The following is a 54879-nucleotide window of genomic DNA, read 5'->3' on the forward strand; positions in this document are numbered from 1 at the left end:
ACCGGCAGTACCGCCACGATGATCTTTACCGTGCGCCAGATCGTTTCGCATCTGAGCCAGCTTTTCACCCTGCATCCGGGTGATGTGATTTCGACCGGGACACCGCCGGGCGTGGGCGGTGGCATGAAGCCGCCGACATTCCTGAAAGCGGGCGACGTGATGGAGTTGCGGATCGACGGGTTGGGTATCCAGCGGCAGGAGGTACGGGCCGATGACTAAGCCGCAGCTCTTGCAGATCGGCAATGTAACCGAGCGGATGCGCGCCCGGTTCGAGGCCGAGTTCGAGATCACCCGACTGTTCGACACCCCCGAGGCGGAGCGCGCGGCGATGCTGACAGCGCGCGGCGCCGAGTTTGTGGCCGTCGCGACGGACGGGCACTGGGGTGTTCCGCCCTATGTCATGCAGGCGTTGCCGAACCTCAAGGTGGTCTCCTCCTATGGCGTCGGCTATGACGCCATCGACGCAACCGGGGCGGCGGCGCGGGGTATTCTCGTTTCGCACACGCCCGATGTGCTGAACGACGAGGTCGCAGATACCGCCATCCTGCTGTGGTTGGCGGTCTATCGGCGGCTGGTGCCGGCCGACCGCTGGGTGCGCAAGGGCGCGTGGGAGGAAAAGGGCGCCTTTCCGTTGACTCGCTCGGTCAAGGGAACGACCGTGGGCATCGTTGGCCTTGGCCGGATTGGTCAGACCATCGCCGACCGGGTACAGGCCTTCGGTGCGAAGGTGGCTTATCACAGCCGTACCCCGAAACCGGTGGACTATCCATATTTCGACAATCTCGAAGCAATGGCGGCAGAATGCGATGCGCTGGTCTGCATCACTCCGGGCGGACCCGGGACGCGCCATATCGTCAATGCGACAGTCCTTTCCGCGTTGGGTCCCGAGGGCGTGCTGATCAATGTCTCGCGCGGCTCGGTCGTGGACGAACCTGCGCTGGTTGCTGCATTGGAAAGCGGTGCGCTGGGCGGGGCGGGGTTGGATGTGTTCGAAGCTGAACCCAAGGTACCCGATGCGCTGAAACGGATGGAGAACGTGGTGCTGACGCCGCATGTCGGCTCGGCCACGGTGGAAACGCGGCAGGCGATGGGCGACCTGACCTGTGACAACCTCTCGCAATTCCTTAAGGATGGCACCGTCTTGACCCCGGTGCCGGAGTGTCGTGGGCTATGAGCCGCATCGTCTCGGTCGAGCCGCGCCTGTTTCATGTACCTTTGGACGAGGTGCTGGTGGACGCCAAGCATGGCGACCACACGCATTTCGAACTGGTGACAGCGACGGTGACGCTTGACGATGGCGCGACCGGCACCGGATATACCTATACTGGCGGCAAGGGCGGTCACGCGATCCATGCGATGATCACCCATGACCTTGCGCCGTTCCTGCGCGGGCAGGCCGCGGAGCCGGTCGAGGCGCTTTATGAGGCGATGCAATGGCATGTGCATTATGTCGCGCGGGGCGGCATCGCCAGCTTCGCGATCTCGGTGGTCGACATCGCCTTTTGGGACCTGCGCGGGAAAACCCTTGGCAAATCACTTGTGAGGATGGCGGGCGGCGCATCGGACCGTTGCCGCGCCTATTGCGGCGGGATCGACCTGGGCTTCGACCAGCCTAAACTGTTGGACAGCATTCGCGGTTACCTTGAAGCCGGGTTCAACGGGGTCAAGATCAAGATCGGGCAACCGACGCTGGACGAGGACCTGAAGCGGATTGCCGCCGTGCGCGCGCTGATTGGACCGGATATCGCGTTCGCCGTTGATGCCAATTACTCGATGTCCGAGGCGCAGGCGACCGAGGCGGCGCAGGCTTTTGCGCCATTCGACCTTCTGTGGTTCGAGGAACCGATGATCCCTGACAACTACGACGCCTATGGGCGCCTGTCCAAGGTCAGCCCGGTTCCGCTGGCGATGGGCGAGAACCTGCACACGATTCACGAGTTCGAATATGCCGTGGATCGGGCCGGGTTGTCGTTCCTGCAACCCGATGCGTCGAATTGCGGCGGTATCACCGGCTGGTTGCAAGTTGCCGCGCTAGCACGCAAGGCGGGCTTGCCGATCTGTTCGCACGGGATGCAGGAACTGCATGTCAGCCTTGTTTCGGCGCAACCACATGCCGGTCTGATCGAGGTGCATTCCTTTCCGATTGATCGCTACACCAAACGCCCGCTTCGGGTGGAAAACCATATGGCGCTGGCCCCGGACGAACCGGGCACCGGTGTCATCTTCGATTGGGACCGGCTGGCCCCGTACCGCGTCGCATGACGTTTTGCAGAGAGGAAAGGTAGCATCCATGATCCCCAACGCAGTCAAACAGGCCTGGTCCGAGGGCCGCCCCACGCTCAACGGCTGGCTTGGCATCGGCAATCCGTTCACCGCCGAGATCATGGCCGCGGCTGGGTTCGACAGCCTGACCATCGACCTGCAACACGGTTTCCTCGACTATTCCGACGCCAAGGCGATGTTGCAGGCGATGCGCGCCAGCGGGGTGACGCCGATTGCGCGCGCGCCATGGCGCGAGCCGGGGATCATCATGAAACTGCTCGATGCCGGGGCCTATGGCATCATCTGCCCGATGGTCAACACCGCCGAAGAGGCGGCCGACCTGGTGGCGATGGTGCGCTACCCGCCGCGCGGCAACCGCAGCTTTGGCCCGACGCGGGTCAGCTTCTCGGCCGGGGCGAACTACCCCGCCGAAGCGAATGACCAGGTGATGGTGTTGGCGATGATCGAAACTGGCGAGGCCTTTGCCAATGTGGATGCGATCTGTGCCACGCCGGGGCTGGACGGTATCTATATCGGTCCATCCGACCTGACGTTGGGTGTAACGAATGGCCGGTTGCCTGCGGGCGTGGACCGGACCGAGCCCGAGATGATCGACACGATCAAGGCCATCCAAGCGGCGGCCAAGCGCGCGGGCATCGCGGCGGGGCTGCATTGCGGGACCCCGGCCTATGCGGCGCAGGCGGTTGGCTGGGGATTTGACATGGTAACGATTGCTGCCGACTCGGCGCTGCTGGCGTCGGGCTCGCGCGGAGCCGTTACCGAGGCGCGCGCGTTGTTGGGCAGCGGTGCCGGTGCGGGTTCCGGCGACAAGCCCAGCGGCTACTGACGGAGGCGAATATGGCCAAGCTGAAACGCTTGTTGATCACCGGCGCCGCGGGGGCGTTGGGAACTCAGGCCCGCAGCCATCTGGCGGACCTGGCTGAGGAGATCCGGCTGAGCGACATGGTGCCGGTAGCGGGAGTGAACGGGAACGAGGAGTTCATTCAGTCCGACCTGGGCGATGCCGCCGCCGTGCGGGACTTGGTCGATGGTTGCGACGCGGTAGCCCATTTCGGCGGTGTGAGCACCGAGAAGACGTTCGAACTGATCGAGCGCGGCAATATTCGGGGGGTCTACAACCTCTACGAGGCGGCACGGGTCACGGGAAAACCGCGGATCTTCTTCGCCTCGTCCAACCACACGATCGGATTCTACCGCATCGACGAACGGCTTGATGCCTTTACCCCGCCGATGGCGGACGGGCTCTATGGGGCCTCAAAGGTGTATGGCGAGCAACTGGCGCTGGTCTATTGGAAGAAATTCGGCATCGAAACAGCGCGAGTTCGGATCGGATCTTGCTTCCCCAAACCACGCAATCGGCGGATGCTGTCCACCTGGCTCAGCTATCGCGATCTGTTCTCGCTGGTCGAGCGGTGTTTCATCGTACCGCGGCTTGGCTGTCCGGTGATTTATGGTGTGTCGCAAACACGCTCTGGCTGGTGGGATAACTCCCACGTCGGGTATCTGGGATGGGAGCCGCTGGATACATCCGAGCCTTGGCGGGAAGAGCTGGAAATGTCCGAACCGCAGGGGCCGGTCGATGCGCCTGACGCGCTGTATCAGGGTGGTGGGTTCACCGCCGAGCCAATTCACCAGGAATGACGGGTCAGGCCTTGCGCGAAAACGGGTCAGGCGGAGTGTTCAGCCGCAAATGCCGCATGAAGGCGCGGGCAGGGCGGGTCATTGGCCGGGTTTCAGACACCAGGAAATAGCTGCGGTATTCCAGATCCGAGGCAAAGGGCACGAAGGCCAGATCCCCGGCGCGATAATGGTAGATCGGGAAAGGGTTGATCACTGTCAGTCCCACGCCTTCTCTGGCCAAATCGGCTGCGGCGAAAGAGGTCGAGACCTCGGCCACGATGCGTGGAGTGGCGCGGGCCTGGTGCAGCAGACGCTCCATCTGGCCACGTCGCACATGGCGCCGGGTCAGGGCGATCATGTTCTGGCCATGCAGGTCAATGGGCTTGATCCTGTCGCGCCCGGCCAGCGGATGATCGGGCGGCATGGCGCAGACCGCGCCAGACACGCGATAGGGCATGGTCTTGACGCCCGCACGGCTCTGCTCGACGCCACTGATCCCCAGGTCAAATCGGTCGTCCAGGATGCCGCGTGTCACTTCGTCGGAGGTGTTCACCTCGAAACTGACGAAGAAGGCTGGGTTCATCGCCATGAAGCTGCTGATCTGAGCCACAAGGAAACGATGCGCGTAAGAAGGCGGCGCGATCAGGCGCAAGGTTTCCCGCACCGGTTCGGTTTGCCCGTCGATCCGGTCGAGCGCCTCGAACAGCGGATCAAGCCGCAGGTTCAGCCGCACTGCCTCTTGCGTCGGGCGCAGCCGGCCCGCCTCGCGCTCGAACAGCGCCGTGCCCAACCGGTGCTCCAGACTGGCGACCGAACGGCTGACCGCCGATTGTGACAGGCCCAGCTGATGCGCAGCACCGGTGGTGGTACCGGTCTGCATCAGCGCGCGCAGGGCGAAATACTCGGGCAGCGAGTGCCAGGTCTTGGGCTTTGCCATGGGGGTCCCGGATTCAGACTAGCTCTATGAGTTCAACTCATGCACTTTTCCCTCTGCCATGCAAATTTCTTCTCTATCATCCGGGCAACCGCCATCGGGGAGGGTTCTCATGCCGGCAACGCATCCGGCGATCATCGACGGGCATAACGATGTCCTGCTCAAGCTTTATCGCGCGGGCGGGCTGGCGCAGGCGGGAAGCTTTCTGACCGGGCGCGATGGCGCGCTCGACCTGCCCAAGGCGCAGGCGGGCGGTTTTGGCGGTGGTTTCTTTGCCGTCTACGTGCCCTCGCCGATGGATCGCGAAGCGCGCGATGCCGAGATGACCCATTCCAGCTATGACCTGCCGCTGCCTGAACCGATCGACTGGGAGGATGCGCTGCCGGTAGTGCTGAGCCAGGCCGCGATCCTGTTCGAGTTGGAGCGCCAAGGCGCGCTGAGTGTCTGTCGCAGCGTGGGTGAGATGCGCGCGGCGCTGGCGGCGGGGCGGATTGCCGCCATTTTCCATATCGAAGGGGCTGAAGGGATCGATCCCGATCTGCACATGCTGGACGTGTTGCATGCCGCCGGGTTGCGTTCGCTGGGCCCGGTCTGGAGCCGCAACACGATCTTTGGTCACGGCGTGCCGTTCCGCTTCCCCTCGGGGCCGGATATCGGGCCGGGGTTGACCGATCACGGCATCCGGCTGGTGCGGCGCTGTAATCAGCTGGGCATCCTTATCGACCTGTCGCACATGAATGAAGCAGGGTTCTGGGATGTTGCCCGCCATTCCGACAAACCGCTAGTGGCGACCCATTCCAATGCCTATGCGCTCTGTCCCATCTCGCGCAACCTGACCGATGATCAGCTGCGTGCGATTGCCGAGAGCGACGGGATGGTGGGGTTGAATTTCGCGGTGGCCTTTCTGCGGGAAGACGGGCGCAAGCTGAGCGATGTGCCGGTCGAGACAATGCTGCGCCATCTCGACCATATGATAGCCATTCTGGGCGAGGACCGTGTGGGCCTCGGCTCGGATTACGACGGCGCCATCGTGCCCGAGGCGCTGACCACGGTCGCCGACCTGCCGGTCCTGCGTCAGGCCATGGCCGACCATGGCTATGGCGCGGCGCTGATCGACAAGCTGTGCCGCGATAACTGGCTCAGGGTTCTGGAGCGGACCTGGGGCGCGTGAGCACAGCAAGAATTGACCAAGACCAAGAAAACAGGAGAGGAAAAGAAAAGATGAACGCTTTGAACCGACTTCTATCAAGCGCCGTGCTGGGTGCTGCGGTCCTGATGACCGCGCCCGCGCCGATGGCGAAGGCCGAAACCCCGCCCAACATGCTGGTGATTGCACACCGGATCGATGACATCACCACGCTGGACCCGGCCGAAAGCTTTGAATTTGCGGGCTCTGACCTCAGCCGCAACGTCTATATGCGGTTGGTGAATTTTGACCCGATGGACTTGAAGGCGGGCTATCAGCCCGAGATTGCCGAAAGCTGGACGGTGAGCGAGGACAAGCGCTCGATCACCTTCACCATCCGCGAGGGGCTGAAATTCCATTCCGGCAACCCTGTCCGGGCCGAGGATGTGGAGTTTTCGCTGCAACGGGCGGTGATCCTGAACAAGACCCCGGCTTTTATCCTGACCCAGTTCGGCTTTACCGCTGAAAACGCGGCAGAAACCATCAAGGCGGATGGCAACACGGTGACCATAACCACCGACAAGCCTTATGCGACTTCGTTTGTGCTGAACTGTCTGACTGCGGTCATTGGTGGCATCGTCGACAAGGAAGTCGTCATGGCCAACGAGCAGGACGGCGATATGGGCAATACCTGGCTCAAGACCAATACCGCCGGGTCGGGCGCCTATTCGCTGGTCAGCTGGAAGCCGAATGAAAGCATCACAATCCAGTCGAACCCCGACTACTATCGCGGCGCCCCGGCGATGGAGCGCGTGATCGTGCGCCACGTACAGGAAAGTGCCAGCCAGCGCCTGCTGCTGGAGCGCGGCGATATCGACATCGCCCGCAACCTGAACCCCGAGGATATCGCAGGCGCCCGCAATGCTGAGGGCGTCAAGGTCGAGGAAGAGCTGAAGGGGCGGCTGATGTATGTGTCGCTCAGCCAGAAACACCCCGAACTGTCGAAGCCGCAGGTGCGCCAGGCCTTCAAGTATCTGGTTGATTACGAAGGGATGAAGAACAGTTTCCTCAGTGGTCAGTACACCATTCACCAGAATTTCCTGCCGCAGACCTATCTGGGTGCATCGGACGCCGCGCCGTTCACCTATGATGTGGAAAAGGCGAAGGCGCTGCTGGCCGAGGCGGGCATCCCCGAAGGCATGGAGATCGAGGTCGGCGTGCGCGAGGCGCAGGAGCGGATCGAGATCGCCCAGTCGCTGCAAAACTCGCTGGGACAGGTGGGGATCAAGATGAACATCACCATCGGCACCGCCAAGCAGATCCTCAGCCGTTACCGGGCACGGGAACTGGATGTCTATCTGGGCGCCTGGGGGCCGGATTATCCCGATCCGCATACCAATGCGGGCACCTTCGCCTATAACCCGGACAACTCCGATGAGGCGCAGGCCACCGGTCTGCTGGCCTGGCGCAACAGCTGGGACACCGGCGGGCTGACCGCAAAGACGGACGCCGCCGTGGTGGAAAATGACCGCGACACGCGCGCCAAGATGTACGAGGAGATCCAGGCCGAGTTCCGCGAAACCTCGCCCTTTGTCATCATGTTCCAGCAGATCGAGCAATCGGCGCAGCGCGACAACGTGATGAACTTCTCGACCGGGCAGGCCATCACCTCGGCGTCCTACTGGCAAGTCACCAAGTAAATGGCACTGAGCGAAAACACTCGTGAGAGGCGCGTTCGCGCGTCTCTCGCCCCTTGGCTGAAGGGGGTCCTCGTGGCCCTCGGTTCGGTCTCGATCACCATGCTGGGGCTGCTCCTCATCACCTTCATCATAGGTCGGGTGATGCCGATCGACCCGGTGTTGGCGATCGTGGGCGAGCGTGCCAGCCAAACCACCTATGATGCGGTCTACGAGCAGTTGGGCCTCGATAAACCGCTGTTGGTGCAGTTTCTCTACTACCTCTGGGATGTTCTGCATGGCGATTTCGGCATGTCTCTGTTGAATGCCCGTCCTGTCTCAGAGGATATCAAGCGCGTTTTTCCCGCCACGCTGGAACTGGCCACGCTGGGCACGCTGATCGGCGTGTTGCTGGGCGTGCCGTTGGGCGTCATCGCCGCCGTGCGCCGGGGCAGCTGGATCGACCAGATCGCCCGCGTCGTGGCGTTGGTGGGCTATTCGATGCCTATCTTCTGGCTGGGCCTGATGGGCCTTTTGATCTTTTACGGCGTTCTGGGCTGGGTCGGAGGGCCGGGGCGGCTCGATATCTTCTACCAGGACATCGTGCCCACGCGCACGGGCATGATCCTGATCGACAGTGCCATCGCCGGCGAATGGGGCGTGTTCCGCAATGCGTTTTCCCATATCATCCTGCCCGCGACGCTTCTGGGCTATTACTCGCTGGCCTATATCAGCCGCATGACGCGATCCTTCATGCTGGAGCAGATGTCGGCCGAATATATCACCACCGCCCGCGTCAAGGGCATGTCCGAACGCCAGGTGATCTGGGGCCACGCGTTCCGCAACATCCGGGTACAGCTGATCACCGTGATCGCGCTGAGCTATGCCAACCTGCTCGAAGGCTCGGTGCTGACCGAGATCATCTTCAGCTGGCCTGGGATTGGCAGCTATATCACTACCGCGCTCCTCAGCGCCGACATGAACGCCGTGCTGGGCGGAACCGTTGTGGTGGGGCTGATCTTCATCTGTCTCAATCTGTTTTCCGACCTGCTCTACCGGGTCTTCGATCCGAGGTCGAAATGAGCGAAACACTTACTTTACGGCAATGGCTCTTGACCGACGAGCCGACCTCGCGCCGCCATGCCCGGCTGGCCAGCCTTTACAAGGGCTGGCTGACCCTGCGCGGCAATACCATGGCGATGTTCGGGCTGGGCATTCTGGTGGCGCTGGTGCTGATGGCATTGTTCGCGCCGTTCCTGGCACCACATGATCCCTATGTGCAGAATCTGGGCAACCGGTTGCAACCGCTGGGTAGCCCCGGTCACCCGTTTGGCACCGATAGTCTGGGCCGCGATATCCTGAGCCGGCTGATCTATGGCAGCCGCATCACCCTTTATATCGTGACGCTGGTCGCGCTGATTGCCCCGCTTGCGGGGCTATTGGTGGGTACCGTCGCTGGCTATGTTGGCGGCTGGGTCGACGTGGTGCTGATGCGGATCACCGATATCTTTCTGGCCTTTCCCCGGCTGGTTTTGGCGCTGGCCTTTGTGGCGGCGCTGGGCGCGGGGATCGAGAATGCGGTGCTGGCGATCTCGCTGACCGCATGGCCGCCCTATGCGCGCATGGCCCGGGCCGAGACGCTGACCATCCGCGCGTCGGACTATATCAGCGCGGTGCGCCTGCAGGGTGCGAGCCCCGTGCGCATCATCACCCGGCATATCTGGCCGCTTTGCATCTCGTCGCTGATCGTGCGGGTGACGCTGGACATGGCGGGCATCATCCTGGCCGCCGCGGGTCTGGGCTTTCTCGGGCTTGGCGCCCAACCGCCCAGCCCGGAATGGGGGGCAATGATCTCCGAAGGGCGCCGTTTCATCCTGGACTACTGGTGGGTTGCCACCATGCCGGGGCTGGCGATCTTTACCGTCAGCCTTGCCTTTAACCTGCTGGGCGACGGCTTGCGCGATGTGCTCGACCCCAAGGAGGGCAGCCAATGAGCCTCTTGGACGTAGAAAACCTGTGGGTCAAGTTCCCCACCCGTCAGGGCGTGGTCGAGGCTGTGCGCGGCATCTCCTTCTCTCTGGGGCGCGAGCGGCTGGGCATCGTGGGCGAAAGCGGTTCGGGCAAGTCGATGACCGGCCGGGCCATCCTGCGCCTTATCCGCCCGCCGGGGATCGTCGAGGCCGACCAGATCGCGCTGGAGGGGCAGAACCTGCTCGACCTGACAGAAAAGGACATGCGCGCGGTGCGGGGCGAACGCATCTCGATGGTGATGCAGGACCCCAAGTTCTCGCTGAACCCGGTGATGCGCGTCGGCGACCAGATCATGGAGGCCTATCTGCTGCACAACAAGGTGGGCAAGGTCGAAGCGCGCAAACGCTCGCTGGAAATGCTCCAGGCGGTATCGATCCGCGACCCCGAACGGGTGATGCGCGCCTATCCGCACGAGATGTCTGGCGGCATGGGTCAGCGCATCATGATCGCGATGATGCTGATCCCCAACCCGCAGATCCTGATCGCGGACGAGCCGACTTCGGCGCTCGATGTGTCGGTGCAGCGGCAGGTGCTGAACATCATGGACGATCTGGTGAAACAGCGCGGAATGGGCCTGATCTTCATCAGTCACGACCTGAACCTGGTGTCCGAGTTCTGCGACCGGGTGCTGATCATGTATGCCGGGCGCATCGTCGAGGTTTGCGACGCCGACAAGCTGCATCAGGCGACGCACCCCTATACGCGCGGCCTGTTGAACTCGCTGCCGCGACTGGACCAGCCGCGCGCCAAGCTGGAGGTGCTGAGCCGCGATCCCACCTGGTCCGAGGCGCCGAGTGTCGGAGGCCGGGCATGAGCATGATCGAGATCGAGGGACTGAACGTCTGGTTCGGCCATGGTCACGACCGGGTCGACGCGGTGCGCGGCGCCAGTTTCTCGGTGGCGCGTGGCGAAAGCTTTGGTCTGGTGGGGGAAAGCGGCTCGGGTAAGTCCACCATCCTGCGGGCGATCACCGGGCTGGCGCCAGACTGGTCGGGGCGTGTCACCATCGACGGTCAGGCGCTGTCGGGCGGCAAGCGTGACCGTGCCTTTTTCCGCAAGGTGCAGATGGTGTTTCAGGATCCTTACGCCTCGCTGCATCCGCGCCATTCGGTGGATCAGGTCCTGTCGGAAACGCTGCATCTGCACGGCATCCCCGATATTGACGCCCGGGTCCGACGCCTGTTGGACGATGTGGGGCTGGGTGGGCGGTTCCGCTTTCGCTATCCGCATCAGCTTTCGGGCGGTCAGCGGCAACGGGTGGCGATTGCCCGCGCGCTGGCGGGCGAGCCCGAGATCCTGCTCTTGGACGAGCCGACCTCGGCACTGGACGTGTCGGTTCAGGCTGAAATCCTGAACCTGCTGACCGATCTTCGTGCGGAACACGGTCTGACTTACCTTATGGTCAGCCACGATCTGCCGGTCATCGGCCATATGTGCGACCGGCTTGCGGTGATGAAGAACGGCGAAATCGTCGAGGTGATGGATGTCGATGCGCTGCGTGCCATGCGTGCGGAACATGAATACACCCGCGACTTGTTGTCAGCTTCAGTCGCCCCGGGGGCACATCCGGTCTGAACGGGCCCGTTAACCCGGCCTTCGAACAGAGCCTCGCTTTCTGAATCTGGCCAACGTGTTCTGGCCAGAACTGGATGGCATTTGCCAGATTTCTCGTTTTGTCCTGCAAGGGACTCACCGCTGGGTACGCTCATGCGGGGCGGGCGGATATCAACGTCAGGTCGAAAATTGAGCCGAAAGTGCGCGCCGATGGTGCACACCCTTCCTGTCTGGAAAAGAAATATTACCAATTTCGGCAAAAAACACTGAAAAGAATTTGAATGTTTGCGCTCTGTGACTATCGTTGACGGGTCTGCTTTTGGCGGACAGGGCTTGGTTAGAACAAACCGATTGGCCCGGAAATGGGAGGAGAAATGACTGAAAAGATGAATCGCAGAAACTTTCTGCGGGGAACGGCTGTTGCCGGCGCGGGTGTTCTGGCAGCTCCGGCTGTCCATGCACAGGAAGGCGTTACGCTGAAGATGCAGGCCGCATGGGGCGGCGGTATCTTTCTTGAGAACGCGCAATCCTACGTGAACCGCGTGAACGAAATGTCGGGAGGCCGCCTGACCATAGACCTGCTGCCGGTGGACTCGGTCGTCAAGACCAGCCAGATGCAGGATGCCGTGCACCGCGGCGTGCTGGATGCTGCCCATTACGTTCCTGCCTATTGGTACTCCAAGTCCAAGGCAGCCTCGCTGTTTGGAACCGGCCCGTGCTTTGGCTGGTCGAGCCAGGAAGTCCTGGGCTGGGTCCACTACGGCGGCGGCATGGAGCTCTTTAACGAGCTGATGGAAAGCCTTGGCCTGAACGTGGTGTCCTTCTTCAACTCGCCGATGCCCGCGCAGCCGCTGGGCTGGTTCAAGCAAGAGATCACGGATGCCAGCCAGATGAAGGGGCTGAAGTATCGCACCGTGGGCCTTGCGGCAGATGTTCTGCTGGAGATGGGTATGTCGGTGGTGCAGCTGCCGGGCGGCGAAATCCAGCCTGCAATGAAGTCGGGCCTGATCGACGCGGCCGAGTTCAACAACCCGACCTCGGACCGCGACTTCGGCATGCAGGACGTATCCAAGCACTATCACCTGGCCTCGTTCCACCAGAGCCAGGAATTCTTCGAGGTCACGTTCAACAAGAAGAAGTACGAGGCCCTGGCGCCCGAGCTTCAGGCGATCCTCAAATACGCCTCCGAGGCCGAGAACTCGAACTTCTACTGGCACAACACCAAGCGCTATTCGGAAGATCTGGTGAAACTCCAGACCGAGCAGGGCGTGAACGTCTATCGCACCCCCGACAGCGTCATGGCAGAGCAGTTGAAGGCGTGGGATGTGGTGGTCGACCGCATCTCGGGCGAGGACGCGTTCTTTGCCAAGGTGGTGGAGAGCCAAAAGGCCTATGCCAAGACGGTGATGAACTACCTCAACCTGAACCAGCCCGACTACAAACTGGCCTACGGCCATTATTTCGGCTGAACCAAAGGTTCGAACTGACAAGAGCGGCGGCCGCGACAGTGGCCCCGCCCCTTGTGGCGCGATGATGGGGGACAGACCTTGATCAAAACCATCCATGCCATCGAAGGGCTGAGCCAATGGGTTGGCAAGGCCTTCGGGTGGTGCATTCTCATTCTGACGCTTTCGGTGTCTTATGAAGTTTTCGTGCGTTACGTGCTGAATTCGCCGACGGTCTGGGCCTTTGACATGATGGTGCAGATGTACGGGGCGCTGTTCCTGATGTCGGGCGCCTATGCGCTGGCACAGGATACGCATGTGCGTGGCGATGTTCTGTATCGTCTGTTTCCGGTGCGCTGGCAGGCGCGCGTGGATTTCGTGCTGTATATCCTCTTCTTCTTTCCCGGCATGTTCGCGCTGTTCTGGTACGGCTGGGAGATCGCCTCGGATAGCTGGCGGTACAAGGAAGTGAGCTGGAACAGCCCGGCCCGTATCCAGATCTACTTCTTCAAGACCCTGATCCCGGTCGCCGGCGCGCTGCTGATGTTGCAGGGGCTGGCCGAAATGGCCCGGTGCTGGCTGGCTATGCGCAGCGGCGAGTGGCTGCCGCGTATCGACGACGTGAAAGAGACTGAAGACATGCTGATGCACATGCAGGAAGACCACCCCGAGATGTACGGGACGCAGGCAGGAGGCCGCGGCAATGAGTGATCCTCAGATCGCAATCGTCATGCTCTGCATGTTTATCGTACTGGTTCTACTGGGCTTTCCGATCGCCTTTACGCTGCTCGCGATGGGTGTCGGTTTTGGCTACTACGCCTATTATCACAGCCCCCAGTCGATTTCCGAGATCTTCGACAACAACATCTTTTATCTCCTGAACCAGAACACCTATTCCGTGATGGAGAACGACACGCTGGTCGCCATCCCGCTGTTCCTGTTCATGGGATACGTGGTGGAACGCGCCAATATTGTCGACCGGCTGTTCTTTTCCCTCTATATGGCTGCACGAAACCTGCCGGGCTCGCTGGCAATTGCGGCGCTCTTGACCTGTGCTGTGTTCTCGACGGCTTCGGGCATCGTTGGCGCGGTGGTCACGCTGATGGGTCTGCTGGCCTATCCGGCGATGAACAAGGCCGGTTACAACCAAAGTTTTGCCGCCGGGGTGATTTGCGCGGGCGGGACGCTGGGCATCCTCATACCGCCGTCGATCATGCTGATCGTCTATGCAGCGATTGCCGAACTGTCGCCCTTGCGGCTCTATGCTGCGGCGGTGTTTCCAGGGCTGATGCTGGCCGGTCTCTACATCGTCTACGTGATCATCCGGGTCAGCATCAATCCGGCGCTTGCGCCCAAGCCACAGCTGGAAGATGTGCCGCCAAAGCGGGAAATCTACATGAACCTGCTGGTGTCCTTCGTTCCGCTGACCGTTCTGATCTTTCTCGTGCTGGGCTCGATTCTGGGTGGGTTGGCGACACCGGCCGAAGCAGCCGCGATGGGCGCCCTGGGTGGCCTGGTCCTGGCGATGCTCTACCGGTCTCTGACCTGGGGTAAGGTCAAGGAAAGCGTGTTCCTTACGGCCAAGGCAACGGCGATGGTGTGCTGGCTGTTCGTGGGCTCATGGACTTTCGCGTCGGTCTTTTCCTATCTCGGTGGGCATGACGTGATCGAGCACTGGGTGGTGGGCATGAACCTACAACCCTGGCAGTTCCTGGTATTGGCGCAGCTGATCATCTTCCTATTGGGCTGGCCGCTGGAATGGTCGGAGATCCTGATCATTTTCGTGCCGATCTTCCTCCCGATGCTGGATACGTTCGGGGTGAACCCGTATTTCTTCGCCATGCTGGTGGCGTTGAACCTTCAGACTTCGTTCCTGACACCACCCATGGCGATGTCGGCCTATTACCTCAAGGGCGTTCTGAAGTCGCAGATCGAACTGATCCAGATCTTCAAGGGTTTGATGCCGTATCTGGCCATCGTGATCTTGTGCATGGTGCTGATGTACCAGTTCCCGGGCATTGCGCTGTGGTTCCCGGATTACCTGTTCGGCGTGTGGGTCCCCTGATATGCGGATGGATCCGACTTTGATGTCAGCAACGCAGGCGGCAGAGGCTATCAGGGCCGGCCGCCTGAGTTCGGAGAACCTCGTGCAAGCTTGTCTGGCGCGGGTAGCCGAGACTGAACCTGTGGTGCAGGCATGGGCGCATCTGGATGGGGACCATGCGCTGGCCCAGGCGCGGGAACTTGACCGGATCAGGCGGGCAGGGCGGGCGACAGGTGCCTTGCACGGGGTGCCAGTGGCGCTCAAGGATATCGTGGATACCGCCGACATGCCCACCCAGCGGGGCAGCGTGATCTTCTCTGGGCGCCAGTCCGGACGCGACGCGCGTCTGGTCGAGCGTCTGCGCGAGGCTGGCGCGGTGATCATGGGCAAGACACGGACCACCGAACTGGCCTATTTGCACCCGACTGTGACGACCAATCCGCATGATCCGTCACGGACACCGGGCGGGTCCTCAAGCGGATCCGCCGCGGCGGTGGCAGCGCGTCACGTGCCGCTTGCGATTGGCACACAGACAGGCGGATCGGTCGTCCGTCCGGCCTCGTTCTGCGGTGCATTCGGCTTCAAGCCGAGCCGCGGGATCATTCCGCGCACGGGCGTCTTCCGCACCTCGATCACACTGGATCAGATCGGCGGCTTTGCCAACACGCTCGAAGACATGGCGCTGCTGGTCGACGCGATTGGGTGCTATGATCAGGACGATCCCGCCAGTTTTGCGCGGCCGCGTCCCAGACATCTGGCAGGTGCCAGGGCCGAGGTCCCGGTGGAGCCTGATTTCGCCTGGTTCGACATGCCCTATCACGACCGGTTGGATGCGGATGCCCGCGCGGGTCTGGAGTCGGTACTGGACGCTTTGGGCGACCGGGTCGAGCGGTTTCCGGCCGCGCCGCAGCTTGTCGGACTGACCGATGTTCACAAGGTGATATACGATTACGAGATCGCCGAGAACATGCAGGACATCGCGCGCGATCACGGGGGTACGCTGAGCCAAGAAATGCGCGCAGCCCTGGAACGAGGTACCGCGATCAGCCGGGCACAATACTGCGAAGCAATAGAGATCAAGGCGTCCGCAGAAGCGTTTTTTGTGGATCACTTCAACGATTTCGATGCCATCCTGGCGCCGTCGGCATCGGGTCAGGCCCTGCCGCTGTCAGCGGGAAACACTGGCGACGCGGTCTATTGCACCATCTGGACACTGGCCGGTCTGCCATGCCTCACCCTGCCGGTGTTGGTTGGTGCGGACGAATTGCCGATTGGGGTGCAACTGATCGGGGCACGGGAACAGGACGACCGCCTGATGAGAACGGCGGCATGGATGCAAGCTGCGCTGACGGGTTCAGCCGCGCGAGAGGAGGTTTGAAATGTCGAAACTGGTCAATTTCATCACGGCCACCATCGGGCTGGGCCTGATGATCACCTTCGTGGTCGGGCTGTCGTACAGCATCTCGACCGGGTTTGCCGGGTTCTGGGGCGGTTTGCCCTTCGCCTTCATCGCAGGATTCGTGATCCTGTTGGCGCTTTACAACTACTGGGAAGAAGTGTTCGGCAAGAAATAGGTCGTTACCTGAGCCAGAGCCCCTTGGATTTTATCCGGTTGCGAATGGCCTGTTCCTTGTGAGGCAGATCCGCGCGGTCGAACATCGCGCGGATTTTCTCGCCTTTGCCCTGATAGACAATCTTTTTCAGCGGTTCGTAATTCTTCAGCACCTTCTTGATCCGGTTTGGCGCACAGACCTCTTCCAGCACGTTTACCACGTGATCGGCCTCGCGCGCATAAAGCAGGGGGAAAAGGCGGTAATGGCAGGTGACCGAACCGTCGAGCAGGCCGTCAGGCAGGGTGTTGCGGCCGCCGCCGAAGGAATGGATCACCAGAGGCAGCGCCACCTGATCGAGCCACGGATCCAGGCTTTGACACGCCAGTTCCCGCAAAGGCGTATCGCGGATCGAGCGGGCATAGGTCAGGAACCGGTGCCCGAATTTGTGCGGGCATTCGTAAAAGAAGAAGCCCGCGTTGAAGTAGAGATAGCGTTTCCAATACTCATCGGGCTGATCGAAATCCAGCGAGCTTTCGAAATCCAGCCCGAACCGGGCATAGAGCGCCCGCCAGATATCGCTGTAGCCCGGACCATAGAGCGTGGGCTGCGGCCAGGTGCCTTCGCGCTTGAGCGAGGCGGTGGGGCGGCTGAAATCGAAGGGCACCGACATCAGGTCGCCGGTGACCAGCGTGTCCGTGTCGAAAAAGACAAAAGGTTCGCCCTCGGGCAGGGCCAGCAGCGCCTCGATCTTGTTGCCATGCGGATAGGTCTGGCCGAACACCTTGTTCTCAAAAGGCAAAAGCTCGGCCCCCAGCATGTCGAACGTGGCGCGCACCTCGTCGCTCTGGATACTCGGGTCATCGTACCATTTCGGGCCGGGCTGCGGGTGGGCGATGAACAGGCGGCCATCGAAATCGGGGGTCGAATGGCGCAGCGAGGCGGCGAAGAGTACCGCCTCGTATTGCAGGCGGTTGTTCTGGCCCACCACCACGATGTTAAAGGGCCTGCGCCCCGTCGTTTTCGCGACCTGTCGTTTTGCCATCTCTGCCCGCCGCCGGATTTGCTGATGCGGCGCCCCTGTTTTGACGTAGTATAGGGGCAGGGGCCGGGCGCCAAAAGCCCGGATTTCCCGCCAACTGATTTTGAAAGGCCCGTTCCAGATGCTCGATATTCTGTTGTTCCTCATCGCCGGCGCGGCGCAGTCGTCCCAGGGCGAGAACAAGACGCCCGCGCCAACCGAAAGCGCCGCGGCCGAGGCGCCTGCCGCGCCCGCGTTCCTGACTCAGGCGCCCTCGGCCGAGGCGCCCGCCGCGCCAGTCTTTCTATCGCCCGCGCCGCAACTCGTGGCCGAACCGCAGGTGCCCAGCGGCAAGTTCACCACTGCGACCGAGGTGAAGCCGATCCTGAATGCTACGCGTGGCAACTGGGTGGCGCTGCGCGATTATGACGGTCAGGACCTGCTCTATGTCACGCATCTGTGGTCCTGGCGCTGTGGGCTGGCCCAGATGACTGTCGCGATCAACGGGGCCGCGCCAGAGGTCTGGCCCTTGCCACCTTGCCATGCCGAGACCGCCGCGCCAAATGCGATCATCGAAAGCGACGGGTTGCCTTTCCGCAGCTTCCCTTCGGGCTCTGTCGCGCAGATCGAGGTCGAGCTGATCTATGACGATCTGAGCGCCGACATTGCCAGTTTCGCGCGTGCGCAGGTGCTGATGCCCTGACGCGTCTGGCGCCTTCTCGAGGCGGTCAGATCAATGCGATGCTGAGGATCGGGAAGTAACTCAGCAAGATCAGCACCGCCGTGACCGCCAGCAGAAAGGGCCAGAGTGCGGCGAAGATGGTGAAAGGCCGCACGCCCGACATGGCGGATGCGATATAGAGACCGACGCCCACCGGCGGCGTCAGCAGCCCGAGAACAAGGTTCAGGCTGATCACCACGCCGAACTGATAGGGGCTGATGCCATAGCTGTTCATCGCGATGGGCAGCAGGATCGGTGTGATCAGGATCAGCGCCGCGATCCCGTCTATCAGCATGCCGACGAACAGCAGGCACAGGTTGACGATCAGCAGGAAGGTGAACGGGTCCGAAGTCACGGTGGTCAGGAACGCCGCCAGCTTCTGCGGCAGCTCTTCGTAGATCACCACCCAGCCAAACACATTCGCTGCCGCGATCATGAAGATCACCAGCGAGGAATTGGTGGCGGTGCGGACGAACATGGCGCCCAGATCGCGGATATGGATCTCGCGATAGATCAGCCAGCCGACGGCAAAGGCGATGAGCGAGGCCACCGCAGCGCTTTCTGTGGGCGTGGCGATGCCAAAGAGGATACCGCCGACGATGGCCAGCGGGATCAGAAAGGCGGGCAGGGCATCGCGCAGGGCGCGCAGCGCCTGCGGCATGGTCATCCAGTCGCCCTTGGGAAACTCCTGCCACAATCCGATCAGGGCCACGACGACAAAGAACGATCCAGCCATGATCAGGCCGGGGATGATCCCGGCGATGAACAGATCACCAATCGGCAATTGCGCCAGAACGCCATAGATCACAAACAGCATCGACGGCGGAATGACCGGAGCCAGCAACCCGCCAGCAGCGGTGGTGGCGGCGGCGAAACCGGGGTCATAGCCCTCTTCCTTCATTGCGGGCACCATGGCCCGGCTCATCACCGCGATCTGGCTGGCCGCCGATCCGATGATCGCGGCCATGAACATATTGGCCAGCAGGTTGATATAGGCCATCCCGCCCCGAAACCCGCCGACAAAAACGCGTGCGGCACGCACCAGCCGCTGGGTCATGCCGCCTTCGTTCATCAGTTCTCCGGTCAGGATGAACAGCGGAATGGCAAGCAGCCCGTAATTTTCGACGCCTGCGAACATCTGCTGGGCGAAACTGTCATAAAGCACCAGATTGCCGCTGTCATAGATGTACCACAGTGCAGTCAGCGCCAGTACCAGTGCGATGGGGACCGAACCGAACAGGAGCAGGGCGAAAAGAACGGGGGTCATCTCTGGTTCTCCGGCTGGGTGTCCGGGTCGGGGTGGAACAGGTTCGCAAAGGAATGCAGCAGCAATCCAAAGGTGAAGAGCGGGATCACCAGCCAGACCCAGACCTTCTTCAGGCCGATTGTATTGGTGGGTTCGGCATAGATGAAGTTGAAGGTCTGCCCCTGGAACAGTTTTGCATCCCATCCTGCCCGCATGAGTTCGAGCGGCATGAACCATCGCAGGCAGATCCAGACCATCAGGCAGGCAAAGAGGAACAACACCATGTCGACGGCACGCCCAAGCAGCCGTCGTAGCGGGGCTGTCAGAACCTCGTTCACAATCGTGACGGAAATGGCACTGCGAAAATGCACGGCGGCAGAGGCTGCCAGAAAGGTCATCCAGACCATGGCATAGATCGCCGCCTCGTCGACCCAATAGATCGCGTTACCGGCGGCCCGGGTCGTTACGTTCAGCAGGATCAGCCCGGTCACGGACGCGGCCAGCATCGCGGCGCAAAAGATCTCGACCCTGGCCCAGAAACGGGATGCTCGATACAGCATGTGCCTGCCTGTTTGTTTGCGCGAAACGGGCCAGTCAGGGACCGGCCCGTTTGCTGTGTCGCTTGGGTTATTGGGTGTCCGCAGCGGTCTTGCGCAGATCAGTCAGGGACGGGGCCTTGGCGGTCCAGGTTGCCTCCCATTGCGCGATTGCCTCGCCAAAGAATTCGGAATCCACGGTCTTGAACGTCTTACCGACCTTGGTCAGGGCGTCGGTCCATTCCGGTTCCTTGGCGATATAGACGTCCAGCGTGCTGTCCACATGCTTGGCCATCAGTTCCGAGATCATCGCCTTGTCGTCATCGCTGAGACCGGCATAGACCCGGGCCGAAATCAGCCCAACCATCGGGAACATCATGTGGTTCGAGATCAGGATTGTGTCGGCATGTTCGTGGTACTTCAGAACGTTGATCAGCTCGACATCCATGTCGATGGCATCGACCTGGCCATTGGCCAGCGCATCATAGACCGCCGGCAGCGGCATCGGCGTGGGCGCCGCACCCAGCGCATTGTAGAAATCGAGGATCGGGTCAAAGGGGGTGATGCGCAGCTTCAGCCCCTTGAGGTCAGCGGCCGAGTTGACTGGGCCACGGCTCAGAATCTGGCGCATGCCCGCGCTGCCATAGCCTACGCCAACGACGCCGGCCTCTTGCGGCAGGACGTCCAGCATCCCCTTGGCGGTGTCCGACCGCAAGATGGCGGCGGCATGACCGATGTCATTTGCAAGGTAGGGTGCATAGAACGCGCCCATGTTCGGAACCCGGTTCGAGACCTCGGCAATCGTCATGAACGCCATGTCCAGCGCGCCGGTCTGCAACTGTTGCAGCATCTGCGCTTCGTTGCCCAGCTGCTGCGCCGGGAACACCGAAACGCTGTGGGCGCCGCCGGATTTCTCGGCCAGTTCGGCGCCGAACGCCTCGGCCGCCTTGGTCCAGGTATGGGGCGGCGGGGTGATCAGGCCAAGGCGAAACTCCTTGGCGGCGGCGGGTAATGCGCCCAGAACCAGCGCAGCACATGCGATACCCTGGGCCAGACCCTTGAAGCTGATTGTCATTGTTGTCTCCCTGTTAGAATCGTTGTTTTTGGGCAGTTTAATCCGGGTTTATAGTTTCACCCAACCCTCGGGTGGCTCTTTGCCCGGATGGAGTTCTCCGCAATTGGGGCAGGTGCGCGCGGCCGTGTCGGCGTAGAATGTCTGGTAGACCGGCGGCAGGTCTCGCACGATGCTTTCCAGCACAAGCTCAGCCCGGTGGACCAGGCTGCCGCAACCGAAACAATACCACTCAATGGCGTCATGGGCGCCTTCGGGGCGCTTGGGTTCGATCACCAGCCCGATAGAGCCTTCTTGCGGGCGCTGCGGCGAGTGGCGCACATGCGGCGGCAACAGGAAAATGTCGCCCTCGCGGATCGGCACGTCATAGAACTCGCCGCCTTCGTAGAGTTTCAGCACCATGTCGCCCTTGAGCTGGTAGAAGAATTCCTCGACCGGGTCGTCATGATAATCGGTGCGCTTGTTGGGGCCGCCGACCACGGTCACCATCAGATCCGCGTCTTCCCAGACCTGCTGATTGCCAACGGGCGGTTTCAGCAGATGTTTGTGTTCGTCGATCCATTTCTGGAAATTGAAGGCGCTCAGCCGTGCCATCGGGTGTTCCTCCTCACCGATACTGCCCTTTGCGGGCCTGTTTCAGCGTCGGGTCGGGCAGGGCCACAAGACAAGGAATTTGTCCGAATGCCGCTATCGAAAATCGCGATAGCAGCCTTGTCTGGGGTAAGGTAGGTGATGGTGCGGCAAATTTGCTTCATGTATGAAATTTTAAGCTTAAAGAAAGGCTCTGTGTCAAGAGCCTTGCCCGCAGGCAGGCATTGGGCGCTTGATCACCTCTGTGTGAACATGCTTTTTTCGACCGAGCAGCGCGCCAGATCGAGCAGCAAGAGAGCAAGCAGGAGACACCCCATGCGGATCAACGCGGATTTCAGTCAGCGCTCGGCGGTACATTTCGATCTGACGGAATGGGTGCCATCACCCGCGCCGGGGGTCGAGCGCAAGATGCTGGACCGGATCGGGGCCGAGGTGGCGCGGGCCACCACCATTGTGCGTTTTGCGCCGGGCAGCGCCTTTGCCGCCCATACCCATGACGGGGGAGAGGAGTATCTAGTGCTGGACGGTGTGTTCCAGGACGAATTGGGCGATTTTCCGGTTGGCTCTTATGTGCGTAACCCGCCGACCTCGTCCCATACACCTGCAACCGAGCCGGGGGCGACCATTCTGGTCAAGCTGCATCAGTTCGATCCTGCGGACCGGACCGAGGTCCGGCGTTCTATCATCGGCAAAAGCGACGAGACGCTTTTTGCCGATGCGCATGAAGAGGTGCGGTTGGAAAGCTGGGTGGCAGGCGCGCGGGTGATGCGCGATCTTCCCGGTGGCATCGAGGTCTTCGTGCTGGAGGGCGGGTTTCAGGAAGGTGGCGAGACGTTCTCCCGCTGGGACTGGCTGCGCCTGCCGCCCGGCGCGCGGCTTGATCTGACCGTGGGCGAGGAGGGAGCGCGTGTCTGGGTGAAATCCGGCCACCTCGCCGGAATGGTCTGACATCCTTGCGGCAGGCGGCAACAATTTTCGCTGAAAATTCTTGCACTCAGCCTTGCGGACCCGGGCGATTTCGCCCGGGTTTTTCATTTTTGACCGAAAGATAAATTTTACCAGTTGATAAAATTTATGGATGTGGCAAGCTCATCCCAATAACAAACATATCTTCAGGGAGAAGAGCGATGGCACAGGGCCAGATGGCTCCCGGCATTGTCGCCGGGCGGCTTTCCAGCGACGAACTTGCCGCGAATTTCGACGATCTGCATCCGGCCTATGCGCCGCATGAGGCGGCGGTGGCAGCGGATCGCTGCTATTTCTGTTATGATGCGCCGTGCCAGACGGCCTGTCCGACCGAGATCGACATTCCACTGTTCATCCGTCAGATCCAGACCGGCCATCCCGAGGCCGCGGCGCGCACCATTCTGGAGCAGAACATCCTGGGCGGCATGTGCGCCCGCGTTTGTCCCACTGAAACGCTCTGCGAAGAGGCCTGCGTGCGAGAGGCGGCCGAGGGCAAGCCGGTCGAGATCGGGCGGCTGCAACGCTATGCCACTGACACGCTGATGGCGCGCGGCGTGCATCCCTTTACCCGTGCGGCGCCCAGTGGCAAGCGCGTGGCGGTTGTTGGCGCGGGGCCTGCAGGTCTTGCCTGCGCGCATCGTCTGGCGATGCTGGGTCATGACGTGGTCATCCACGAGGCGCGGCCCAAGGCTGGCGGGCTGAACGAATTTGGCATTGCCGCCTACAAGGCGACCGGCGGATTTGCCGGGGCCGAGGTGGACTGGCTGCTCAAGATTGGCGGCATCACTGTAGAGCAGGGCTCGGCGCTGGGGCAGGGTCTTACGCTCGATGCGCTGCGCGCTGACTATGATGCGGTGTTCCTGTCCATCGGTTTAGCCGGAGTGAACGCCCTGCGTGCGGCGGGCGAGGATAAGGAAGGCGTGCGCGACGCGGTTGATTTCATCGCCGAACTGCGCCAGGCGGGCGATCTGTCGGCACTGCCGGTGGGACGCAACGTGGTGGTGATCGGCGGCGGCATGACCGCGATCGACGCCGCTGTGCAATCAAAACTGCTGGGCGCCGAGAACGTGACCGTTGCCTATCGCCGCTCGCGTGCCGAAATGGGGGCGAGCCGCTTCGAACAGGACCTGGCCGCCTCCAAGGGCGTCAGGCTGATGTTCAACGTGATGCCGGTGGCGGTGCATGGTAACAGGTCTGCGGTCGAGATCGAGCTGGAATACACCACCAGCGCGGGCGGCTCGGTGACCGGCACCGGAGAGACCGTGCGCCTGGCCGCCGATCAGGTGTTCAAGGCCATCGGCCAGACGCTGAAAGGCGCACCCGAGGGGCTGGAACTGGACGGGCGCAAGATCAGGGTCGACGGATCGGGTCGCACCTCGGTTCCCGGGGTCTGGGCCGGGGGCGACTGTGCCAGCGGCGGCGAGGACTTGACCGTGACCGCCGTGGCCGAAGGCCGAGACGCGGCCATGGACATCCACACCCAGCTGAGCGCGTGACACCGAACAACGATGCGAAAGCACATCAGGGAGGCCGTATAAATGGCTGATTTGAAGACTAACTTTCTGGGTATCGAAAGCCCGAACCCGTTCTGGCTGGCCTCGGCGCCACCGACCGACAAGGAATACAACGTCCGCCGCGCCTTTGAGGCCGGATGGGGCGGCGTCGTGTGGAAGACGCTCGGCTCCGAAGGGCCGCCGGTGGTGAACGTGAATGGACCGCGCTATGGTGCCATTTATGGCGCTGACCGACGGCTCTTGGGCCTCAACAATATCGAGCTGATCACCGACCGCCCGCTGGAAACCAACTTGGAAGAGATCGCGCGGGTCAAGGCGGATTATCCCGACCGGGCGGTGATCGTGTCGATCATGGTGCCCTGCGAGGAAGCGGAGTGGAAATCGATCCTCCCGCGGGTGGCTGAAACCGGGGCCGATGGTATCGAGCTCAATTTCGGCTGCCCGCATGGGATGAGCGAGCGCGGCATGGGCGCGGCGGTGGGCCAGGTGCCCGAATATATCGAGATGGTCACCCGCTGGTGCAAGACCTATTACGACAAGCCGGTGATCGTGAAACTGACGCCCAATATCACCGATATCCGCTATCCGGCGCGGGCCGCCAGGAATGGTGGGGCGGATGCGGTTTCTCTTATCAATACAATCAGTTCCATCACCTCTGTAAACCTGGACAACTTCAGCCCCGAGCCGTCAATCGACGGCAAGGGCAGCCATGGCGGGTATTGCGGGCCGGCGGTGAAACCGATCGCGATGAACATGGTGGCCGAGATCGCGCGCGACCCGGAAACCCGGGGTCTGCCGATCAGCGGGATCGGCGGCGTGACCACCTGGCGCGACGCGGCCGAGTTCATGAGCCTCGGCTGCGGCACGGTGCAGGTCTGCACCGCCGCGATGACCTATGGCTTCCGCGTGGTGGAAGAGATGAAATCCGGTCTCAGCCAGTGGATGGACGAGAAAGGCTATTCCAGCGTCAACGATTTCGTCGGGCGCGCGGTGCCGAATGTGACAGACTGGCAGTATCTGAACCTGAACTACGTCGCCAAGGCCAAGATCGACCAGGATCAGTGCATCAAATGCGGGCGCTGCTATGCCGCCTGCGAGGATACCTCGCACCAGGCGATTTCCATGTCCGAGGATCGGGTGTTCGAGGTGATGGATGACGAATGCGTCGCCTGCAATCTCTGCGTCGATGTCTGCCCGATCGACGGCTGTATCTCAATGGTGGCGATGCAGCCGGGCGAAACTGACCCGCGAACCGGCAAAGTGGTGCAGGCCGATTATTCCAACTGGACTACACATCCGAACAACCCGATGGCGCGCGCGGCGGAGTAATCTGCAAGAGAAGAGGCGGCTTGTCTCTTCCGGCGCCACTTGATTAAATTGATCTCAGGGGCGGCCCAATCGGCCGCCCTTGGCTTTCGGAGACCTGTTCATGGTACGTCAGTTGCTGCCAGTCAGCGCCCTGTTGCTGGGTTCGGCCCTGCTGCTGTTTGCCGGGGGCATGAACGGTCTGATTCTGCCGATCAGAGGAACGCAGGAAGGGTTCAGCGCGGCGGCGCTGGGTCTGCTCGGCACCGGCTGGGCTTTGGGTTATGTCGCGGGCTGCTTCTATACGCCCCGGCTGGTGGGCAAGGTCGGGCATGTGCGCGCCTTCAGCGTGATGTCGGGTTTCGCTGCCGTCGCTGTGTTGCTGTCGTTGCTGCTCTTGACCCCCTGGACCTGGATACCCCTGCGCGCGATGTCGGGCTTCTGTTTTGCCGGGGCGGCAATGATCGTCGAAAGCTGGCTGAGCGAACGGGCTGAGCCGAGCACGCGCGGCCGTATCTTTGGCCTCTACACGATGGTGAACCTCGGCGCGTCGACCGCCGGTCAACTGGTGCTGACGATGGGCGACACCTCGGGGTTTCTGTTCTTCGTGTTGCCCGCGATCTTTTACTGTCTGGCACTGATGCCGACGGCGATGTCGTCCAAAGCGGTGCCCAAACCGCTGGTCAGCGTGCGGCTCGACCTGATGGCGCTCTGGCGCAACTCGCCCGTGGCGGTGATCGGTGTGCTCTGCGTGGGCGTATCGAACAGCGCTTTTGGCACGCTGTCGGCGGTCTATGCAAATGGCATCGGCCTGGCGCTCGCGACCGTGGCGCTGTTCGCCAGTCTGCCGGTGTTGGCGGGTGCAGTATCGCAGATTCCGATCGGCTGGCTGTCTGATCGGCTGGACCGGCGCGCGGTTCTGATCGGTGTGGCGGCCCTGGCACTGGCGGTCGATATGGTCTTCATCGCGCTGTCGCCCGAGTCGCGGATGCTGAACCTGGTGCTGGCCTCGCTTTTCGGCGCGGCGATCTATGCCATGTATCCGATCATCATAGCCCATGCCAACGACCATGCCGCAACGGATCAGGCGATCCAGGTCAGTGGCGGTTTGTTGATGCTCTACGGGGTCGGCGCGATTCTGGGGCCGTTGTTTGCAGGGTTCGGCATGGAAACACTTGGCAGCGCCGGATTGTTCATGACCTCTGCCGGGGCGCATGTGCTGCTGATCCTGTTCGCGGGCCTGCGCATCCTGCTGCGCGCGCCTGTGGCCGAGGCCGACAAGTCGAGCTTTGTTCCTAGTCCAGCAGCCCGCGCGACGACGCCCGAAACCGCAGCACTGGCGAGCGCCGAGTCTGATGAGGTTGAGGAGGAGGTGCCTAGTTCGGATGCGGGCTGAGCAGCCGCCGATAGAGTGTGTCGAGGAACACGTCGGCACCGTCGAACGGGTCTTCGTCCCCCAGCACGGCGCGCACCTGCACATCGAAATCCGCATAATGCTGGGTCAGCGACCAGATCGAGAACAGCAGGTGATAGGGGTGCACACGGGCGATCCGGCCCGCGTCCATCCAGCTTTCGAGCAGGGCCACCTTGTCATCGACCAGCGCCTTCAGATCCTCGCTCAATGCCTGATAAATGCGCGGCGCACCCTGAACGATTTCATTGGCGAAAAGGCGGCTTTCACGGGGATAGTCGCGGCTCATTTCCAGCTTGCGATGAACGTAGGCGAGTAATTCGGTCAAAGGCTCGCCGCTGTCATCGAGCGCGCGCAGGGGATCGAGCCAGGTATCGAGAAGTTCGGCCAGAAGCGCCTCGTGCATCGCCTCTTTCGACGGGAAATAATAGAGCAGGTTGGGTTTGCTCAATCCGGCCTCTGTCGCGATCTGGTCCACCGTCGCCCCGCGGAACCCATGCGCTGAAAACACGTTCAACGCGGCCTCCAGAATGGCTGCGCGGTTTTTCTTCTGGATACGGGTCGGCGCGCGGTCCTGCGGCATGATCTGCTGATTTTTCCTTCGCTTGGCCGTCGAAGTGACGGAATCTTGCAGTGGAACTCGGCTATTTCTTGACTGGTGTCAAACCCGTGATAGCGTGAGTTTGACCAGTTGGTCAAATAGCTAGGCCAGCAAGAACGCAAAGCAAGCAACAGGGGAACAGGTATGGCGGCTCCGGCACAGAATCTCAGAATCAACGGTGACCGGTTGTGGGACAGTCTGATGGAGATGGCCAAGATCGGCCCTGGTGTGGCGGGAGGTAACAACCGCCAGACCCTGACGGACGAAGATGGCGAAGGGCGCGCGCTGTTCCAGAAATGGTGCGAGGCTGCGGGCTGTTCCATGGGGCTCGACCAGATGGGCAACATGTTCGCCATGCGACCGGGCACCGATCCAGAGGCGCTGCCGGTCTATGTGGGCTCGCATCTGGATACTCAGCCCACGGGCGGCAAATATGACGGGGTGCTGGGCGTGCTGGCGGGGCTTGAAGTGATCCGCACCCTGAACGATCTGGGCATCCGCACCAAACACCCCATCGTCGCCACCAACTGGTCCAACGAGGAGGGCACGCGCTTTGCCCCCGCTATGCTCAGCTCTGGCGTGTTTGCCGGCATGCACACGCAGGACTGGGCCTATGCGCGCACCGATGCCGAAGGAAAGAGCTTTGGTGACGAGCTGTCGCGGATCGGCTGGCGTGGCGAGGAAAAGGTGGGCGCGCGCAGGATGCATGCGTTCTTCGAGCTGCATATCGAACAGGGGCCGATTCTTGAGGCCGAGGGCAAGGATATCGGCGTTGTCACCCATGGCCAGGGGCTGAGCTGGACCCAGGTCACGATCACCGGCAAGGACGCGCATACCGGCTCGACCCCGATGCCGATGCGGCGCAACGCGGGGCTGGGTATGGCGCGGCTGCTGGAAAAGGTGGACGAAATTGCGCTGAGCCATGCGCCCCACGCGGTGGGGGCGGCGGGCCATATCGACGTCTATCCCAACTCGCGCAACGTGATCCCGGGCAAGGTGGTGTTCACGGTGGATTTCCGCAGCCCCGAGCTGTCGGTGATCGAGGATATGGAGGCGCGGCTGCGCGTCGAGGGCGAGAGGATCGCCGATGCGATGGGGCTGGAGATCGCCTTTGAGAAGGTGGGCGGCTTCGATCCGGTGGCCTTTGACGAAGGCTGTGTCTCGGCCATTCGTAACGCGGCTGAACGGCTGGGATACAGCCATATGAACATCATCTCGGGCGCGGGACACGATGCCTGCTGGATCAACCGGGTGGCACCGACGGCCATGGTGATGTGTCCCTGCGTGGACGGGCTGAGCCATAACGAGGCCGAAGAGATATCGAAGGAATGGGCTGCGGCCGGGGCCGACGTTTTGTTCCATGCGGTGGTCGAGACGGCGGAAATCGTGGAGTGATTGGGGGCCAGCCCCCAAACCCCCGCAGTATTTGAGGCGAAGCGAAGGACAAGGGATGGTGCCGGACACAGCCACAATGCGCAAACGGATAAGGGCGGCGATCGAGGCCGATCTTTCGGACGCGCCATTGGATGCGGTGGGCCGGGCCACGCTGCGCGATTTCGCGGCCTTGCGGCAAGAGCCGGAGGCGGTGGAGGTTCAGTTCAGTGGCGGCGTGATGGGGCAAGGTTGGGCGGTCACGCGGCCGAATGGCCCCTACCTGGTCGTCTACCTGCCGCAGGCGGGATGTTTCTCGCTTTGTGTCGAGGGGCCGTTCGGGCCGCTCGATATCGGGGTGCATGGCAATGCGATCGGCTGTTTCGGGTCGGTCTGACAAGAAAACAGGGAGTTCAAGAAAATGAACACAGTCATCAGGAACGGCACCGTTGTGACCGCCGATCTGACTTATAAGGCCGATGTGCTGATCGATGGTGGCGTGATCACCGAAATCGGTGCGGGGTTGAAGGGTGACACCGAGCTGGACGCCACCGGTTGTTACGTGATGCCCGGCGGTATCGACCCGCACGTGCATCTGGAAATGCCCTTCATGGGCACCTACTCCAGCGACGATTTCGAGTCCGGCACCCGTGCCGGGCTGGCGGGCGGCACCACAATGGTGGTGGATTTCTGCCTGCCCAACCAGGGTGAGAGCCTGCTGGACGCGATCAAGCGCTGGGACAACAAATCGACCCGCGCCAATTGCGACTATTCCTTCCACATGGCGGTGACCTGGTGGGGCGAGCAGGTCTTCAACGACATGAAGACCGTGATCGACACCCGAGGCATCAACACGTTCAAGCATTTCCTTGCTTACAAAGGCGCGCTGATGGTGAACGATGACGAGCTGTTTGCCTCGTTCAATCGACTGGCCGAACTGGGCGGGATTGCTATGGTTCATGCCGAAAACGGCGATGTGGTGGCCGAGATGACGGCCAAGCTGCTGGCTGCGGGCAATACCGGCCCCGAGGCGCATGCCTATTCACGCCCCTCTCAGGTCGAGGGCGAGGCCACCAACCGCGCCATCATGATCGCCGATATGGCCGGCGTGCCGCTTTATGTGGTGCATACCTCGTGCGAAGAGGCGCATGAGGCGATCCGGCGTGCGCGGATGCAAGGCAAGCGCGTCTGGGGTGAACCGCTGATCCAGCACCTGACACTGGACGAGAGCGAGTATTTCCACCCCGACTGGGACCATGCCGCCCGCCGCGTGATGTCGCCGCCCTTCCGCAACAAGCAGCATCAGGACAGCCTGTGGGCAGGTCTGCAATCGGGCTCGCTGAGCGTGGTGGCGACCGATCACTGCGCCTTTACCACCGAGCAGAAACGTTATGGCGTGGGTGATTTTTCCAAGATCCCCAACGGCACCGGTGGGCTGGAGGACCGGATGCCGATGCTGTGGACCCATGGGGTGGCGACCGGTCGCCTGACGCCCAACGAGTTTGTGGCGGTCACATCAACAAACATTGCCAAGATATTGAATTGCTATCCAAAAAAGGGAGCGGTTCTGGTGGGCGCCGATGCCGATCTGGTGGTCTGGGATCCGGAAAAGTCCAAGACGATCAGCGCGGGCAGCCAGCAATCGGCGATTGATTACAACGTGTTCGAGGGCAAGGAGGTCAAGGGCCTGCCGCGCTTTACCCTGACGCGTGGCCAGGTGGCGGTGCATGACGGCGAGATTCGCACCCAGGAGGGCCATGGCAAGTTCGTGGCGCGCGAGGCGAATACGCCGGTGAACCGTGCGCTGAGCAGCTGGAAAGAGCTGACCGCGCCACGCCCGGTCCAGCGCAGCGGTATTCCGGCGACGGGGGTCTGATGCGCCTATTCGGGCACAAGCGCGTCCAGGTCGGGCAGGAGAACGACGCTCTCCTGCTCGTGCGGATCGGTGCGGGCCAGGATGGCGACCGCCTCGGTCTGGCCGGTGTTGATCGGCAGGTGCGGCACACCGGCGGGGATATAGATCAGATCACCGGCATTGGTTTCCATCCGGTGTTCCAGGGCCGGTCCCCAGTACATGATCGCCGACCCCTCGATCACATAGATCGCGGTCTCGTGGTCGGCGTGCAGATGGGCCTTGGCCCGGCCACCCGGCGGAATACGCAACATGTGCATGCAAATGGATTGGGCGCCGGTCGTCTCGCGCGCGATCCCTTGAAAATAATTGAACCCCTGTTTGCCGGCATAGGTTTCGCCAAGGCGGAGTTTTTGGCAGGTTTCTGGCATCTGATCGGGCATCGCTCGGGGGTCTCCAACAGGACAATGACACTATGAATGGGACAGGGCAGCAGCCGGAGTTGTCAAGCGTGGTTTCGGCCAAGGGGCTGGATCTGACGTTTCAGACCAATGATGGGCCGGTTCACGCGCTCAAGGACGTGAACCTGGAAATCAACAAGGGCGATTTCGTCAGTTTTATCGGGCCGTCAGGTTGTGGTAAGACAACGTTCCTGCGGTGCATCGCGGCGCTCGAGACACCGACGGGCGGCAGCCTGACGGTGAACGGGATGACACCTGACGAAGCGCGGCGCAAGCGCGCCTATGGCTATGTGTTCCAGGCGGCGGGGCTGTATCCTTGGCGCACCATCGCCAAGAATATCAAACTGCCGCTCGAAATCATGGGCTACTCCCGGCAAGAGCAGGATGAACGGGTGAGGAAAGTTCTGGAACTTGTTGATCTTGCTGGATTTGGCGGCAAGTTTCCCTGGCAGCTCTCTGGCGGGATGCAACAGCGGGCGAGTATCGCGCGGGCGCTGGCCTTTGACGCTGATATCCTGCTGATGGACGAACCGTTCGGGGCGTTGGACGAGATTGTGCGTGACCACCTAAATGAACAATTGCTGGCGCTTTGGGCGCGGACGGGCAAGACGATCGGCTTTGTCACCCATTCAATTCCCGAGGCGGTTTATCTGAGTACCCGCATCGTGGTGATGAGCCCACGACCGGGCCGGATCACCGATGTGATCGAAAGCCCGCTGCCCAAGGAGCGGCCGCTCGACATTCGCGACAGCGCCGAGTTCATCGAAGTGGCGCATCGGGTGCGCGAGGGGCTCAGGGCAGGACACGCCGATGAGTGAGCGGGGTTCAAGTATCAAGGCGGGGTGGACAAGAAATCCCCATGACTTTTCTCCGCCCGTGACAGGTCGGGCCGGAGGTGCGCCATGAAACAGATAATGGCTGTTTTGACCGTGGTCGCGACGCTGATCGGCCTTTGGTATCTCGCCTGCATTCCGATGAACATGCAAGGCGTTCTGGTCGAGGCCGAACGCGCGGGGGCGGAGGTAGCGCCGCCAGATGCTGCGGCGCGACGCGAGATGGGGGGCGTATCATTGGCATTGCGCAACGGGTTTGCCGTTCCGGCAACTTGGGCGCAGGAACGTCCCCGTCTGCCCGCGCCGCATCAGGTGGCGGTCGAGCTGTGGGACACCACGGTTCTGAAGAAGATCACGTCGAAGCGCAGCCTTGTCTATCACGGCTGGGTAACGCTGAGTGCCACGCTTTTGGGCTTTGGTATCGGCACTGTTTTGGGCGTGTTGCTGGCGGTGGGGATCGTGCACAGCCGTGTCATGGACATGTCGGTGATGCCCTGGGCCATTGTCAGTCAGACCATCCCGATCATCGCGCTGGCGCCGATGATCATCGTGGTGCTCTATTCGGTGGGCGTTCAGGGGATCATCCCCAAGGCGGTAATTTCGGCCTATCTGAGCTTCTTCCCGGTCGTGGTCGGCATGGTCAAGGGGCTGCGCAGCCCCGATGCGATGCAGCTCGACTTGCTCAGGACCTATAGCGCCTCGAAGGGCGAGACCTTTTGGAAACTGCGCCTGCCTGCGTCGATGCCCTATCTCTTTGCCTCGCTCAAGATCGGTATCGCCGCTTCGCTGGTCGGCGCCATCGTAGGCGAATTGCCCACTGGTGCGGTTTCCGGCCTCGGCGCGCGCCTGCTGGCAGGTAGTTACTATGGCCAGACCGTGCAGATCTGGTCGGCGCTTTTCGGCGCCGCGATCCTGGCGGCCTGCCTTGTCGGGCTGTTGGGGCTGATCGAGAAAACGGTGCTGAAACGGATGGGGATGGCCTGATGACGCTGGTTGCCTTTGCTCTTGTCCTCTGGGGGTTCGGCTGGTGGCTCAACACTCGGCTGGCCGAAGGGCCGCATTCCGACACCCGGGCCGTTAGGTTGGCAATTCCATTGATCTTTGGTGCAACCGTTCTGATCGTGTGGGAGCTGGTGGTGCGCGGATTGAACGTGCCGCTGGTGATCCTGCCCGCGCCGTCGCTGATTGCGGCCCGGTTTGCCGGGAGCCTCCCGATCCTTTGGGCCGATTTCGTGCAGACATTCGTCAAGGGGGCGCTGAGCGGTTATCTGATCGGCTGCGGTGCAGCCTTTCTGATGGCGGTGGCGGTGGACCGGTCCGATTTCCTGCGGCTGGGCCTGTTGCCGGTGGGCAATTTCGTGGCAGCCCTGCCCATCGTCGGCACCGCGCCGATCCTGGTGATGTGGTTCGGCTTCGACTGGCAGTCGAAGGCCGCCGTGGTAGTGGTGATGGTGTTCTTTCCCATGCTGGTCAATACAGTGGCGGGCCTGCGCGAGACCACGGCCATGCAGCGCGACCTTATGGAGACTTATGCCGCCAGCTACTGGCAGAGTTTCTTCAAGCTGCGTTTACCTGCGGCGATGCCGTTCATTTTCAACGGTTTGAAAATCTCGACCACATTGGCGCTGATCGGGGCAATCGTGGCCGAATTCTTCGGCTCGCCGACACTGGGCATGGGGTTCCGCATCTCGACCAGTGTCGGGCAACTGGCCCTGGACATGGTCTGGGCCGAAATCGTTGTGGCGGCGCTGGCGGGAACGCTGTTCTATGGGCTGGTGGCATTGATCGAACATCATGTCACCTTTTGGCACCCTTCGCAGAGACGCTAGGCTGACAGATATGCGACAAGATCCCGGACCGAACCGGGGCACAGAACTGAACAACCAACAAGGAGTGAAATCATGAAGAAACTGATGAATGGTGCGGCGCTTGCCCTGGCTCTGGCTGCAGGCCCGGCGCTGGCGGCCGATGAGGTCAAGCTGCAACTGCAATGGGTGACCCAAGCGCAGTTTGCGGGCTATTACGTGGCGCTGGACAAGGGGTTCTATGACGAGGAAGGGCTGGACGTGACCATCCTGCCCGGCGGCCCCGACATCGCCCCGCCGCAGGTGCTGGCCGGTGGTGGCGCCGATGCGATGCTGAACTGGATGCCCTCGGCACTGGCGGCGCGGGAAAAGGGCCTGCCGGTGGTGAATATCGCGCAACCCTTCAAAACTTCGGGCCTGATGCTGACCTGCTGGAAGGATACCGGCATTACCGGACCGCAGGATTTCAAGGGCAAGACCATCGGCGTCTGGTTCTTTGGCAATGAATACCCGTTCCTCAGCTGGATGAGCCAGGAGGGGATCAGCACCGATGGTGGCGCCGACGGGGTGACCGTGCTGAAACAGGGTTTCAACGTCGATCCGCTGCTTCAGCGTCAGGCCGACTGCATCTCGACCATGACCTATAACGAATACGGTCAGGTGCTGGATGCCGGTGTAAGCGAGGACGAGTTGGTCACCTTCAAATACGAAGACATGGGCGTCGCCACTCTTGAGGATGGCATCTATGTGCTCGAGGACAACCTCAAGGACGCGGGCTTCAAGGACAAGATGACCCGCTTTGTGCGCGCCTCGATGAAGGGCTGGAAATATGCCGAAGCCAACCCGGAAGAGGCCGCCGGCATCGTTCTGGACAATGACGCCACCGGTGCCCAGACCGAGGCGCATCAGGTCCGGATGATGGGCGAGATCGCCAAGCTGACCGCCGGTTCGAACGGCGCGCTGGACCCGGCCGATTTCGACCGTACCGTTGCCACATTGCTGGCGGGCGGCTCTGACCCTGTGATCACCAAGGCGCCCGAGGGCGCCTGGACGCACGAGATCACCGATGCGGCGCTGAAGTAACGCTTGAGGCCCTACGTCAGGGATTTACCCGGTTAGCGCGGTCCCTTTGGGACCGCGCTTTTTCGTGTCCGAATGTCGGTTTTGTTTGAGACGTCGAGGCGGAGCGTGGTACGCATTTAGTTGAAATTCATACGCCTGAGAGCAGAGAGATAGCATATCAGAGAAGATAATGCAGAATTTTGCGCAAGAAATGCAAACTGCCTTTGCCCTGATTCTGACCGGCGATTCCGAATTGCTAGGCATTGTCGGGTTGTCGCTGTGGGTGTCGCTGCTTGCGGTTCTGTTTGCGGCTCTGATCGGCATGCCGCTGGGCGCTGCGCTGGCGGTGGGTCGGTTTCCCGGCCGCCGTGCGCTGGTGGTATTGGTCAATGCGCTGATGGGGCTGCCGCCGGTGGTGGTGGGGCTGCTTGTCTATCTTATGTTGTCGCGCTCTGGCCCGCTTGGGGTGTTGCAACTGCTCTACACGCCAACCGCCATGATCATCGCGCAGGTGGCGCTGGTCACCCCGATCATCGCTGCGCTGACCCGGCAGGTGATCGAGATGCTGGATGCCGAATATGCCGAGCAGATGCGCAGCCTAGGCCTGTCGCGGCTGGCCACTGTTCCGGTCCTGTTGTGGGACGGTCGGGTGGCGCTGCTGACCGCGTTGCTGGCCGGTTTTGGGCGCGCCATTGCCGAGGTTGGCGCGGTGATCATCGTCGGAGGCAATATCAACCACGTCACCCGGGTGATGACCACGACAATCGCTCTGGAGACCTCCAAGGGAAATCTGGCGCTGGCCTTGGCATTGGGGACGGTCCTGATTGCCATTGCAGTCACTGTAAACGCGATGGTCAGCCTGCTCGGGCAGCAGTCCGAAGCGCAGGACGAGGTCCGGCATGCGTGATTTCTGCGGAGGACATGGTGTGCTGATCGAAGCCACGGGCCTGCGCTTGGTACGCGGCGACAAACTCCTTCTGGACATTGCGCATCTGCGGTTGGGCGGACCGGGGCCGACGGTGATCCTGGGGCCGAACGGTGCCGGAAAGAGCCTGCTGTTGCGCTGCTTGCACGGGCTGATTCGCGCGGATGCGGGGCAGGTTTTCCAGGACGGGTTGCCGTTGAACAAAGCCCAGCGGATGCGGCAGGCGATGGTCTTTCAGCGCCCGGTCCTGTTGCGCCGCTCGGTGGCGGCCAATCTCGACTTTGTGCTGCGAAGAAGGGGTTTGTCGCGCTCCGCGCGGCGAGAGCGGATCGCCGATTTACTGGCAACAGGCGGATTGAGCGGACGGGAGCGGCAATGGGCGCGCTCGCTGTCGGGGGGTGAGGCTCAGCGCCTCGCGATCCTCAGGGCGTTGGCGACCGAGCCGGATGTACTGTTCCTGGATGAACCGACCAGTGCGCTCGACCCCGGAGCCACCCAGGCGATCGAGGCCCTGGTGATGCGTGCCAGCGCCCAGGGGGTGCGCATCGTTATGGTGACCCATGACATCGGGCAGGCCAGGCGTCTGGCGCGGGACGTGGTGGTGATGATCGGCGGGCAGGTGGCCGAACACGGGGACGTGGAACGTGTGTTCGGCGATGCAACGCATGGAACGGTCCGACGCTTTCTAGCTGGCGACCTGATTTTCTGAACAAGACGGAGAGAACTCGATGTTCGAAACATGGATCAAGGCCTGCGCTGTTGCGCTGGCCATCGTTGGGGCAGGGACCGCACTAGCGGCCGAAGAGTTCATCGTGGTCCAGTCCACCACGTCGACGCAGAACTCGGGGCTTCTCGACCATATCCTTCCCGCGTTCGAGGCGGAAAGCGGGATCGAGGTGCGGGTCGTCGCCGTTGGGACCGGTCAGGCGATCAAGAATGCGACCAATGGCGATGGAGACGTGTTGTTGGTGCATGCAAAAGCGGCGGAAGAGAAATTCGTGGCCGAAGGCTGGGGCGTTCAACGGTTCGACGTGATGTACAACGATTTCGTGCTGGTGGGCCCGGCAGCGGATCAGGCAGGTATCAAGGGGGGTGCGGATGTGGTCGCTGCGATGACCGTCATCGCCAAGGCGCAGGCGCCCTTTGCCTCGCGCGGCGATGACAGCGGTACGCACAAGGCGGAACTGCGCCACTGGACATCCGCCGGCGTGGATGTCGCCGCCGCTTCGGGCGGCTGGTATCGCGAAACCGGATCGGGGATGGGCGCAACGCTGAACCTGGCCGCCGGCATGGGTGCCTATGCGCTGACCGACCGCGCGACCTGGATCGCCTTTGCCAACAAAGGCGACCTTGAGATCATGGTCGAAGGCGACACGCGGCTTTTCAACCAGTATGGCGTGATCCTGGTGAACCCGGAGAAGCACCCGGGCGTCAAGGCAATAGCCGGTCAAAGGTTTATCGACTGGCTGATCGGGCCAGAGGGCCAAGCCGCGATCGCATCCTATACACTGGACGGGCAGCAATTGTTCTTTCCCAACGCCAGGTAAGAAGACCGCGCGGAGCGCGGGATTTTCGTCGAAAAATCCTGCCTCCGGCGGGAGTACTTCCGCCGAAATGAAAAGGCTGGAGCCGCGCGTCAGCCAGACGCGCCGTTCCGGTGGACTGTCCCAAGCCCGGAGATGTCATAGCCGTCGAGTTCGGCAGCCCGCGCTGCAAACGCTGGTGATCGCAAGAACTGAATGAGACGTTGCATCGGCGGATCAAACGCAGCGCGGCGCCAGATCGCCAGATCAAATCGTTCTTCATGCGTAGGGATGTAGCTCAGCCCATGCGACGCGGCCAGCGCGCCCAGGCCAAAACCCACCTCGGCCTTGCCGGTCTGGAGTAGAACGGCAAGGTCCTCTTCGGTGCGGGCGCGGTTCTCGAGAGGATCGATGTCACCCAGCGTCAGGCCGTAGGCCGAGAGTTCGGCGCAGAACAGGTGTTGGCTGGCCGCGCTGTCCTGGCGCATCGCGACCTTTCGGCCGCGTAGATCGCCGAAGCCAGCAACACCTTTGACCTCTGGCGACAGCAACAGGCCACGGCTGCGGCGGGCGATCTCGATCAGGACCACGGGTGCCTCACCCATGGTTTCGGCCAGGGTTTCGACATTGAATCCGTCATCCTCACGAATGTGCAGCGCGACAGCTTGTGCCGTGCGGGCCTTCAGCCGGTCGAGCCCGTCGAAAGACCCATCGTAATAGGTTGCCAGGCCCGATCCGCTTTCGCGCAGCGCCCAGTCGAGCAGCGGGTCGTGACTGCCAGCCAGGATCGGCGGCAGGGGAGGTTCCGCCACCTGCGGTCCGGCGTGGGAAGCGTTCAGCCAAGCTAGGATCTCGGCTCGGGGAAACAGCAGTTTGCCCATGGCGCGCACATGCGGAATCTCACCCGAAGAGGCAAGGTCGTAAGCCTTTCGCTCGCCGATCCGAAGCAGATCGGCAAGCTCGCGGGTGGTCAGGTACTCGGGCATTCAGTCGAGGCGTACGTCGTTGCCAGTGGCCCGGTCGGCCGCGGAAAAGCCGAACTGGTTCAGCGCATAGGGGGCGGCCACGGTCACGACGATCATCATGACAACAGCGCTCAGAAAGGCTTTCATTTCTGGTTCTCCACTTGAGTGGCCCGATGCAGGTAGGCGATCAGATCGGCGCGGTCCTGCGCTTGGGTGATCCTCTGCATCGGCATCTTTGATCCCGGAATGTAATGGTCCGGACCGAGGTCGAAAAGCAAATTGATCGTTTCGTCGGTCCAGATGATATCCGAACCTTTCAGCGTATCCGAATACAGATAGCCCGGCAGGGTGCCGGCAGGGCGGCCAAATATGCCAAAAAGCGTTGGGCCGGCCCGGCGCCCGCCACCGGGCGTCAATGCATGGCAGATCGAGCATTTGCGCGCGAACTGACGTTCGCCATTCTCCATCTTGTCCGGGTCTTTCAGGAAACTACGGTCCGTTTCCGCCATCTTTCCATGCTCGTCCAGTGAATCGATGGGCCAGCTGTACATGGTGTCGGCAATCCCGCCAGCGTGGATGTTCTCGCCGTCAGGAGAGAACGCCAGCGCCCAGACCGGTCCGTTCAGTGTGGCGCGAAAGTCTCGGGCGATACGCCACTCTGACGTGTCGATCACCATGATGTAGCCCTCTCCATCTCCTACGGCGAGGTGGTCGCGGTCTGGGCTCAGCGCCAGGGCCAGTATGGGGCGGCGATCCAGGGTGAAGTCACGTTCCGCCCCGGTTTCGAGATCCAGAATCCGGGTCACCCCATCGACCGCGCCATAGGCTAGCCAGCCATCGCTTTCATTCAGCACGATCTCGTTGATGCCAAAGCCGTGGCGCACAACCTGGCGGACTTCCTGCCCGCTGCTCACATCCCAGAGCCGCAGCACGCCGTCCATGCCGGCAGAATAGAGGTGGGAACCGTCAGCGCTGAAGGCGACCGCGTTCACTCCGCTCCCGCTCGGACTCAGCAAGCGGCCTGTTGTGCCGTCTTGTGGCCAGAGGCCGATGGTTCCGTCCCAACTGGCGGTGGCGACATGGGTCTCGGACAGCGCCACTCCCACGATCTTGCCCTTGTGCTGTCCGACGACGGCGCCGCCGGGCCAGCGGCGCAGGGTAAAGTCGTCACTGACCGAATAGAGCGCGGTGCCATTGAATGCGACCGCGTTGACCGCGGCCTCATGCCCCTCCAGCCAGTTGGCCTGCGTCCCGGTCCACAGACCCACGGAATTGTCAAAACTGGCGGTGGCGATGCGCCCGTCTGGGGCGGTAGCGATTCCCATGATCGGGCCACCGTGCCCCTTGAGGGTAAAGAACTCCGCCGCCCCGGTTGCGGGCAACAGGATCATCGCCAGCGCCAGCGCCCGCATCATTCCGCCGGAGTGGGCTTTCCCTGGGTGGCTTCGGCCGATTTGACCTCGTCCAGCCACAGCGAATGGTGTTCACGCGCCCATTGCTCTTCGACTTCGCCGGTTCCCATCGCGTCAAAGGCGCCTTCCATGCCCACCGAGCCCAGATAGATATGGGCGATGATGATGGTGATGAAGGCAAAGGCCACGATGATGTGCCAGAGCTGGGCGAACTGCATCTCTTGATGCGGTCCCATTGTCTCAGTGAACGTCAGGCCCATCATTTGCGGCAGGCCGGTGGCATTGGCCAACGCAAAGGTCTTGGCGAACATCGGCATCTCAAACGGGAAGAGCAGCGACAGACCCGAAAGAGAGATGGACACGCCCAGCAGGATGCAGAGCCAGAAGATGATCTTCTGCCCGGCATTGAACTTCTTGGCCGGTGGGTGGCTGCCCTTGCTGAACAGCCCGCCGCCGACGGCGAGCCATTTGAGGTCATGCCGGTTGGGGATGTTATGGGCGATCCAGTTGAGGGTGACGATCACCAGCCCCAGCATAAAGGCCCAGGCGATGTTGTTGTGTAGCCATTTACAGGCCAGCGCGATGGTCGCAAAACCTTCCTTGCCGAACAGCGGGATCAGGAAATCCCGACCATAGAGGGTGATCAGCCCCGATACGGCCAAGACCAAAAAGGATCCGGCGAACAGCCAGTGGCCAAAACGTTCAAAATCAGTGAACCGTGTGACCGTGCGGCCGGTCTTCTCGCCGTCGATGCGGATCTTGCCACGGATCAAATAGAAAAGCAGCAGCAAGGCCAGCATACCGCCCAGCGCATAGGTTCCATAATCGCGCAGCGGGCCGGCGCGGAAGGTCACCCACCACATGCCACTATCCTGGATGATAACGTCCGCCGCAGGTCCGCGGGCCGAGACGGTTACGTCTGCTGACCCGTAGCGCAGGGCGCGGTAAACTTCGCTGTCCGACGCGCCGCCTCGAATACCAAGCTGGGCCTCATAGGGAGATTCCTGACTTCCAGTATTACTGGAACGATAGGTCGGATCGACCTTTTCTCCACGCTGCCGGGCCAGAATATCCTCCAGTGTGGTGGCGCCACCGGTGGCAGATCGGTCGGGGGTTGCTTGCTCTTGTGCCCAGGCAGGCAGGGCGAGGCAGATAAGACAGAGGAGGAGTCGCAGAACCGGCATTTTACCCTCTTCGGCGGATCGCAGAAATCTTGCCCGCCACAAGGCGGAGCGGAGCGCTTTCAATGAAAACTCAAGTGGGGGACTGGCGCGGCAGGGCCGCGCCAGTCTGTTGTTCAAGCGGGATCATCCGCCTTTCTGGTCATAGGCCGTGCCCCAGCCCCAGGCGCCCGAACCGAAGCCACGGGCCACTACGCGTTCGCGGTAGATGGCCGAGACCACATCGCCATCGCCCGCCAGAAGTGCCTTGGTCGAACACATTTCGGCGCAGATGGGCAGCTTGCCCTCGGCGATCCGGTTGCGCCCGTACTTGGCAAATTCGGCGGTGGAGTGGGTTTCCTCGGGGCCGCCGGCGCAGAAGGTGCACTTGTCCATCTTGCCGCGCGATCCGAAGTTGCCCGCCTGCGGATATTGCGGCGCGCCAAAGGGGCACGCGTAGAAGCAATAGCCGCAGCCGATGCACAGGTCCTTGGAATGCAGCACCACACCGTCTTCGGTCTGGTAGAAGCAGTCCACCGGGCAGACCGCCATGCAGGGGGCGTCCGAACAATGCATGCAGGCCACCGAGATCGAGCGCTCGCCCGGCTTGCCGTCATTGATCGTCACCACCCGGCGGCGGTTGATGCCCCAGGGCACCTCGTGCTCGTTCTTGCACGCGGTGACGCAGGCGTTGCACTCGATGCAGCGTTCAGCGTCGCAGAGAAACTTTGCTCTTGCCATGATCGGTCCTCCTTACGCTGCCCAGATCTTGCAGAGAGTTGCTTTGGTCTCCTGCATCTGGGTCACTGAATCGTAGCCATAGGTCTGGGCGGTGTTGGACGCTTCGCCCAGGACATAGGGATCGGCCCCGGCCGGATACTTCGACCTGAGATCGTCGCCCTGGAAGTGCCCGCCAAAATGGAAGGGCATGAAGGCCACGCCGGCACCGACCCTTTCGGTCAGCATCGCCATCACCTTGACCTTGCCGCCTTCGGGACCTTCGACCCAGACCTGCTGCCCATCGCGAATGCCCAGATTGTTGGCATCGCGGGGGTTGATCTCGACGAACATGTCCTGCTGCAACTCGGCCAGCCACGGGTTCGAACGCGTCTCGTCGCCGCCGCCCTCGTATTCGACCAATCGGCCCGAGGTCAGGATGATCGGATAATCCTTCGAGAAGTCATTCTTCTGGATCGACGCATAAAGCGTCGGCAGACGATAGAACTTGCGGTCCTCGTAGGTTGGATAATCCGCCACCAGATCGCGCCGGTTGGTGTAGAGCGGTTCACGGTGTACAGGGATCGGATCCGGGAAGGTCCAGACCACGGCACGAGCCTTGGCATTGCCGAAGGGCGCGCAGCCATGCTTGATCGCCACCCGCTGGATGCCGCCTGAAAGGTCGGTCTTCCAGTTGGTCTTTTCGGCCGCCACAGCATCGATCGCCGCACGTTCCTCAGGCGTCAGGTCGCCGTCCCAGCCCAGGTCCATCAGCATCTGCATGGTGAACTCAGGATATCCGTCCTGGATCTCCGCACCCGGGTTCGACACGCCTTCGGCCAGAAGGTTGTCGCCATCCCGCTCGACCCCGAAACGTGCCCGGAAGCACAGACCGCCTTCGGCAACCGGCTTGGACATGTCATAGAGGTTGGGCGTACCCGGATGGCCCATCTCGGCGGTGCCCCAGCAGGGCCAGGGCAGGCCATAGTACTCGCCGTCGTTGGGACCGCCCACCGCTTGCAGCGTTGTCCTGTCGAACGTGTGCTGGTTGGCCATGTGGCTCTTGATCCGCTCGGGCGACTGGCCGGTATAGCCGATTGTCCAAAGGCCCGAGTTGAACTCCCGTGTGATGCTCTCGACGTTGGGCGTTTCCGGGTCATCCATTTCGATGTTCCGGAACAGCCGGTCGGCCCAGCCGAACTTGTTGGCGAACTTGGCCATGATGACCTCGTCCGGCAGCGATTCGAACAGCGGATCGACAACCTTGTCGCGCCACTGGAGCGAACGGTTCGAGGCCGTGACCGAGCCGCGGGTTTCGAACTGTGTACAGGCCGGCAGCAGGTAAACTCCGTCGGTCCGGTCATGCATGACAGCCGAGACGGTCGGATAGGGGTCGATCACGACAAGCATGTCGAGCTTTTCCATCGCCGTCTTCATTTCCGTGCCACGGGTCTGGCTGTTGGGCGCGTGCCCCCACAGTACCATGGCGCGGACGTTGTTGGGCTGGTCCATGTTCTCCGGGTTTTCCAGCACGCCGTCGATCCAACGGCTGACCGGAATACCGGTTTCCAGCATCAGCGACTTGTCCTTGCCGTCCTTGTCCTTGACGGTGGCGAACTGCGCCTTGAGCCAGTCCATGTCCTCGCCCCAGACCCGGCCCCAATGGCCCCAGGCACCAGCTGTCAGGCCATAGTAGCCCGGCAGGGTATGGCTGAGCACGCCAAGGTCGGTTGCCCCTTGCACGTTGTCATGGCCGCGGAAGATGTTCGTGCCACCTCCGCTCGTGCCCATGTTGCCCAGCGCCAGCTGGAGCACGCAATAGGCGCGGGTATTGTTGTTGCCATTGGTATGCTGAGTGCCGCCCATGCACCAGATCACGGTGCCGGGGCGGTTGTTGGCCATCTGCATCGCCACGCGGCGCAACTGGCTTCCGGGCACGCCAGTGACGCGTTCGGTCTCTTCGGGAGTCCATTTCGCGACTTCGGCACGGATCTGGTCCATGCCCCAGACGCGGGTGCGGATGAATTCCTTGTCTTCCCAGCCGTTTTCAAAGATGTGCCACAGGATGCCCCAGACCAGCGCCACGTCGGTGCCGGGCCGGAAGCGCACGTATTCATCGGCATGCGCGGCCGTGCGGGTGAAGCGCGGGTCGCAGACGATGAGCGGTGCGTTGTTCTGCTCCTTGGCCTTCAGAACGTGCAACAGCGAGACGGGATGCGCCTCGGCCGGGTTGCCGCCAATGATGAAGATGGCCTTGGAATTATGGATGTCGTTGTAGCTGTTCGTCATCGCGCCGTAGCCCCAGGTGTTGGCAACACCTGCAACGGTCGTCGAGTGACAGATACGCGCCTGATGATCCACGTTGTTCGTGCCCCAATAGGCGGCGAACTTGCGGAACAGATAGGCCTGTTCGTTATTGTGCTTGGCTGAGCCCAGCCAGTAGACGCTGTCAGGTCCGCTTTCATCACGGATCTTCATCATGCCGTCGCCGATCTCGTTGATCGCCTGTTCCCAGCTGATGCGCTTCCACTCGCCGCCCTCTTTCTTCATCGGGTACTTGAGGCGGCGTTCGCCATGGGCATGCTCGCGGACCGAGGCCCCCTTGGCGCAGTGGGCGCCCAGGTTGAACGGGCTGTCCCAGCCGGGCTCCTGCCCGACCCAGACGCCGCTCTTGACTTCGGCGATGACGGTACAGCCCACCGAACAATGGGTGCAGACCGATTTCACGGTCTCAACGGCGGATCCGGCTGCCGTCTGGGCGCTGGCCTGCGTCACGGTACCGCCCGTGGCGCTGATCGCGGCAAGGCCGCCGATCGCCAGACCCGAACCGCGCAGGAACGCGCGGCGGTCGACATGGGTGTCGCCGACCTGAGACAGGATCGAAGTCCGCTGGGGGCGTCGCGCAACCCCGTTGGTCTTTTTCCTTAGCATCTTGTTCCTCCCGTGCTGGCCACGACCATCGTGGCTGGCTTGGTACTCTCCGAAACCGGTGTCAGGGCCTCACGCAACCGTCGACCGGGGGGTGACGGCGTCCGGTTTTCAGAACCGGGCGCTGTCGAGATAGGCGCGGGTATGCGCGGTGTCCTGAAGACGGGTTTCGTCCACGGGCAGGTCGGCGGCCTGAGCCTCGCCCCCGATGGCGGCTGCGGCCACCGCGGCGGGCGCGGCGGTGCCGGCCAGTTTCAGGAAGTCGCGGCGGGTTGCGCCTTCTTCCCTGGTCTTGCTCATGGGGTCCTCCTTTCCCATTTGCGGTTCTGGTATCCCGTTCGGGACACCGGCGAAAGGCGGCCTCAGGCCGCCGTCATCCGGAAGGCTTCGCGTTCGATCTCCATGAACACCCGGCCGGCAGAGCCGACCGAGGCATAGAGCACCGAATTTTCGGCGCCTTCCAAATCCGTGAAGAAATGACCGGCCCAGGGGCCGATATGTCGTGCCCAGAAGGTTTTCTGGTCGTCCAGCGTAGCCGGTTTCCCGAACCGCCCCACGATCATGCCTGCCATCATTTCCATCAGCGAGGCGATATTGTCCTCGGGCTCATAGACATTCTGGGCGCGGGTAATGCCGCGAGCGGCCATGTCCTGACGCAGCTGCGCCAGCGGTTTTTCGTTCAGGAACCCGGTGAGGTAGTAACTGGCGTAAGGCAGCAGCTCGCCCCGTCCGAGACCGATGAACAGCGCGTTGAACTCGCGTTCCGCCGCGGCGGGTTTCGTCACCCGGGCCACACGCGCCATTGAACCGATGGCTTGGCCCAGGTCCGACTCGTCGCCCGATAGCCCTGCCACCTGGTTGAGCAGAATCTGGTCAGGCGGCGCGGCCAGGATCAGCCCCAGAAAATTGTAGAAATCCGCGCGCAGCCGGTCCTCTTCGCCGATTGTGGGATTTGCTGTGCTGGTCTGGGCCATTCTTTATCCTTCGAACGAAAAACGCATGCGGCGCGGAGCGGGGAGGGCGGGCGCCTCGGGGTCCCGCAAGGGGACCACCTCGTTGTCCGCGTCGGCTGCGGAAGCAGCCTCCATCTCGGGCGGGGAGGTCTCGGCAAGAGCCAGCGGGACCTCTTCAACCTTGTCTGGTGCGGCGGCGGGCAGATCTTCCTCTTCGGGATCCTCTTCACCGTTGGCCTGGGCGGCCAGAGCCTCGATATGAGCGAGCATGCCCTTGCCGACCTGATAGGCGGTTTGCAGGTTCTCCACCACAAGCGCGGCATCCGTATAGTCCTCGCCATAGTCGACCAAACCGTCAACATTCGCCAATACCGGGTTCAGTCGCCAAAGGCGGCGCAAGGCTCGGCGGCGGAGCCGGTCGGGTACCAGATCCGACATGAACCGTGCAACGTCATCGCCGGGTTGCAGCGTATCCGGATCGGGCAGTTCAAGCCGTTCAAGAATTTCGTCGTCGCTCTCCTGCTCCAGCGCCGCTTGCGCCTGTGCGCGTGCCTCGGCGCTCTGCGCTGCGGCTTCGGCGTGCTCTTCGGCGACAACCGCCGCGCGCCGCCTTGTCCAGAAATCGCCGCTTGCGCTCATTGCACAACCCTCCGGCCCGGCGCGCGGTAGACGTCGCTTTCCTGGCGGATTCGTGCATCGCCGCGCCCGTCTTCGACCAGATCGACCCGCTTGCGATCCCGCTTGCGTTTGACAAAGCCCTCGGCCTCGAAATGAGCCAGCGCGAAGTCCCGTACCCAGGCAATCAGGCCCGGGGTCATCGCAATCTTTTCGACGATGTCATCGGATGTGTCGGCATAGTCCTGGCCTTCATACGGTGACGCCGTCACCAGAACCGCGTCCAGCGGTCGGTCGGCCGCCTCACTCTCGCGCAGAACCAGGTAGATGGAAGGTGTCCCGTCGGCCAGATTGATCATGTACGCTTCGGCGTCCGAGGACCACAGCACCAGGGGCAGAGTGGCCGCATGGTATTCGACCGCCTCACCTTCGCGCCGCAATTCCGACCAGTCGGCTGGTCCCGCCCCCGGAAGAACAGCGACGGCGCGCCAGTTCCAGCGCGCCCAGCGGGTCACGCCCGGCGATTTGCGGACAACCACGCCCAGCGGCATTTCGATGCGATTGTTTGCGGCCTTCGCCAAACGGTCCTCCCCGGAAAGCTCTCCCCTTCTTTCCGTCCGTCAAACTATGCGAGGTAAAAACACGTCTGCCAAGGCTTTTGACGTGATTGGCCCTGTTTTCTTACCACAAAAGATATAGTGAAGATGTATCTTTGTTTGGCCATCTTTGACCAGCTAGCGCGTTTGGTTTGTTGGCAAAGGGAAGATGTACAAATTTTTACCGTTGGCCATGCGGCCTTTACCGAGCGCTCTGGCTGGGCCACATTCCACGACGGGAGAAGGAAGGTCCGCAGTACCGGATCGGATGGAGAGAGAATGTCCAAGACTTTGATTCTGTGCGATTGTGCCGGGTCCCAGAGCATTGATGCCGAGCGGATCTCTACGGCTTGCGGGGCCGGGTGTTCGCGCGTCTACCGGTCGCTTTGCACCACGGAACTGGAAAAGGCGGCGAATCTGCTTCAGTCCGGCGAGGCCATTATCGCCTGCGGACAGGAACAGGACGCGTTCACGGCCCTGGCTGAAGACCTGGGCGTCGAAACGCCCGGATCTGTCGATCTGCGGGACCGTGCGGGCTGGTCCGACCAGGGGGCACAGGCCGCCCCCAAGATGGCGGCGCTGGTGGCCGAGGCATTTATGCCGGTTCCGGTGACCCCGGCGGTGGATGTGCTCAGCGAGGGGGTATGCCTGATCGCCGGTCCTGCCCAAGCTGTCTGCGATCTGGCAGAGCGACTGTCAGGGGCACTGGCGGTGACAGCCCTGATCACCGAAGGCGACCTGCCGATGACACGCGCCTATGACGTGGTGACCGGAAAACTGGTTCGGGTGCAAGGCGCCCTGGGCGGTTTCCGGTTGCGGATCGACGGGTTCCGTCAGATCCAACCCGGGGGGCGTGGGGCCTTTGAACTGACCGTGCCAAAGGATCGCGCCGTGTCAGAGTGTGATATCGTGATCGACCTTACCGGCGGCACACCCATGGTTCCGGCCTGGGAGAAACGCGAAGGGTATCTGCGCGCCGATCCGCGCGACAGGCTGGCGGTCGAACGCCTGGCGTTTGAGGCCGCGCAACTGACCGGGACATTCGAAAAACCGCTCTATATCCGGCTGAACGAAAGCCTGTGCGCCCATTCGCGGGCCGAACAGACCGGCTGTTCGAATTGCCTCGATATCTGTCCGACCGGGGCGATCACACCGGCGGGCGATCACGTGTCCATCGATCCGATGGTGTGTGCAGGTTGCGGCGCCTGTGCGGCGCTGTGCCCCTCGACCGCGATCACCTATGAAGACCCCGCGCTTGCCACCCTCCTGGCGCGCATGCAGATCCTGGCGCGGACCTATCGCAAGGCGGGCGGCGCCGCGCCACGCCTGTTGGTTCATGACGCGCACGGGGCCGAGATGATCCGCCTCGCCGCTCGCTTCGGCCGGGGTTTGCCTGCGGATGTCATCCCGTTGGAACTGAACGTTGTTTCCGGTTTCGGCCATGCCGAGATGCTGGCCGGTCTGGCGCATGGGTTTGCTTCGGTATCGGTCCTGTGCGGTCCGAGGACCGAGCGCGAGGCTCTGGACCGGGAACTGGCGCTGGCCGTGGCGATTGCAGGGCCGGGGCGGGTGAGCCTGCTTGATATGACCGACCCTGACGCCTTGTCCGAACATCTGTACATGGCGGAGGTCAAAGCACCGCTGGCGGATCCAGTGCTGCCGATGGGCAATCGCAGGCAGGTCACGCGGCTGGCGGCGCAGGCCCTGAACCCCGGCGGGCCGGTTCTGCCGCTGCCCGAGGCAGCACCCTATGGCGCGGTGGTGGTGAACACGGATGCCTGTACCCTGTGCCTCAGCTGCGTGTCGCTCTGCCCTTCGGGGGCGTTGATCGACAATCCGGACATGCCTCAGTTGAACTTTCAGGAGGACGCCTGCCTGCAATGCGGCATCTGCCGCAACATCTGCCCGGAACAGGCGATCACGCTCGAACCTCGGCTCGACCTGTCCGAAGCGGCGCTTGGCCAGCGCGTGCTGAACGAGGAAGAGCCGTTTGCCTGTATCGAATGCGGCGCGCTCTTCGGCGTCCGCTCGACCGTCGAACGGATCATGGAGAAGCTCGCGGGCAAACACCCGATGTTCGCCGAAAGCGCGCAGGCGCGGATGATCCAGATGTGCGACAATTGCCGGGTGGGTGCCCAGTTCCAGGCGACGGACAACCCGTTTGCCGCCAAGGAACGGCCGCGCACGGTCACTACCGAGGACTATTTCAGCAGGCGCAAGGATCATTGACCCACGTCCTGTCTTCATTTCGCTGCAAATATTCCGGGATGTATCGTGAGGCGCTATTTCATGATCAGCGGCGCGCCCAGGTCTGCCGCGCCGGTTGCCGCGACAAAGGCAAGGATGGCCTCCAGCTCCTCTGGCGTCAGCGTCACCGGGTGGATTGGCGACGGGCGCTCGGCGTCAAAAGGCGCCGTGATGCCTTCGACCTGGGTAAAGGCGGGATGCGGGCGCAGAGCGTAGAAAGACTGAAACCGGCTGTCCCAATCGGACAGGGCGCGCAGCACGCCAAAGGACGGGGTAGAACCGATCCCTTTCATCCGGTTCTGCTCGCCAACCACATGACATCGCCCGCATTTTTCCAGCGACAATTGCGCGCCAACGGCCGCGTTGCCGTCAAACTGTGGCGCGGCTTCGGGTTCCGCTGTCTCGAAACTGGCGGAGTAAGCGGGGCCGTCCTGTGGCACGAAAGCTTCGATTGTCCGCTTGCCGATGTCGCTTTGCAACCAGTCCCGGAACCGTTCCTGCCGTTCCGACCCGTCGGTGCGAAGGAAGTAAACCACATCGCCGCGCCAGAAAACCGGCGCGTTGTCTGTTACGGTCGTCAGTTCCATCGGGCCTTCGGGGTCGATGATAACGCGAATTCCGGTCTTGAGCGAGAAGCGCGGCAGAATATGTTGCAGAAGACCCGAGCGTGCCACGGCCTCGGGGCTGGCCAGACCGATTGCCTCCTGCGCGGCGCAGGGGCTGGCGAAGGCGAGCAGGCTGAGGCACAAGAGGGCGTGTCGCATGTTTCGCAGCGTAATGGCGGTGTGGGCGATGCGTCAATTGATGCGTGGAATACAGGAGAGACCGGCCCATGAGCGGCGATTACAACATGTCGATGCGCAAATTCCTCAAGCAGGTGGGCGTCACCAGCCAGCAGGCCATCGAGGAAGGCCTGCGCAAGGCCGGAACCCCCAAGGGCAAGGAATTCAAGGCAAAAATCGTCCTGACGGTCGAGGGGCTGGACGTTTCCCACGAGGTCACGGGCGTGATCCGGGACGGTGACGCATGAGCCTGCGTGACGCCGTTCTGGCCAACCTCAAGAAGATTACCGATCCGGCCTCGGGGCAGGATATCGTCAGCGCCGGAATCGTCCGGGCACTGAACGTGGACGGCGAAAATGTCCGTTTTGTACTCGAGATCGACCCCAAATTGGCCGAAATGTACAAGCCCGTACAAAGCGCCGCCGAGCAGGCCGCGCAGATGGTCGAAGGGGTCGCCAAGGTCTCGGCGCTGATGACGGCGCATTCGGAAAAGGCGCCGCCCGATCTGAAACCGCGTGCCAAGGCAGCACCGCAGGGGCCGCAGCCGGTTGCCGGTGTGGACCGGATCGTTGCCGTAGCCTCGGGCAAGGGCGGGGTGGGCAAATCCACCGTGTCGGCCAACCTCGCTTGTGCGCTGGCCGCCGAAGGGCGGCGCGTGGGCCTGCTCGACGCCGATGTTTATGGCCCGTCGCAGCCGCGCATGCTGGGCGTGTCGGGCCGGCCCGCCAGCCCGGATGGCAAGACCATCCTGCCGCTGAGGAACCATGGCGTGACCATGATGTCGATGGGGCTGATGACCAACGAGGGGCAGGCGGTGGTCTGGCGCGGTCCCATGCTGATGGGCGCGCTGCAACAGATGATGAACCAGGTGCAATGGGGCGGTCTGGATGTGCTGATCGTCGACCTGCCGCCGGGGACAGGCGATGTGCAACTGACGCTGAGCCAGAAATTCGCGGTGGATGGGGCCATCGTGGTCTCGACGCCGCAGGATGTGGCGCTGATCGACGCCCGCAAGGGGATCGACATGTTCCGCCAGCTCAAGACGCCGATCCTGGGCATGATCGAGAACATGTCGACCCATATCTGCTCCAATTGCGGACATGAAGAGCATGTGTTCGGTCATGGCGGCGTTGCCGCCGAGGCGGAGAAGCTGGGCGTGCCGCTGTTGGGTGAGATCCCGCTGCATCTCGACATCCGGGTCGCCGCCGATGGTGGCGCGCCGATCGTTGTCAGCAAGCCCGACAGCCCACAGGCCGAGGCGTTCCGCCGGATCGCGCGTGAGATGATCGCCAAGGGGCAAGCATGAGCACACCCACCTTTCCGCCGCTGATGCAGGGCGTTGCCGTGTCGGGGGGCGAGGCGCCGTTTGACCGCGCCCGCGCCATGGCGGCGATGGGCTGTGACGGCGGGACGGTGGTGCATAACGTGCAGGCCGACCGGCTGCGGGCGGCGCTGGTCTTTGCCCCCGAGGTGGTGCTGGCCGAGGCGATGGCGATGCTGCCGCTCTGCGGCGTGGGGTTCCAGAACGCGCTGGGCGCGCTGGCCCCGCCCGAGGTGGCGGTCCACCTGACCTGGGAGGGCGGCATTCGGGTGAACGGCGCGCTATGCGGGCAGTTGCAGGTGGCGGCGGATACGTCTGACCCGGCGCTGGTGCCCGACTGGCTGGTGGTCGGTCTGGACCTGGTGCTGTTGCAGACGACTGAGGACCCCGGCGAGACACCGGACCGCACCGCGCTTTATGAAGAGGGCTGTGCCGATGTGCCCGCCGAGCAACTGCTGGAAAGCTGGGCCCGGCATGTGATGACCTGGATCAACCGCTGGGAAAGCGATGGCAACGGGCCGCTGCATGCGGAATGGATGGGGCTGGTGCCGGGTGTCGGCGAAGCGGTGACGCGGGCGGGGATATCCGGCACCTTTCTGGGGGTCGACGAGCGGTTTGGCATGCTGATCCGCGATGACGCCACGACCCATCTGGTGCCGCTGACCGATGTTCTGGAGGATGAGGCATGAACCTGGCCCGGGCGATTCATTTTGACGAGAGCGACACGCGCGTGTTCCATTCGCCCGCGCGCACCGGGGAGTGGTGCATTTCGGGTGGGTTCGAGTTCTCCAACTGGGGCGAGGCGGATCTGGAGGGCAAGGCGCGGCAGGCTTTTGCCAATGGCTGGCTGGGCTTGGAAACCTTTGGCCGGGTGACATTTGTGGCGGTGACCCGGGCCGAGCCGCATGAGGTCGAGGCCTTGACCGAGAACCTGGCCCGGCATTTCGTGGCTTTTTATGGCGCGCCCTCGGTCGAGGCGGCCATGGGCGTGGCGCGGGCCGAGATCGACCATATGGCGGAGCTGTGCGACGGGCATGATCCCAACACGCTGTTGACCGTGGCACGCGATCTGACCGAAGCGGGGGTGCGCGAAAGCTTTCGCACAATTGCGCCGCAAGAGGCGGAACTGGACCTGCTGGCGGTGCATGCCACGCCCGACGAATAGGGCCGGCCCGCGATTTCCGCTGTCAAAAGGAGCGCCTGCGGCGCGCTCTTTTGGTGCCGCGCCTTGCGGCGCGGGATGCGAGGCGCTGCCTCGCGCTCCGGGATATTTTTGGCAAGAGGAAAAGGGCGGTGCGCCGGAGACAGGCGGTGTCTCGTCCGTCAGGCTGACACGAGAGGGCCGATGGCGCGTTGGCGCGGACAGGCGCGTCTTTGCCGCCGCGTTTTGTGCCACGGGATGCGAGGCGCTGCCTCGCGCTCCTGGGTGGCTTTGGCGAGCGGAACGGGGCGGGCGCGGCGTGCCAGGGAGCGGTCAGAGCAGGTCGGTGAAGCCGCCGAACTGTCCGCGCTTGAACATCAGCCCTTTGCCGGGCCGGTGGGTGGCGCTGAGCACTTCGCCCACGAGGATCTGGTGATCTCCGGCCGGGTAGCGCGCGTCGAGCCGACAGTCGAACCGGGCCAGCGCATGTTTCAGGGTGGGAACACCGTTGAGGCCGGGCTGCCAGTCCACATGGGCGAAGGCCAGCCCGTCGCGCGCGAAGCTTTGTGCCAGATCATGCTGATCCTCGGCCATGACATGGATGGCGTAATGGGGGGCATTGGCAAAGGTGTCGTAGCGCGCCGACCCGTTGGCCAGGCACCAGAGCACCAGCGCCGGGTCGAGCGAGACAGAGGCGAAGGAATTGGCGGTGATCCCGGCAGGCCCACGCTCGGTCATGGCGGTGACCACGGTCACCCCGGTGCCGAAGCAGCCGAGCGCGTCGCGAAAGGCGCGCGCGGTCTCGGGGCCGGGAGTGAAGGTGGTTTCGGTCATCTCATGCTCGTGGGCGGGGTTTGCCCCCACGTGCCATGGCACGCGACCTTTGTCCATGGCGGGCACGGCGGTTCCGGCGGGGCGGGCGAGGGGCGATTTGGTATCCATTTCCGCAGGAAAACACGAAAATACGCTTTTTAGATGTCGGAAAAGCGTCCAAGCGGGGCGCGGATGCGGCCCGGAGCTCAGTTCAGGTCTTCGAGCAGGCGGCCGTGTTTGCGGGTCTCGGCGATAACCTCGCCGAAGCGGGTGATTCCCCGGGCGCGCAGCATCGGCAGCATGCGGCAGAGCACCTCGGCGGTGGCCTGGGCGTCGCCAAGTGCGGTGTGGCGCAGCTCGGGCGGGATGGTGACGCCGAGCCGGTCGCAGAGCGCGTCGAGCGTGTGGGTCTCGCTGGCGCCGAAGAGGACGGCCGACAGGAGCACGGTGTCGAGGATCGGGTGATCCCAGTCGAGGCTGCAGCGTTTGGCGTGGCGGCGCAGGAAGGCCATGTCGAAAGGCGCGTTATGGGCGACGATCACCGCGTCGCGGGCGAAATGGTGGAATTGCCGTGCAGCGGTGACGATGTCGGGGGCACCGGCCACCATTGCGTCGGACACGCCATGCACTTTGGTCGAGGCGGGCGGGATCGGGCGGCCGGGGTTCACCAGCTGGTCAATGCGCTCGCCCGGCACGATGCGGCCCTTGACCACCCGGACGGCGCCGATCTGCACGATCTCGTCCTTGTGCGGCAAAAGCCCGGTGGTCTCGGTGTCGAAGACGGCGAAGCTGAGCGCGTTCAGGTCCATATCTTCGAGCGCGGCATCGGTGAACTGGCTCAGCAGGTCGAAATCGTAGACCAGCGGCCGGGCGGCCTCGGGGGCGATGCGGGCGCTGGCCTCGTCGAGGATGAGCATATAGCCGGGCGCGTCGCCCAAGGGCTTCATGCGGGCCTGATAGGTCTGCGCGCCGTCGGCGCCAGAGAGGGTGCAGGGAACTTCCAGCCCCGTCTTGGCCAGCCGGGCATAAGCCTGTTCGAGGCTGTCGCGCTGGAAATAGTCGAACAGCGAGGCGTTGAGGCGCGGGTGGGCGATCTGGGCCAGCACTCCGGCGGCCTGACCGTCGTAGAGCACGATCTGGTGGCGCGGATTGGCCAGCAGCATGGCAACCGGGATTTCGGTCAAAAGCGCGGTCAGGCGCTCTTTCTCGGCCGACAGATGCGCGGTCTCGGCGGCGATGGCGGCAGCGGTGTCGAGGGTTGAGCTGCTGAGCTGCCCGGCGAGACCCGCGGCGGCGGGGGCCAGATCGCCCAGATAGCGGGCAGCGTGCAGGTCGACCTCGCCCTCGACCCCGGCATGGGCGCGAGCGCGCATCTGGGCGGAGAGACGCTCGATCGGTTTGGCGATGTTTTCATCGAACAACAGCCAGACGCCGACACAGAGTGCGGCGAGGCCGAAGGCGGAGATCATGCCCGCCAGCACGAAAGCGTTCATCAGATCGGTGGCCGTGGCCCGCGCATAGGCGATCCAGAGCGCAGCCAGCACCACCGCGATTCCGCCGACAGCCAGCAGGCAGAAGAAGAGAAAGACGCGCAGGCGCAGACTGAGACCGGTCAGCATGTCAAACCTCGCAGGTGGCCACGATCAGAGGATCGCCAGCCGGAGGCTGGCGCCAGTCGGCATTGAGCACCGCACCGTCGGCGCCGAACTCGGCCCCGTCGGCCAGATTGGCGCGGCGGAACCCGTCGCAATCGACCAGAACGGGTAGTTTCGACACCGGCGCCCAGCGGCCGAAGAGATAGAGATCGACGAGGCGCTGGCCGGGTTGGGCGGGGTTCGTGCGGACCGAGCCCGCGTCGATGGCGGCGAACCGGTTGACGAAGGGCACGACATAGGTCCAGGGACGGTAGAGCGCCCGGCTTTCCACCGTTTCGATGATCTGCATCGCGTCGGGAAGGGGGGCACGGGTGCGGGCGTACCAGCCGTATTCGCTGGCGATGGTGACGCCGATCATGCCGCACCCGGCGGCGACGGGCGCCAGCCAGCGCGGCAGACGTCCGCCCAGGAGCCGGTTCAGCGCCATGACCACACCGGCCAGGGCAAGCCCCGCCACCAGCGTTCCGATCAGTTCCAGAAACATTGTCTCTCTCC

General features: G+C 62.7%; 58 protein-coding genes (1 of these 58 cut by a window edge). 36 read left to right on the forward strand and 22 right to left on the reverse strand.

Annotated features, from left to right (window positions below):
• The 5 genes in view from G0P99_RS01230 to G0P99_RS01250 are tightly spaced (at most 28 nt apart) and all read left to right on the forward strand, a layout consistent with a single transcriptional unit that may run on beyond the window.
• On the forward strand, positions 1 to 219 hold the end of the coding sequence (locus G0P99_RS01230; RefSeq protein WP_164126962.1) for a fumarylacetoacetate hydrolase family protein. The gene continues 627 nt to the left of window position 1, outside the view; the window shows 219 of its 846 coding nt (coding positions 628-846); the start codon falls outside the window, past its left edge; it ends in the stop codon at positions 217 to 219.
• On the forward strand, positions 212 to 1174 hold the full coding sequence (locus G0P99_RS01235; protein WP_164126964.1) for a 2-hydroxyacid dehydrogenase: 963 nt from the start codon (positions 212 to 214) through the stop codon (positions 1172 to 1174). The genes G0P99_RS01230 and G0P99_RS01235 overlap by 8 nt, the downstream gene beginning before the upstream one ends.
• A complete protein-coding gene (locus tag G0P99_RS01240; protein WP_164126965.1) occupies positions 1171 to 2262 on the forward strand; it encodes a mandelate racemase/muconate lactonizing enzyme family protein in 1092 nt (363 codons plus the stop codon). Before G0P99_RS01235 ends, G0P99_RS01240 begins: the two co-directional genes overlap by 4 nt.
• 28 nt (positions 2263 to 2290) lie before the next feature.
• Complete coding sequence (locus G0P99_RS01245; protein ID WP_164126967.1) at positions 2291 to 3109, forward strand: HpcH/HpaI aldolase/citrate lyase family protein; 819 nt, start codon at positions 2291 to 2293, stop codon at positions 3107 to 3109.
• A gap of 11 nt (positions 3110 to 3120) precedes the next feature.
• A complete protein-coding gene (locus G0P99_RS01250) occupies positions 3121 to 3924 on the forward strand; it encodes an NAD(P)-dependent oxidoreductase (protein WP_203582928.1) in 804 nt (267 codons plus the stop codon).
• 4 nt (positions 3925 to 3928) lie between these two features.
• Here G0P99_RS01250 and G0P99_RS01255 read toward each other — a convergent pair whose 3' ends face one another.
• On the reverse strand, positions 3929 to 4840 hold the full coding sequence (locus G0P99_RS01255; RefSeq protein ID WP_164126969.1) for a LysR substrate-binding domain-containing protein: 912 nt from the start codon (positions 4838 to 4840) through the stop codon (positions 3929 to 3931).
• 109 nt (positions 4841 to 4949) lie between these two features.
• On the opposite strand from G0P99_RS01255, the gene G0P99_RS01260 reads away from it, so the two are divergent.
• From G0P99_RS01260 to G0P99_RS01310, 11 genes are all read left to right on the forward strand, one after another.
• Positions 4950 to 6008 carry a dipeptidase gene (locus G0P99_RS01260; protein WP_164126971.1) on the forward strand — a complete coding sequence of 353 codons (1059 nt, stop codon included), beginning with the start codon at positions 4950 to 4952 and terminating at the stop codon, positions 6006 to 6008.
• 50 nt (positions 6009 to 6058) lie between these two features.
• Complete coding sequence (locus tag G0P99_RS01265) at positions 6059 to 7663, forward strand: ABC transporter substrate-binding protein (RefSeq protein ID WP_164126973.1); 1605 nt, start codon at positions 6059 to 6061, stop codon at positions 7661 to 7663.
• Positions 7664 to 8722, forward strand: a complete 1059-nt coding sequence (locus G0P99_RS01270) for an ABC transporter permease (protein WP_164126975.1) — start codon at positions 7664 to 7666, stop codon at positions 8720 to 8722.
• Positions 8719 to 9633, forward strand: a complete 915-nt coding sequence (gene nikC / locus G0P99_RS01275) for a nickel transporter permease (RefSeq protein ID WP_164126976.1) — start codon at positions 8719 to 8721, stop codon at positions 9631 to 9633. Before G0P99_RS01270 ends, nikC begins: the two co-directional genes overlap by 4 nt.
• Positions 9630 to 10484, forward strand: a complete 855-nt coding sequence (locus G0P99_RS01280) for an ABC transporter ATP-binding protein (protein ID WP_164126978.1) — start codon at positions 9630 to 9632, stop codon at positions 10482 to 10484. The genes nikC and G0P99_RS01280 overlap by 4 nt, the downstream gene beginning before the upstream one ends.
• Positions 10481 to 11245: an ABC transporter ATP-binding protein gene (locus G0P99_RS01285; protein ID WP_164126980.1), complete on the forward strand. Its 765-nt coding sequence runs from the start codon at positions 10481 to 10483 to the stop codon at positions 11243 to 11245. Before G0P99_RS01280 ends, G0P99_RS01285 begins: the two co-directional genes overlap by 4 nt.
• A 353-nt stretch (positions 11246 to 11598) precedes the next feature.
• Entirely contained in the window at positions 11599 to 12693 is a 1095-nt protein-coding gene (locus tag G0P99_RS01290) for a TRAP transporter substrate-binding protein (RefSeq protein WP_164126982.1), read from the forward strand.
• A 78-nt stretch (positions 12694 to 12771) separates the two neighbouring features.
• Positions 12772 to 13380: a TRAP transporter small permease subunit gene (locus G0P99_RS01295; protein WP_164126984.1), complete on the forward strand. Its 609-nt coding sequence runs from the start codon at positions 12772 to 12774 to the stop codon at positions 13378 to 13380.
• Positions 13373 to 14734: a TRAP transporter large permease subunit gene (locus tag G0P99_RS01300; protein WP_164126985.1), complete on the forward strand. Its 1362-nt coding sequence runs from the start codon at positions 13373 to 13375 to the stop codon at positions 14732 to 14734. The genes G0P99_RS01295 and G0P99_RS01300 overlap by 8 nt, the downstream gene beginning before the upstream one ends.
• A gap of 82 nt (positions 14735 to 14816) precedes the next feature.
• Positions 14817 to 16091: an amidase gene (locus tag G0P99_RS01305; protein ID WP_370462670.1), complete on the forward strand. Its 1275-nt coding sequence runs from the start codon at positions 14817 to 14819 to the stop codon at positions 16089 to 16091.
• Position 16092: 1 nt separating this feature from the next.
• Positions 16093 to 16287, forward strand: coding sequence for a DUF2244 domain-containing protein (locus tag G0P99_RS01310; RefSeq protein ID WP_164126987.1), 195 nt, complete (start codon positions 16093 to 16095; stop codon positions 16285 to 16287).
• A 4-nt stretch (positions 16288 to 16291) separates the two neighbouring features.
• Here the strand turns inward: G0P99_RS01310 and G0P99_RS01315 are convergent, their stop codons facing one another.
• Positions 16292 to 17308: a hypothetical protein gene (locus G0P99_RS01315; RefSeq protein ID WP_164126988.1), complete on the reverse strand. Its 1017-nt coding sequence runs from the start codon at positions 17306 to 17308 to the stop codon at positions 16292 to 16294.
• A 118-nt stretch (positions 17309 to 17426) separates the two neighbouring features.
• Here G0P99_RS01315 and G0P99_RS01320 point away from each other — a divergent pair, with 118 nt between their 5' ends.
• The gene (locus G0P99_RS01320; protein ID WP_239059632.1) at positions 17427 to 17987 is read left to right on the forward strand and encodes a hypothetical protein; all 561 of its coding nucleotides are present in this window, start codon (positions 17427 to 17429) and stop codon (positions 17985 to 17987) included.
• A gap of 25 nt (positions 17988 to 18012) precedes the next feature.
• On the opposite strand, the gene G0P99_RS01325 is transcribed toward G0P99_RS01320, so the two are convergent.
• The 4 genes from G0P99_RS01325 to nbaC form a co-directional block, all read right to left on the reverse strand.
• Complete coding sequence (locus G0P99_RS01325; protein WP_164126990.1) at positions 18013 to 19272, reverse strand: TRAP transporter large permease; 1260 nt, start codon at positions 19270 to 19272, stop codon at positions 18013 to 18015.
• Positions 19269 to 19811, reverse strand: a complete 543-nt coding sequence (locus tag G0P99_RS01330; protein WP_164126991.1) for a TRAP transporter small permease — start codon at positions 19809 to 19811, stop codon at positions 19269 to 19271. The genes G0P99_RS01325 and G0P99_RS01330 overlap by 4 nt, the downstream gene beginning before the upstream one ends.
• A gap of 67 nt (positions 19812 to 19878) precedes the next feature.
• Positions 19879 to 20862, reverse strand: coding sequence for a TRAP transporter substrate-binding protein (locus G0P99_RS01335; protein ID WP_164126992.1), 984 nt, complete (start codon positions 20860 to 20862; stop codon positions 19879 to 19881).
• Positions 20863 to 20910: 48 nt separating this feature from the next.
• Complete coding sequence (nbaC, locus tag G0P99_RS01340; RefSeq protein WP_164126993.1) at positions 20911 to 21453, reverse strand: 3-hydroxyanthranilate 3,4-dioxygenase; 543 nt, start codon at positions 21451 to 21453, stop codon at positions 20911 to 20913.
• A 312-nt stretch (positions 21454 to 21765) separates the two neighbouring features.
• Between nbaC and G0P99_RS01345 the strand changes: the two genes are divergently transcribed.
• The 4 genes from G0P99_RS01345 to G0P99_RS01360 all read left to right on the forward strand — a co-directional run bounded on the left by G0P99_RS01345 (position 21766) and on the right by G0P99_RS01360 (position 26631).
• A complete protein-coding gene (locus tag G0P99_RS01345; protein WP_164126994.1) occupies positions 21766 to 22398 on the forward strand; it encodes a cupin domain-containing protein in 633 nt (210 codons plus the stop codon).
• A 179-nt stretch (positions 22399 to 22577) separates the two neighbouring features.
• Positions 22578 to 23912, forward strand: a complete 1335-nt coding sequence (locus tag G0P99_RS01350; RefSeq protein ID WP_164126995.1) for an NAD(P)-dependent oxidoreductase — start codon at positions 22578 to 22580, stop codon at positions 23910 to 23912.
• Between the two features lie 42 nt (positions 23913 to 23954).
• A complete protein-coding gene (gene preA / locus G0P99_RS01355; RefSeq protein WP_164126996.1) occupies positions 23955 to 25259 on the forward strand; it encodes an NAD-dependent dihydropyrimidine dehydrogenase subunit PreA in 1305 nt (434 codons plus the stop codon).
• Between the two features lie 100 nt (positions 25260 to 25359).
• Positions 25360 to 26631 (forward strand): MFS transporter, encoded by a 1272-nt coding sequence (locus G0P99_RS01360; RefSeq protein WP_164126997.1) that lies wholly within the window; start codon positions 25360 to 25362, stop codon positions 26629 to 26631.
• Here G0P99_RS01360 and G0P99_RS01365 read toward each other — a convergent pair.
• Positions 26612 to 27229 carry a TetR/AcrR family transcriptional regulator gene (locus tag G0P99_RS01365; RefSeq protein ID WP_164126998.1) on the reverse strand — a complete coding sequence of 206 codons (618 nt, stop codon included), beginning with the start codon at positions 27227 to 27229 and terminating at the stop codon, positions 26612 to 26614. The two genes, G0P99_RS01360 and G0P99_RS01365, sit on opposite strands and share 20 nt — an antisense overlap.
• A 162-nt stretch (positions 27230 to 27391) precedes the next feature.
• Here G0P99_RS01365 and G0P99_RS01370 point away from each other — a divergent pair, with 162 nt between their 5' ends.
• From G0P99_RS01370 to hydA, 3 genes are all read left to right on the forward strand, one after another.
• On the forward strand, positions 27392 to 28642 hold the full coding sequence (locus tag G0P99_RS01370) for a Zn-dependent hydrolase (RefSeq protein ID WP_164126999.1): 1251 nt from the start codon (positions 27392 to 27394) through the stop codon (positions 28640 to 28642).
• A gap of 76 nt (positions 28643 to 28718) precedes the next feature.
• Complete coding sequence (locus G0P99_RS01375; RefSeq protein WP_164127000.1) at positions 28719 to 29015, forward strand: hypothetical protein; 297 nt, start codon at positions 28719 to 28721, stop codon at positions 29013 to 29015.
• Between the two features lie 24 nt (positions 29016 to 29039).
• On the forward strand, positions 29040 to 30494 hold the full coding sequence (gene hydA / locus G0P99_RS01380) for a dihydropyrimidinase (RefSeq protein WP_164127001.1): 1455 nt from the start codon (positions 29040 to 29042) through the stop codon (positions 30492 to 30494).
• Between the two features lie 5 nt (positions 30495 to 30499).
• Here hydA and G0P99_RS01385 read toward each other — a convergent pair whose 3' ends face one another.
• Positions 30500 to 30913 carry a cupin domain-containing protein gene (locus G0P99_RS01385; protein WP_164127002.1) on the reverse strand — a complete coding sequence of 138 codons (414 nt, stop codon included), beginning with the start codon at positions 30911 to 30913 and terminating at the stop codon, positions 30500 to 30502.
• A gap of 32 nt (positions 30914 to 30945) precedes the next feature.
• Here G0P99_RS01385 and G0P99_RS01390 point away from each other — a divergent pair, with 32 nt between their 5' ends.
• The 7 genes from G0P99_RS01390 (at position 30946) to G0P99_RS01420 (ending at position 37103) form a co-directional block, all read left to right on the forward strand.
• A complete protein-coding gene (locus G0P99_RS01390; protein WP_164127003.1) occupies positions 30946 to 31749 on the forward strand; it encodes an ABC transporter ATP-binding protein in 804 nt (267 codons plus the stop codon).
• A gap of 84 nt (positions 31750 to 31833) precedes the next feature.
• Positions 31834 to 32748, forward strand: a complete 915-nt coding sequence (locus G0P99_RS01395) for an ABC transporter permease (protein ID WP_164127004.1) — start codon at positions 31834 to 31836, stop codon at positions 32746 to 32748.
• Positions 32748 to 33593, forward strand: coding sequence for an ABC transporter permease (locus G0P99_RS01400; RefSeq protein ID WP_164127005.1), 846 nt, complete (start codon positions 32748 to 32750; stop codon positions 33591 to 33593). The genes G0P99_RS01395 and G0P99_RS01400 overlap by 1 nt, the downstream gene beginning before the upstream one ends.
• Before the next feature lie 72 nt (positions 33594 to 33665).
• Positions 33666 to 34652 (forward strand): ABC transporter substrate-binding protein, encoded by a 987-nt coding sequence (locus G0P99_RS01405; RefSeq protein ID WP_164127006.1) that lies wholly within the window; start codon positions 33666 to 33668, stop codon positions 34650 to 34652.
• 169 nt (positions 34653 to 34821) lie between these two features.
• A complete protein-coding gene (locus G0P99_RS01410; RefSeq protein WP_164127007.1) occupies positions 34822 to 35538 on the forward strand; it encodes an ABC transporter permease in 717 nt (238 codons plus the stop codon).
• Complete coding sequence (locus G0P99_RS01415) at positions 35531 to 36265, forward strand: ATP-binding cassette domain-containing protein (protein WP_164127008.1); 735 nt, start codon at positions 35531 to 35533, stop codon at positions 36263 to 36265. Before G0P99_RS01410 ends, G0P99_RS01415 begins: the two co-directional genes overlap by 8 nt.
• Positions 36266 to 36284: 19 nt before the next feature.
• Positions 36285 to 37103, forward strand: coding sequence for a substrate-binding domain-containing protein (locus G0P99_RS01420; RefSeq protein WP_164127009.1), 819 nt, complete (start codon positions 36285 to 36287; stop codon positions 37101 to 37103).
• An 89-nt stretch (positions 37104 to 37192) separates the two neighbouring features.
• Here the strand turns inward: G0P99_RS01420 and G0P99_RS01425 are convergent, their stop codons facing one another.
• From G0P99_RS01425 to G0P99_RS01465, 10 genes are all read right to left on the reverse strand, one after another.
• On the reverse strand, positions 37193 to 38065 hold the full coding sequence (locus G0P99_RS01425) for a helix-turn-helix transcriptional regulator (protein ID WP_164127010.1): 873 nt from the start codon (positions 38063 to 38065) through the stop codon (positions 37193 to 37195).
• Positions 38066 to 38191 (reverse strand): hypothetical protein, encoded by a 126-nt coding sequence (locus G0P99_RS24910; RefSeq protein ID WP_255455741.1) that lies wholly within the window; start codon positions 38189 to 38191, stop codon positions 38066 to 38068.
• Entirely contained in the window at positions 38188 to 39456 is a 1269-nt protein-coding gene (locus G0P99_RS01430) for a c-type cytochrome (protein WP_164127174.1), read from the reverse strand. Before G0P99_RS01430 ends, G0P99_RS24910 begins: the two co-directional genes overlap by 4 nt.
• Positions 39456 to 40640: a formate dehydrogenase subunit gamma gene (locus G0P99_RS01435; RefSeq protein WP_164127011.1), complete on the reverse strand. Its 1185-nt coding sequence runs from the start codon at positions 40638 to 40640 to the stop codon at positions 39456 to 39458. The genes G0P99_RS01430 and G0P99_RS01435 overlap by 1 nt, the downstream gene beginning before the upstream one ends.
• 123 nt (positions 40641 to 40763) lie before the next feature.
• Positions 40764 to 41357 carry a formate dehydrogenase FDH3 subunit beta gene (gene fdh3B, locus G0P99_RS01440; protein ID WP_164127012.1) on the reverse strand — a complete coding sequence of 198 codons (594 nt, stop codon included), beginning with the start codon at positions 41355 to 41357 and terminating at the stop codon, positions 40764 to 40766.
• Between the two features lie 12 nt (positions 41358 to 41369).
• On the reverse strand, positions 41370 to 44264 hold the full coding sequence (locus tag G0P99_RS01445) for a formate dehydrogenase subunit alpha (protein WP_164127013.1): 2895 nt from the start codon (positions 44262 to 44264) through the stop codon (positions 41370 to 41372).
• A gap of 108 nt (positions 44265 to 44372) precedes the next feature.
• Positions 44373 to 44561 carry a ubiquinol-cytochrome c reductase iron-sulfur subunit N-terminal domain-containing protein gene (locus G0P99_RS01450; RefSeq protein ID WP_164127014.1) on the reverse strand — a complete coding sequence of 63 codons (189 nt, stop codon included), beginning with the start codon at positions 44559 to 44561 and terminating at the stop codon, positions 44373 to 44375.
• Between the two features lie 62 nt (positions 44562 to 44623).
• Positions 44624 to 45235 (reverse strand): molecular chaperone, encoded by a 612-nt coding sequence (locus G0P99_RS01455; protein ID WP_164127015.1) that lies wholly within the window; start codon positions 45233 to 45235, stop codon positions 44624 to 44626.
• Between the two features lie 3 nt (positions 45236 to 45238).
• Entirely contained in the window at positions 45239 to 45853 is a 615-nt protein-coding gene (locus tag G0P99_RS01460; RefSeq protein WP_164127016.1) for a DUF3306 domain-containing protein, read from the reverse strand.
• Positions 45850 to 46410: a DUF3305 domain-containing protein gene (locus G0P99_RS01465; protein WP_164127017.1), complete on the reverse strand. Its 561-nt coding sequence runs from the start codon at positions 46408 to 46410 to the stop codon at positions 45850 to 45852. The genes G0P99_RS01460 and G0P99_RS01465 overlap by 4 nt, the downstream gene beginning before the upstream one ends.
• 294 nt (positions 46411 to 46704) lie before the next feature.
• Here G0P99_RS01465 and G0P99_RS01470 point away from each other — a divergent pair, with 294 nt between their 5' ends.
• A complete protein-coding gene (locus tag G0P99_RS01470) occupies positions 46705 to 48654 on the forward strand; it encodes a 4Fe-4S binding protein (RefSeq protein ID WP_164127018.1) in 1950 nt (649 codons plus the stop codon).
• A gap of 53 nt (positions 48655 to 48707) precedes the next feature.
• On the opposite strand, the gene G0P99_RS01475 is transcribed toward G0P99_RS01470, so the two are convergent.
• A complete protein-coding gene (locus G0P99_RS01475; RefSeq protein ID WP_164127019.1) occupies positions 48708 to 49436 on the reverse strand; it encodes a cytochrome c in 729 nt (242 codons plus the stop codon).
• A gap of 68 nt (positions 49437 to 49504) precedes the next feature.
• On the opposite strand from G0P99_RS01475, the gene G0P99_RS01480 reads away from it, so the two are divergent.
• Genes G0P99_RS01480 through G0P99_RS01495 form a run of 4 tightly spaced genes read left to right on the forward strand, consistent with a single transcriptional unit; the run spans position 49505 to position 51940 of the window.
• Positions 49505 to 49702, forward strand: a complete 198-nt coding sequence (locus G0P99_RS01480; RefSeq protein ID WP_164127020.1) for a DUF6494 family protein — start codon at positions 49505 to 49507, stop codon at positions 49700 to 49702.
• Complete coding sequence (locus G0P99_RS01485) at positions 49699 to 50760, forward strand: Mrp/NBP35 family ATP-binding protein (RefSeq protein WP_164127021.1); 1062 nt, start codon at positions 49699 to 49701, stop codon at positions 50758 to 50760. Before G0P99_RS01480 ends, G0P99_RS01485 begins: the two co-directional genes overlap by 4 nt.
• Entirely contained in the window at positions 50757 to 51464 is a 708-nt protein-coding gene (locus tag G0P99_RS01490; protein ID WP_164127022.1) for a biotin/lipoate--protein ligase family protein, read from the forward strand. Before G0P99_RS01485 ends, G0P99_RS01490 begins: the two co-directional genes overlap by 4 nt.
• Positions 51461 to 51940 carry a DUF6505 family protein gene (locus G0P99_RS01495; protein ID WP_164127023.1) on the forward strand — a complete coding sequence of 160 codons (480 nt, stop codon included), beginning with the start codon at positions 51461 to 51463 and terminating at the stop codon, positions 51938 to 51940. Before G0P99_RS01490 ends, G0P99_RS01495 begins: the two co-directional genes overlap by 4 nt.
• A 309-nt stretch (positions 51941 to 52249) precedes the next feature.
• Here the strand turns inward: G0P99_RS01495 and G0P99_RS01500 are convergent, their stop codons facing one another.
• The 3 genes from G0P99_RS01500 to G0P99_RS01510 form a co-directional block, all read right to left on the reverse strand.
• Complete coding sequence (locus G0P99_RS01500; protein ID WP_164127025.1) at positions 52250 to 52750, reverse strand: flavin reductase family protein; 501 nt, start codon at positions 52748 to 52750, stop codon at positions 52250 to 52252.
• Between the two features lie 185 nt (positions 52751 to 52935).
• Positions 52936 to 54348 carry a PolC-type DNA polymerase III gene (locus G0P99_RS01505; protein ID WP_164127026.1) on the reverse strand — a complete coding sequence of 471 codons (1413 nt, stop codon included), beginning with the start codon at positions 54346 to 54348 and terminating at the stop codon, positions 52936 to 52938.
• 1 nt (position 54349) lies between these two features.
• Positions 54350 to 54868, reverse strand: a complete 519-nt coding sequence (locus tag G0P99_RS01510) for a hypothetical protein (protein ID WP_164127027.1) — start codon at positions 54866 to 54868, stop codon at positions 54350 to 54352.
• Positions 54869 to 54879: the final 11 nt, after the last annotated feature.

The sequence above is a fragment of the Ruegeria sp. PrR005 genome (genome assembly GCF_010500245.1).
In the GTDB taxonomy this organism is placed as follows: Bacteria; Pseudomonadota; Alphaproteobacteria; order Rhodobacterales; family Rhodobacteraceae; genus Ruegeria_B; species Ruegeria_B marisflavi.

Coding starts and splice junctions, on each gene's coding strand:
- G0P99_RS01360 (WP_164126997.1), top strand. CDS start 25,360: ATGGTACGTCAGTTGCTGCCAGTCAGCGCCCTGTTGCTGGGTTCGGCC.
- nbaC (WP_164126993.1), bottom strand. CDS start 21,453: ATGGCACGGCTGAGCGCCTTCAATTTCCAGAAATGGATCGACGAACAC.
- preA (WP_164126996.1), top strand. CDS start 23,955: ATGGCTGATTTGAAGACTAACTTTCTGGGTATCGAAAGCCCGAACCCG.
- G0P99_RS01375 (WP_164127000.1), top strand. CDS start 28,719: ATGCGCAAACGGATAAGGGCGGCGATCGAGGCCGATCTTTCGGACGCG.
- G0P99_RS01365 (WP_164126998.1), bottom strand. CDS start 27,229: ATGCCGCAGGACCGCGCGCCGACCCGTATCCAGAAGAAAAACCGCGCA.
- fdh3B (WP_164127012.1), bottom strand. CDS start 41,357: ATGGCAAGAGCAAAGTTTCTCTGCGACGCTGAACGCTGCATCGAGTGC.
- G0P99_RS01285 (WP_164126980.1), top strand. CDS start 10,481: ATGAGCATGATCGAGATCGAGGGACTGAACGTCTGGTTCGGCCATGGT.
- G0P99_RS01390 (WP_164127003.1), top strand. CDS start 30,946: ATGAATGGGACAGGGCAGCAGCCGGAGTTGTCAAGCGTGGTTTCGGCC.
- G0P99_RS01435 (WP_164127011.1), bottom strand. CDS start 40,640: ATGCCGGTTCTGCGACTCCTCCTCTGTCTTATCTGCCTCGCCCTGCCT.
- G0P99_RS01325 (WP_164126990.1), bottom strand. CDS start 19,272: ATGACCCCCGTTCTTTTCGCCCTGCTCCTGTTCGGTTCGGTCCCCATC.
- G0P99_RS01450 (WP_164127014.1), bottom strand. CDS start 44,561: ATGAGCAAGACCAGGGAAGAAGGCGCAACCCGCCGCGACTTCCTGAAA.
- G0P99_RS01300 (WP_164126985.1), top strand. CDS start 13,373: ATGAGTGATCCTCAGATCGCAATCGTCATGCTCTGCATGTTTATCGTA.
- G0P99_RS01495 (WP_164127023.1), top strand. CDS start 51,461: ATGAACCTGGCCCGGGCGATTCATTTTGACGAGAGCGACACGCGCGTG.
- G0P99_RS01260 (WP_164126971.1), top strand. CDS start 4,950: ATGCCGGCAACGCATCCGGCGATCATCGACGGGCATAACGATGTCCTG.
- G0P99_RS01235 (WP_164126964.1), top strand. CDS start 212: ATGACTAAGCCGCAGCTCTTGCAGATCGGCAATGTAACCGAGCGGATG.
- G0P99_RS01385 (WP_164127002.1), bottom strand. CDS start 30,913: ATGCCCGATCAGATGCCAGAAACCTGCCAAAAACTCCGCCTTGGCGAA.
- G0P99_RS01370 (WP_164126999.1), top strand. CDS start 27,392: ATGGCGGCTCCGGCACAGAATCTCAGAATCAACGGTGACCGGTTGTGG.
- G0P99_RS01345 (WP_164126994.1), top strand. CDS start 21,766: ATGCGGATCAACGCGGATTTCAGTCAGCGCTCGGCGGTACATTTCGAT.
- G0P99_RS01430 (WP_164127174.1), bottom strand. CDS start 39,456: ATGCGGGCGCTGGCGCTGGCGATGATCCTGTTGCCCGCAACCGGGGCG.
- G0P99_RS01350 (WP_164126995.1), top strand. CDS start 22,578: ATGGCACAGGGCCAGATGGCTCCCGGCATTGTCGCCGGGCGGCTTTCC.
- G0P99_RS01505 (WP_164127026.1), bottom strand. CDS start 54,348: ATGCTGACCGGTCTCAGTCTGCGCCTGCGCGTCTTTCTCTTCTTCTGC.
- G0P99_RS01470 (WP_164127018.1), top strand. CDS start 46,705: ATGTCCAAGACTTTGATTCTGTGCGATTGTGCCGGGTCCCAGAGCATT.
- G0P99_RS01480 (WP_164127020.1), top strand. CDS start 49,505: ATGAGCGGCGATTACAACATGTCGATGCGCAAATTCCTCAAGCAGGTG.
- G0P99_RS01330 (WP_164126991.1), bottom strand. CDS start 19,811: ATGCTGTATCGAGCATCCCGTTTCTGGGCCAGGGTCGAGATCTTTTGC.
- G0P99_RS01270 (WP_164126975.1), top strand. CDS start 7,664: ATGGCACTGAGCGAAAACACTCGTGAGAGGCGCGTTCGCGCGTCTCTC.
- G0P99_RS01510 (WP_164127027.1), bottom strand. CDS start 54,868: ATGTTTCTGGAACTGATCGGAACGCTGGTGGCGGGGCTTGCCCTGGCC.
- G0P99_RS01250 (WP_203582928.1), top strand. CDS start 3,121: ATGGCCAAGCTGAAACGCTTGTTGATCACCGGCGCCGCGGGGGCGTTG.
- G0P99_RS01290 (WP_164126982.1), top strand. CDS start 11,599: ATGACTGAAAAGATGAATCGCAGAAACTTTCTGCGGGGAACGGCTGTT.
- G0P99_RS01335 (WP_164126992.1), bottom strand. CDS start 20,862: ATGACAATCAGCTTCAAGGGTCTGGCCCAGGGTATCGCATGTGCTGCG.
- G0P99_RS01395 (WP_164127004.1), top strand. CDS start 31,834: ATGAAACAGATAATGGCTGTTTTGACCGTGGTCGCGACGCTGATCGGC.
- G0P99_RS01315 (WP_164126988.1), bottom strand. CDS start 17,308: ATGGCAAAACGACAGGTCGCGAAAACGACGGGGCGCAGGCCCTTTAAC.
- G0P99_RS01410 (WP_164127007.1), top strand. CDS start 34,822: ATGCAGAATTTTGCGCAAGAAATGCAAACTGCCTTTGCCCTGATTCTG.
- hydA (WP_164127001.1), top strand. CDS start 29,040: ATGAACACAGTCATCAGGAACGGCACCGTTGTGACCGCCGATCTGACT.
- G0P99_RS01455 (WP_164127015.1), bottom strand. CDS start 45,235: ATGGCCCAGACCAGCACAGCAAATCCCACAATCGGCGAAGAGGACCGG.
- G0P99_RS01490 (WP_164127022.1), top strand. CDS start 50,757: ATGAGCACACCCACCTTTCCGCCGCTGATGCAGGGCGTTGCCGTGTCG.
- G0P99_RS01425 (WP_164127010.1), bottom strand. CDS start 38,065: ATGCCCGAGTACCTGACCACCCGCGAGCTTGCCGATCTGCTTCGGATC.
- G0P99_RS01240 (WP_164126965.1), top strand. CDS start 1,171: ATGAGCCGCATCGTCTCGGTCGAGCCGCGCCTGTTTCATGTACCTTTG.
- G0P99_RS01400 (WP_164127005.1), top strand. CDS start 32,748: ATGACGCTGGTTGCCTTTGCTCTTGTCCTCTGGGGGTTCGGCTGGTGG.
- G0P99_RS01405 (WP_164127006.1), top strand. CDS start 33,666: ATGAAGAAACTGATGAATGGTGCGGCGCTTGCCCTGGCTCTGGCTGCA.
- G0P99_RS01500 (WP_164127025.1), bottom strand. CDS start 52,750: ATGACCGAAACCACCTTCACTCCCGGCCCCGAGACCGCGCGCGCCTTT.
- G0P99_RS01280 (WP_164126978.1), top strand. CDS start 9,630: ATGAGCCTCTTGGACGTAGAAAACCTGTGGGTCAAGTTCCCCACCCGT.
- G0P99_RS01445 (WP_164127013.1), bottom strand. CDS start 44,264: ATGCTAAGGAAAAAGACCAACGGGGTTGCGCGACGCCCCCAGCGGACT.
- nikC (WP_164126976.1), top strand. CDS start 8,719: ATGAGCGAAACACTTACTTTACGGCAATGGCTCTTGACCGACGAGCCG.
- G0P99_RS01255 (WP_164126969.1), bottom strand. CDS start 4,840: ATGGCAAAGCCCAAGACCTGGCACTCGCTGCCCGAGTATTTCGCCCTG.
- G0P99_RS01420 (WP_164127009.1), top strand. CDS start 36,285: ATGTTCGAAACATGGATCAAGGCCTGCGCTGTTGCGCTGGCCATCGTT.
- G0P99_RS01475 (WP_164127019.1), bottom strand. CDS start 49,436: ATGCGACACGCCCTCTTGTGCCTCAGCCTGCTCGCCTTCGCCAGCCCC.
- G0P99_RS01415 (WP_164127008.1), top strand. CDS start 35,531: ATGCGTGATTTCTGCGGAGGACATGGTGTGCTGATCGAAGCCACGGGC.
- G0P99_RS01265 (WP_164126973.1), top strand. CDS start 6,059: ATGAACGCTTTGAACCGACTTCTATCAAGCGCCGTGCTGGGTGCTGCG.
- G0P99_RS24910 (WP_255455741.1), bottom strand. CDS start 38,191: ATGAAAGCCTTTCTGAGCGCTGTTGTCATGATGATCGTCGTGACCGTG.
- G0P99_RS01320 (WP_239059632.1), top strand. CDS start 17,427: ATGCTCGATATTCTGTTGTTCCTCATCGCCGGCGCGGCGCAGTCGTCC.
- G0P99_RS01460 (WP_164127016.1), bottom strand. CDS start 45,853: ATGAGCGCAAGCGGCGATTTCTGGACAAGGCGGCGCGCGGCGGTTGTC.
- G0P99_RS01485 (WP_164127021.1), top strand. CDS start 49,699: ATGAGCCTGCGTGACGCCGTTCTGGCCAACCTCAAGAAGATTACCGAT.
- G0P99_RS01310 (WP_164126987.1), top strand. CDS start 16,093: ATGTCGAAACTGGTCAATTTCATCACGGCCACCATCGGGCTGGGCCTG.
- G0P99_RS01245 (WP_164126967.1), top strand. CDS start 2,291: ATGATCCCCAACGCAGTCAAACAGGCCTGGTCCGAGGGCCGCCCCACG.